A 57671-nucleotide genomic window follows, 5' to 3' on the forward strand; every position below is an offset into this window, starting at 1 on the left:
GGGAGCTATCCGGGTCAGGAAGGAAAAATCTGCTTGTATTCGTTGCCTTTCTTGCCCTAATTCACCTGTTCCAGGAGAATACAGCGGAGCAATACGTACCATAATATTCTCCCAAAGTACTGCCATGGAGACGGGACCAATTGCAGCAAGCGTATGCAGCAGCGGCGCAAGACGTACCGCGAAAATTTCCTCTACGATCTCTTCTCGCCACGCTTCCCTGTCTTCCGGTGCCGCCGTCGCTCGAAGCCCGTTCAGCGCAAGGAAAGGAAAACGCGTATCCCCTTTAAAAGCTGGGGAAGCCGGATGATAGAGGAAGCAGTTCTCCAGCGGGATGGAGACTTCCCGGTTATGAAGGGTCATAGCGGTCAGCATCGGCGCGATCCACAGATAACCGATCCGCTTGGCCAGCATGGAAGCGGCAACCTGCAGATCAGGCGCACCGATATAACCCTTAAGCCAGCTTACATACTCGCGGCATGCAGCTTCTTCGTGCAACTGGCTAAGGGCAATTGTCCGAACGTTGCCTTCAGGCGGTTCACCTACCCACAGACGGTATTCCTCCGCCATTTGCTTCCAGGTGGCAGACGACAGATAGTTGTCCATTTTAATGCGATCCCAACAGCGCTTCCGCGGTTTGATCTACAATAATGTTGAGGGCAATTGGCCCATAATAAGCGATCCATAACGTTGAATTCACATTGTATACGCGGTTATTTTTAACGGCATCATGAGATTTCCAGACCGGACTGTTCGCCATTGCCTCTGCCTCTTTGGCAAACAATTCATCCGATAACAGGAAATAGTGATCTGCTCCGATATCAGCGATGGTCTCCATCGAAATTTCAACGGAGGTATCATCTTTGATCTCCTGAACGAATGCAGGGATATTCAATCCCAAATCCTCATAAAGAATGCTTCCGGTCCGATGTTCGGGACCATGTACGCGAATACCTTCCGGTCTTGGGCGAATTAGAGCTACCGTTTCGTCGCCCAGCTTCGCCGACAGCTGCTCCCGCAGTCCGGCGATTTTGTCCTCGTAGGCTTGACGCACTACCTTCGCCTCCGCCTGCTTGCCCGTTATCATACCGATGGTAGCCGATGTATCCCGCCAATCTTCATAGAAGTCGAGTACTATTGTGGGCGCTATTTTACTGACGCTGTCATACACCTGCTCCTGAAAGTCGGTCATCAATATAAGATCCGGATTCATCGCTACAATAGCTTCAAGATTGGGCTCATCGCGTGTGCCCAGGACCTTCACATCACCCAATTGTTCACTTAAATATTCTGGAAACTTTGCATCTTTCGCTCCAGCCACAACGCTGCCTGCCGGATGCTCGCCTATCGCTAACAATTGATCGACGAATTTCACATCAAGCGCGGCGATGACCTTCGGCTTCTCAGTCAGCGTATATTCACCCTTCATATGCGAGATGGTAACCGGGAAGGCTGCAGTCTGAGCCTGTGTCTCAGATGTAGGTGACGGCTCGGCTGAAGCAGATGGCAGTGCGGCAGTGCCCGCATTTGCTCCACCTCCAGTACCGCAAGCCGTTAGCACAAGTACCAGTGCCATCATCCATATCATTAATAGTCCTGCTTTTTGGGCAGCATCTACCTTTCTACCGGTTGCTTGCCTCTTCTTTGTTCTTTTCATGCTGACTCCCCCTTATGTATGATAATGATTTTCATTATCAGATCAATAAAGCGATTATAATCTATCTTCATACTCTATTTCCATGTACTTTTGCGACATTGCAGCCGGATTAATGCGACATTGCACACCATAGGAACGACTCAGGAGAACCGCGGCTGGCTACAAAAATTCCTCACAAGCACCCAATTCCCTAATTTCAACATAATTTCTTTGCTCCAGTTCTGCAATTACGCCAACACAGTCGATGGTAATCTCGCTCAATTCAAGCTTTTCCTTCTCCAGAAACTGATCATCGAGCAATCTGGCTACTTCAGAAATGGTTCTCCCATTGCACTCCCTGCTTCTTCCCAAAATGAAAAAAGGTATCTTTGTATTACACAAAGATACCTTTTTTCATTAAAAGCTTACGGCTCAATCCCCCACACAAGCTGACCATTCATATACCCGGTGACCTGTTCATTATTTATGAACTGACTGCTGGATGCCTTGAACGAATAATCATTAGCCTGGTTGTAATTGGACCAGTCGGTTTTGGAGAAACGGGTTTGAATTTCTGCGCTCTGACCTGGATTAAGTATTCCAGCCGAACTCGTGAAACCAATTTCCAAAACATAATCTGCACTGGCAACAGGAGTCGCCAGCTTAACGAAATTGCCGGTTACATTCGCATTTCCGATGCTGGCCCAGTCGATCCAGAAACTCTGATCTTTCTCGCCATCAATCGTATAGTAATACCGGACCTTCACATCACTTAGTTGAATCGCTGAATCACCGGTATTGACTACTTTGATTTTGGGTGAAATCCCGTTGGTGGAGGCACTTGTGTTGCCATTAAAAGCTTGGACCGTCAAATCTCCAGTGGGTACTGGAACACTGCTATCCGCTACGTTCACTGTAAGAACAGCATTATTTCCTCCATTAAAATGAAAGGTTAGGGTATTCTGTCCCAGCGGCAGCGTGGAAAGATAGGATTTTTTCAGAACAACAGCAGCGCTTGATGCCGTATAATCCTGACTCGCTAAAAGTGTGGAATTTCCATTTGTGATACTTGCAAGCTGGTGTCCATTTAAGGTAAGGGCTACGGAAATATCCTGGGCTAGATTCGCCGCTTTATCAAATGCAGCGCTCACGGGCGCAATGGATGCGCTTGGCGTGGAATCGACAATTTTCACTTTTAATACGGGATCTTGTCCTTTATTAAAATCAAAGATGATCGAATGCTCGCCAACCGGCAGTGTCGCCAGAAATGCTTTTTTGAGCAGCAGCGTATTTCCACTCAAGGTATAATCCTGAGTCGCTGTCAATGCATTGGCGCCTGTCCGGAGAGCGGTTAACGTATTGCCGTTTGAATTCACGGTGATGGCTTTGTCATTCTGATTGGAGGCATTTTTATCAAATTCGACGTTTGCAGGTGTGATAGACGCACTTGGAATTGGATTGTTAACCTTCAAATCAGGCAGCTCATCGAGCGTGATTACATAATTGCTTTGGTACAGCGTTGTTAAGGTAGCCGGATAATTAAAGGCGGAACTCATGAGATGCTCACCATACCACGGTAAGAAATAGAGCCAGCCCGATTTTTCCTCTGTCAGATTCTGAACGCTTGGAACGGTGTCGTTCTCCGTCATGGCTACCATTTTCGTACCGCCGGTTAAATCAACAAGCTGATAGAAAATCGAGGTAATCGCGTCCTCATTGGGGACACCAGACAAACCGTCATAGCGGTTATAGATCGTGTTGTATTTATCATAACCTACAATATCCACCTGATCATCGCCGGGATACCATGCGGGAGAAGTGCTGTACACATAGCTGTTGTAGGTCCAGATCAAATTGTGCAGACCGTACGTTTCTGTAAGTTCAGTATAGAGCAGGTCCCACAACTGCTTGTACACCTCCGAGCCTGCCGAAGCCCACCAGAACCATGCACCTTCTCCATTCAATCCACCGTTGCCCTCCGCCTCATGGAAGGGTCTGAAGATAACCGGCACATTGTTATTTTGCAGAATCTGCAGTTGCTCCGCCAAATCCCCAATGGCCAGTTGTACATATTGGTATTCTTTCGTACCTGGAACTACCGCATTAGCTGTATTAAAATTGGTTTCTGTCGGCTTGTAGGTGGCTTTCTTCCAATCTACAAATTCCCCGAGCTGATAGGCGGTGAAATCTCGGGGTACAGTGATATGCCAGCTGTTTGTCGCGATCCCGCCCCGGTTATTCACCCAATCGATCATCCGGGCGGTCGTACCATCCTCCCAGCCGTAAAGCGGATTGTAGTTCATCAGATCAAATCCGCGGATCGCCGGATACTTTCCCGTTAAATTGTGAATCCAATCAAACTCCAGCTCGGAATTGCCGTCATTTCCGCCTCCGTAAATCTCCTGCTGGCCGGAGATCATATGATTGCCGTAAACCTCCGTTAAATAATTCATCAGAAGCTGAGTTTCCGGAGTCGCTTGAGTATCGCTGAGGACAGGTTGCACATCCAGGGGATCAAGATCGGCATAATCCACAGTGAAGGTATCAAAATAAGCGAAACCCCAGCCGGCCTTCAGTTGAATAGTGTTGCTGCCTTGATTCAGCTTGTGATAGCCAAAATCGAAATTCGACCATGTGGTCTTATAGGGCAGCATATACGAACCCTTCGTAACGCCGTTAACGGCTAAAGATTGAAGCCTTCCGTCAGCACTGAGCTCCTGCATATAACGTGTAGAGATCGTATACATGCCGGTTTCTGGGACAGTCACTGTGAAGGAAATTGTACCGGAATTCTGCATCCAGACAAATCCGCTTCCAGAGTATCCGGGTTTGGGCTGTCCGTAAATTTGGGTAGTCACTTGAAGATCGGAGGTGAGCTGAGCGTTTTCGCTTTCAATTGTGAAAAGTGCGTTGTCTGCATGAACGGGCGGCGCTGTCATCAATCCAAGTAGCAGAGTAAATGCCAGCATCATTGTGATTGCCTTCTTGAGCAAATTTTTCATTTCCGCCTTTCCTCCCTATGTTAAATATGGTAAATAAAAGTTCAATATACCATCTCTTGGATGCGCTTTCATAGATAAGATAGCATATATTCCATATTTTGTAAATCTACCAAATCGAGAAAATTTCCACATGCAAAAAAACTCCCACCAATATTTATTAGGAGGAGTTAAATAACATTGGCTTCTTACAACTTAAAGTTTCGGAGCGGCTTTCCGTACCGTACCAAAACATGCCATAAGAGTTTTAATTCTTGAAGTACTTCTTTTTCGGTTCCTCGGTCACGCCAAGCTGCAGGATCATGCTTTAAGTGCATAGCAGCAGATCCAATCATGCTCGCATCAATATAACCGTGATGAGCAATACGCTTAGCCAAAGAGGGCATCGTAGGCCCTCTAAAATCTGAAGGCACTTCGTCTACCCACATCGCGAATCCCATGTGCCAATAGAGTTGGATGGCATACTGTAAACATATTTGCTCCAGGATTTGCCCTGTTGGAGTGCCCTTGAATGAAGGATCGGCTACTAAGATTTCCACATCTTCCTTAAGACGGATGTTTCCATGAACTTGCGCTTCAATATAGTGGTTAAGATTACGTTTAGCTTCACATTTTGAAGAGTCTGAAAACGGCATTGTGAGGTTGACCCGAAGATGGTCAACTAATTTTTGTGATCGAAGATCTTTTTCCCCTAGAGCGGAATCTCTTAAGAAAATCTCCTCTAGTAATGCCGCCATCATATCATCAAATTCTGCAAATGTTCCTTTCTGTACAGGGTTTTGATGCGAATCCATATAGGTGTATGTACTGCGATAAGAAACCTCAGGGGATAGGAGGAAATAGCAGGAGCCAAAGCGCGGAGCTGGCCCATCCGAATGACGCATCAAATCAAGAGCGCCATATTTAGGGCGTTCGCTATTCGAAACACCCTCTTGTTGGTATGCCCCTCCAAATAGTCTTTCCTCCCACAAATCACGTGGACCACCAGAATAGGCTGATACACTACCACTGGATAACAAGGTCTCAAATTGGCTCTTGTACACGCCTTGCTCCAATAGCGCCTCTGCAACACTTTTCTTTACCGGATCTAGTCGATCTGGATGGAAATGTAGAGCAATCTTCGCATGTGACTTTATTTTGACCACAGCATCTTCAAACTCTTCCCGATCCACATTAGACATTTGAAGAATTTCATGGATGGTCTGAACTGCTTCACTTTTTCGGATTTGCGCGTAATTCGTAACATATTCTAAAGCCGATAATTGTGACTCCGATAGTTCCTCAGTGAACTGAGACTCTCTTTTTTTATTGGCATTTGCATCGCCTTTCCACTCCATTGCTTATTCACTCCTTTCTAGACCCAGTACAAAAGAAAAGAGACTTGATTTCTCCTCTCACTGTATCAAACGCTTCTTCACTTAAAACTTCATATCCTTACCATCGCAGATTCCGATAACTTTACATGGATCTCGAATGATATAAATTCAAAATCGAATGTTGATGGCTTGAACATTGTATGGGCGTTATGCGTAATCTTCCTTTTTCGCAGGAGTAATCAACTCGATTTGGATTTGCTCGTAAGGTGCTGTCAAATAGGGACTCAAAACAAATACCATTCAGTTAACCGTCAGTGTCACAACCACTCAACCATAATTAGAGCGTCTCAGCCAATTTCTGAATCTTTGAGTGGGAAATTAAATATACATTGCCTATAATGTCGATTTTGCTGCCCTTCACACGTACAGCACCATCTTTGTCTGCCGCCACATAAATATCCATTTTATTCGATAAAGGGAAACGCTCCTCAATCATCGCGGTGTTATCATGATCAAAATGAGCTTCAAAAGAAAAGTGATTAAGAGCCATACCTTCACAAACAGTGCATTCATCCACATATTCATCAGACATGTTCATCCCACCGGCACTTGTTCCCATTACAACAGCATTGCTTTTTTTAATCAAATCCGATAATTCATATTCCGTCAAAAGGTGCTTTTGGTCCCGAACGGTTCCACCACATAAAAAAACGACAGAGGCGTTTTGAATTAATCGCTGGGCATCTTCCTTCTGCGTGCGGTCATCAATGAAATGATATTCATCAAAATAAATGTTAGCCTGATTAAACCATGTCCTTTCAAAAACACTATCAATATTAACTTGTTCATCACTAAAATCAGACGATTCAGCGCTAATCATAACCAGCGATTTTCTGTCTGTTATATCCTCATGCAACACATTGACTAGCTTCTCAGAAAAACCCTTATCATAAAACCAATCTAAGTAATAGTGAGTTTTCATCCGTAATTTTACCTCCATATGTAATATTTAAATTTATCCATTATGTTTATCAAAATCCATAGTGCCAAGCGAGAAAAAATATCTATAGTAATATAAATTTAGAAGCATAATCAAGGTTTTCTATCTGCGCTTGATCCACATTAAGCTTATCCGGTGAGGAAATGGGCCACGTATTTTTGTCCTGCACCGATTATCTTCACCTCCATTTATACCATGGATATCGTACCATATAATGGAATTCAATAAATCTTACAAATTGATTAAAACAAAAAAATCCCAGCCTCACTAGCTCCTTCGAAGAACAGCAAAAAGACTTACTCGAGGTATCGATCCCTTCAAGTAAGTCTTTATTTCTAAAGTTATAAAGATACTAGTCCCTTAAACGAAAACATACTCCCCATCACCAATCGAAATCGTCTTCCCTTTCAGCTCTAACGAATCCGTTTCAAAAACCACCTGCTTGAATTGGTTCTCGTCTCCTTGCACGAAAGCAAATGATCTATCGCCAATCTTAAGGCTGAAGGTATCATCCTCTGACTTCGTAACAGGCAGTCCGAATATGGTTCCCCAATGGTTGGCTGCAGCTTCAGGATCGGAGACATGAAATACAGCACGGACGATTTCGACTTCTCCCGCAGGATGAGGTTTAATGACTCCAGATGATGTTAATCTTTCCACTCGCTCTGTATCCGTTCCGCTCCATTGAATGATGAACGGATAGACCAGTCCCCCAAAGTCACCAGCAATGGTCATCATCCGCCACTCTATTAATCTTCCCTCGTTATCTAGACGCTTACCATCGATAATTGGAGATAATGATAAGCCTGCTGCTTTCAGGGAAGCCGCTACTTCTTCAATATCATCCGTCCGGATGACTACTCTACTTAGAACTTCATGTTCTGGTAGAAGTTTTACTGCATCTTTCACCACTAAATTATGTTCAGTTGCCTTTGCCAGCTCAAGATTCTCAATGCCCAGAAACTCGAGATAGGTTAGCCCAAAGTAACTTAAGGCATTATAGGTTCCCCAATCTTCATGAGAGCCTCCCTTAAAAGCAACCAATCCATGAGCTCCAAAGATCTCAACCGGTTTGGCCAAATCATTGACATAGTGAACTAAGTGATCCCATTTCATCGTTGCCATGATTACTTCACTCCCAGCTCAGTAGTACGTTTTACGGCTGCCAGAACACTTCTTTGCAGACCCGCTGCGAAATCACTGTTGTTTAATTCGTACAAGCCATGCATGCCGACACCGCCAGGTGAATTATTAATATCCAGCAGCTGTCGTGGATGCAGCCCTGTCTGTTGCAGCATTGCTACCGAGCCCATCATATTCTCCAGTGCAACCTTCCAGGCTTGCTCACGCGGCAGTCCGGCAAGTACACCTGCATCCACGAGAGATTCAATGAAATAATAGATATAGTTAGGACCCGCCACACCAAATCCAGTGAAAACATCCATTAACGCCTCATCCAGATATTGTACTTTTCCAAAGCCGAGTAAGAAATGCTCCACTTGATCACGAGTTGCATAAGCATTTAACGCTACACCACTATAGCCATATCCTGTATCGGTTAAAGTATTGGGGATAACCCGGATAATGGACCGTTCAACTCCAAAATACCCAGCTAATTGATCATTTGTCACACCCGCCACAATCGATACGATTGCGGCAGAAGCTGTAGCGAATTGTTGTACGTTTTGACCAAGTGTAGTTAAATCATCCTGTGGGCGAACTGCCACTACAATCACATCTGCTGTAGACAGGTTATGCTCTTGCGAATTCTCCGTATCTACACCGTATTTGGTATTCAAAAACTGCAGACGCGTTTCATTAATATCCGATACACTAATTTGATTTACAGACAAGGTGTTATTCGCTATACATGCGCGGATGATCGCTTCCGCCATCTGTCCGCCACCAATAAAATGAATCTTTTCTTTGGTCACTCCGTTCACTTCCTTAATTAATTGTTGTCCCAAGCTTCAGGTAGAATGAAACCATCATATTTTTCTAATCCAAGAATATATTCTTCAAACTCTTTGGATTCATAAGCAGCTTTCAAATCTTTAGCCCACTGAGAATTTTCATCCTTTTTATTAACCGATACGATAATTCTGTGTTCCATAGGTGTGTTTTCTATTTTCAAAGCATCCGTAATCTTTCTGTCCGAATTAGCAATATAATTACCATTTACAACGCCATAATCAACATCTTGAAGGGAGACAAGGATTTGAGCGGGGTCCAATATTTTAATATCAATATTATATTTATCCGGTTCCATACTATTAATATTAAAATCCGCTACGCCTGCCCCTTCTTTAATTTTGACCCAACCCAATTCTTCCAGAATACGCAGTGCACGCTCTTGGTTTACCGGATCGTTCGGAACAGCTACGGTTGTACCGTCTTTAACATCGTCTAGCGTGGTATGATTTACAGAATAAAGACCTTGTGGAGCACCTGGAACATAAGCAATTCCGACCATATCTGCATTGATTTCTTCGTTAATGGCCTCCATATAAGCTGTACTTTGGAATATGCTTGCGTCAATGGAGCCTTCCTTCATTGCTGGATTGACCTGCATGTTTTGCGAAAAGGTTTTAATGTCAACGGAATACCCTTGTTTCTCTAGAATCGGTAGAATCGATTGGCGGAATTGTTCCTCATAGGTTCCGACACCAAATCCAACGGTAAGCTTTTTCTTATCTCCAGAATCCCCTGCCTCTTTATTGCCACAAGCCGTCAACACTGCAAGAACACCTATCATCATCACTAACATTAACTTTTTCATGCTTACTTCCCCTATTCCAATATAGATTTTTTAAATTGTGCCAACGCCTCATCCGTCACATTGAGTGGGATTGCGCAATTTGGAGATAGAATAAACGGCTGGTCTTTCATTAACTTTAATGCATCTTCAGCCTGCTGCTTGATTTGGGCAATATCGTTTACCGCAAACAACCCATGATCGACTCCACCCACTTTAGTAGCTTTGAGATTTGCCTCTAACCCTGGATTCCCCTCGGCTATCGTATCCCAACTGATCCCGTCAATCCGATAATCGTTGAACTTCTCAGGCTGGGCGTAGGCTCCACAAGTATGAAGAATGTTTTTTCCATAGCTTGCTGCTTCTAACACAATAGAATCATAAGGTCTGGACAGTTCGTCAAACATAGCTTCATCAAATAATCCTGGGTGAGCTGTGCCCGTCACTGCGTAGAACAAACCGTCAGAACCCGCTTGCTGTAACTCTTGTACATAATCGGCTAAGGTTAAGGAAATCGCATGTAGCGCATGATGTGCTGCCGCTCGATGTTCTTTAAACAAGGATTCCAAAGTTACCGGGTGCTCAATACCAAACACCGTTTTAGTAACGTAAGCAGAACGCCCTACAATAAATAGCAATACTGTTAATGGTGAAAATACAGTTTGGATTAGCGGGGTGTCTGGTAACCCTTGACGAATTTTTCTAACCGCATCTAAATGCTCTGCCAAAGGGGCTGACTGGACTGCCTTTTTGACGTCGATATCCCACAGACTAGCCGCTGTTGGAATAGCCGTCGTTTGCTGTCTCGGAAATACGGTCTGATAATCCGTAAAATCGTATTGATTCCCCCAAGCTTCCGCCAGATAAGTCGCTCTTGGATTAATCTTGACCCAATCCCAATCATATTTTTTCGTAAAAGAAATCGTAGTTTCTGCTAAATCATCTGCAGTTTGTTCTTTGTCGATAAAATGGCGCCAACCACTTCCGATTGGACGATCCGCCCGTTCTCCAGATAATAATGCTTTAAAACGATCTTGCTTACTCCATTCACTCATCTGTCGAGTCCCTCCCAGAATATGTAGTAACTAGTAACGGCGAATTTTTCTTGCTAGCGTGTTGCCTAAAGATTGAATACCTTGCACTAAAATAATCAGGATAATCACGGTGGCTACTACGACAACAGTGTCAAAGCGTTGGTATCCATATACGATCGCCAAGTCTCCCACGCCGCCTCCCCCTACCGTTCCAGCCATTGCAGTTGCACCTATCAGACCAATCGTCGCTGTTGTAAGAGACAGGATTAAGGATCCAACCGCCTCTGGCAATAAAAAGTACCAAATGACTTGAAAAGGAGTGGCTCCCATCGCCTCAGCGGCTTCAAGGATTCCCGGATTCACTTCAAGCAGTGAGTTCTCTACCAACCGCCCTATATAAGGTGCGATATAGATAATCAAGGGTACGATCGCTGCGCTTGTCCCAATTGAAGTATGAACAATCAATCGTGTGAAAGGCACAATCGCAACCAGTAAAATAATAAAAGGCAATGAGCGAATGATGTTGATAATTGGATTTAGTACGGCGTAAAGCGCTTTGTTCTCCAAAACCCCACCCGGACGAGTGATGACAAGCAATATCCCAAATGGAATCCCAATCAGGGAACCAACAAACAAGGAGAACCCTACCATTTGAATTGTTTCTATAATCGCCTGCAGAAATTGATCACCTGTTACTGTGGTCGAAAACATTAGATTCTACCTCCTCTACACCGACTCCATTTCTTGTTAAGAAAGATAATGCATTGTTAATCTCTGCTGCCTCACCATCGAATTGAATGATCACTGTTCCCAGTGTTGTTTCTTGAATCTCCGTCGTATTCGCAAATAAAATATTGACCTTTATATCGCAGGAGCGAATCATTTCAAACAGGATAGGCTCAGAGGCACTTGCTCCCACAAAATTAAGCTTGTACAGCTGACTTCCGGGTTCTGTTTTGATAGATTTCCGCACGCTAGAGGTCATGCTATTTTGAATAACCGTCTTCACGAAATTTTGCGTGGTCAGATGTTTTGGACTTCCGAATACATCCAGAACACTTCCTTGCTCAATAATCCGGCCTTCTTCCATGACCGCTACCTTGTTACAAATCTCTTGAATCACGGACATTTCATGTGTAATGATCATCACGGTAATGTTGTATTCAGCATTGATTTTTTTTAATAGCTGTAAGATAGAATGTGTGGTCTGTGGATCTAAGGCAGAGGTCGCTTCGTCACATAAAAGGATAGACGGATTAGAGGCAAGCGCTCTGGCAATCCCGACACGTTGCTTCTGACCACCTGATAGCTCACTCGGGTAACTCCCCGCTTTGTCACTTAATCCAACAAACTCTAGCAGCTCCATTACCCGCTGGCGGATTTCATTTTTATTCTTTTTTAGGAGAACTAGAGGGATCGCCACATTATCAAATACTTTTTTTGATTCTAGTAGATTAAAATGTTGAAAAATCATTCCGATATTTTTCTTAGCGGTACGCAACTCTTTATCGTTGTATGTTCCCAAATCACGTCCAGCGACCATAACTTGTCCTTTGGTGGGTCTTTCCAAATAATTGACTAAACGAATTAATGTACTTTTCCCAGCACCGCTATAGCCGATAACCCCGAATATATCGCCTTTTTCGACCTTTAAATCGATTCCTTTAAGAGCATCAATAGTGGTCCCTTTCCGAGTGAACGATTTGTAAACATTCTTTAATTCAATCATTTCCATTCCCCTCAATCATCTTTAGGATTAAGCTTCCTCTTGCAGCTTCACCAGCGCTTGTTCTGCCAATAAAGCGAAGTACTTAGCAGCTGGCAATATCGCAGCTTCATCAACATCGAAACGAGGGTGATGTAAGGGATAGGTTGGACCCGATCCTATATTCACAAAAGCACCCGGTATCTGTTGTAAATAAAAAGAGAAATCTTCTCCACCCATCTGTGGAGGAATATCATGTACTTCATAGCCGAAATCTGAGGCGATCTCTTTGGTAAAGTCCGCCCATTCCCCATGATTTATCGTTGCGGGTGGACCTGGATACCAGTGTAACTGGGCCTCTGCCCCAGCTCCCGCAGCAATCCCTTCGATAAGACGAGTCATTTGTATTGGAATATTGCGGCGAATCTCTTCATTGTAAGTTCTTACTGTACCTTCTAATTCGACTTTTTCCGGCAATACATTCCATGTGAAGCCTCCATTAATTCGGGTAATACTTAACACTACTGGTTCCGTGGTGCTGTTTTGGCGACTTACGATGGTTTGTAGTGCGGTAATGATCTGAGCCGCAGTTACAATCGTATCCACACCTTTTTCAGGATAAGCAGCATGAGCGCCGACACCTTTTATTGTAATTTCAAACCGGTCAACACCGGCTGTTAAAGCTCCTGTTCTTGTTCCAAAAGCTCCCGTAGGCAAGTCAGGTGAATTATGGAGACCAAATATAGCCGCCACATCCTGGAGTCCTCCCGAGGCTAAGACGCTTTCCGCCCCATGCCCTGTTTCTTCCGCGGGTTGAAACAATACTCTAACCTTTCCAGGTAGTTCATTTTCACGATCCTTTAATAATAATGCAGCACCTAAAATAGTAGCCGTGTGAAAATCGTGACCACAGGCATGCATCTTTCCTGGGATCTCTGAGGCAAAGGACAATTCAGTTTGTTCCTCTATGGGAAGTGCATCAATATCACAACGAATGGCCACTATGGGTCCCTGACCCTGCCCGATCTCTGCGATGAGTCCGGTTTGTAAAGGTAAGTCAAGGATGTGAATATTGGCTTGGGTCAGCCATTCCCGTAATTTTGTTGTGGTTTTAAACTCTTCATACGCTAATTCAGGCTCACGATGCAGGTTTCTGCGAACCTCTATTAATTGATTAGCTAAAGCTTGCTCAACCTCATTTAGTGGTTTCATAGGTGATGTCTCCCCTTTCGTTATGCTTCCAGCTTTTCTTCAATCCCTTTGATGCGATCAAGCGCAGTCGATAGACTGCTTAAAATATGATCTTGCATGGCTTTTTCAGCACCATCTTCATTTTTAGCAGCGATCATTTGTAAAATAAGATCATGTTCTTCATCCGCTTGTGTGTTCCAATCCCCATGCATAGAGACGAATCGACAATAACGAAGCGAATGATCTCTTAATTGATTCAGAACCTTCTCGAAGGTTTTTAGTTCGCTGATTTCTGACAAATAATCATGGAACTCAAATCCATATGTAACAAAATTCTGATTATCACCAAGCTGGAACGAGTGTTTCATTTTTGTAATCATCGTCGTTAAATTCACAATATCTTTCTCTGTGGCATGCTTAGCTGCACTTCTTGCAATATAGCCTTCAAGCATGCTGCGAATAAGAAATATTTCTTCAACCTCTTTAAGGGTTACTGAAGCTACCCGCAGTCTTCCATTTGGCTGTCGAACCAGAAAATCCTCGTTCTCCAGTCTCTGTATCGCCTCTCTTAGAGGTGTGCGGCTGACCCCGAGCAAGGCCGCCAAATTTTCTTCATTTACAGGTTGATTCGGTTCAAACTCGCTATCAATAATTTTTTGTTTTAATTCATAGTAGGTATTATCCTTTGATAACCTTCGTGATCGTATCGCCATTTCTATACTGCTCCTCATCGATAATCTGTGGGGTCCGAATCCCAATAATATATTTGTATAATTGTATACAATTATTAGTTAAGAATGGATTGGTTAGTTACATTCCCTTCCATACCGTTCAAGCTTTTTTATACTATATTCCAATTATTCCACCTAGTCAAGTAGGAATTAAAAATCAATTTAATCCCCTCTTTTCAACACAAAAAAACCCTACAACCCTCAGGGGGTGTAGAGCTATTTTTGGATAAATAAATTTCAGAATTAGAAGGAAATAATCCCCGAGGTATGGAGCAGCACTAGGAACACTAGGATCGGCGCCACATAACGGAGCATAAACAGCCAAACACGGAACCAGCGCGCCTGTAGTCCAGCGGCTTCCGCTGCACCTTTCCAGAAATAACCGGCGAAGATGGTAATCAGCAGACCTCCAAGCGGCAGCATAATGTTAGAGGTGATAAAATCCAGCCCATCAAATAGAGATTTGCCACCAATCGTTAGCTCCGGGAACATCCCCAGTGACATCGCTAAAGGAATACTAAGTAGGAAACAGATCAGCGTCAAAATCCAAACCGAACGTTTCCGGCTCCAATTACAGCGCTCCATTGTGAAGGATACAGGCACTTCAAGCAGCGATACAGCTGAGGTTAGAGCAGCAATCGCCAGCAAGATAAAGAACAAACCGCCGAAGAGCGCACCAAAAGGCATAGCCGAGAAAGCGGCTGGCAAAGCGATAAAAATCAGCGAAGGGCCCTGATCAGGAGCAATACCAAATGAGAACGTCGTCGGAAAAATAATCAAGCCTGCGATAAACGCGTATAACAAATCTCCTGCACCGATTGCGATGGCAGCGGTACCCAGCGATTGTTTTTTATCAACATAAGATCCGTAAGTCAGGAGAATCCCCATCCCGAGCGATAATGAAAAGAAGGCATGTCCCAATGCAACTAGCGCAGATTCCGCTGTCAACACTGAAAAGTCCGGTTTTAGGAAAAAAGATACCCCTGCGGATGCACCCGGTAAGGTTACTGCGCGAATCATTAACACTACAAGGAGTACGACCATACCAGGAATTAATACTTTGTTAAATTTCTCAATCCCGCCTGATACGCCAAGGATGACTACACCCGCCGTAATCAGAATGGCTATCCCCTGCCAAACGATCGGCATATATCCGGAGACAAACGAATTGAATTCGCCTGCATAATCAGTAGTGCTGAATAGTTGTCCATTAAAAGCAATCATCGAATAGTTCAGCGTCCAGCCAGCAACAATAATATAAAAGGAGAGAATTAGAAACGGCGCAAGTACCTGCAACATTCCAGCTGCAAACCAACTCTTCCCGCCTCCAGCCCGCATAAAAGAGGTCGCCGCGCTACCACGCCCGCTGCGTCCGATAGCCAGTTCTGCCAACAGCACCGGTAACCCTATCAGCACTAAACAGACGATGAAAAGCAGGAAAAAAGCTGCCCCCCCATTTTCTCCTGTAATATAAGGAAACTTCCACATATTCCCTAGCCCAACCGAGCTGCCGATGGCGGCAAAAATAAAGCCCGCGGAAGAGAAGCGTTCCTCCTTCTCCGAGAGAAGATTTTTGTTACCCTTCATTTGATTCATTATAACGCCCCGTTTTCTTTTTTAGACCTCATTATAGCTTAAGTAACAAAGCACGTCATATGGAAATTTTCTGACTATTTTTATAACCACTCGAATTTTCTGTTTGTAAACGCTTATATTATTCATTCGGCCCTTGAATCTCATTATATCCACTAATGTCGTGCCCCATTGCTTCAATGAAACGGATTGTCTATATCCTGACAATATTTTTAACGAAAAAGGCTCCCACTAAGGGAGCCTTTTCTAAACATTATTTGCGGACAGAGAGAATGAACCTCTCAAGCTTAGCTGTATCGGTTATGCTCCGATTACATTCCAGATTATCCAGACATACGTATTGACCCACAGCAGAAATATTATCCGGCGAAACGTTCACATTCTTGGTCTTAACATAAAAGAATGCAAGCTCTTGATGCCGATTGCAGAACATGCAGTACCCTTTTTTGTGCGTTGGTGTGATTCTACCCTCAATACCAATGAACTGTCCTTCGTACGGATAGATAATGAATAATTTATTACTGGCAATATCTATCCAACTCAAATACGTTATGTTGCGATAGTCGATGAGTTGTAGATCAGGTACTTTCAGTTTCTTATTCTTAGGGAATAGCTTCTGAATCTGCTTCAGCGTAATCGTCGGATATGACTCTAGGTATGGTTCTAATTCACTAAGATATCTCTGGAAATCTTCTGCAGTTTCGAAGGTCGATATTTGTTCCAGCAACTGCTTGTGATTCTCCGTAAGAGAAGGAAATGCCTCAATAATGTTCGTAGCAGCACTATATCTTACAGTCTCCAAGACTCTACGATCCGCAACGGTTCGCAGGGTATGCAGAACAAATTTCGTTTGTTTCTTAATTAAGTTATATTGATGGTTTCTAATAAATGGTGTACACATCGCTTTTCAGCCCCTTATTTATATTAAAAGTTCATAAGGTGCAAAGCCCATTTATAGAAACGATAAAATTAAGTTGGGCGATATAGTCCATCCATCGCACCTCACGCAAAGTATCGCCCTATATTAGGCTTTGCGTGAGGAACTTCTAGCTAATGGGCATTTCAACATTAGCACTGTACCACCTCCGAGCATATTTCATGCCAAAAGTATAGCACCGTATTTTAGAAGGCGCAATTCATCTGGGAATGCTTATTTGCATGCCATACCTACAAAAAAAAAGGGAGCTACATGGACTAGTCCAGTAACTCCCTCTTTTTTGACTATTCTTTTACAGCGCCGACTACGATCCCTGTCACAAAATAACGTTGCAGGAATGGATAAACTAACAATATCGGTAGCGCACTTATGAAAATCTGTGAAGCCCGTATGGTCCGTTGAGACAAGTTAGCTACAGCTGACGGATCAAGCTTGGACATATCTGCCTGAACGATAATGGTCTGCATAAACGTCGCCAGCGGCAGCTTATCCGAATCTCTGATATAGATTATACCGTCAAAGTAAGAGTTCCAATGGCCCACCATCATGAATAGGGAAACTGTTGCAATGACTGGTAAGGAGACTGGTAAATATATTTTCAAAAAGGTCTTAAAATGTCCTGCTCCATCAATAAAGGCTGCTTCCTCAAGGTCCTTAGGTACACCACGGAAGAAGTTCAGCAGCAAAATGATGTTAAATACGGCTACCAATCCAGGTAAGATAAGTGCCATCAAAGAATTCATCAGCCCGAGCTTTAGAATCAGGATATATCCCGGAATCAGACCCCCACTGAACAACATGGTTACGACAAAATACCAAAGATAGATATTACGCGCCCGGAAAACTCTAGTTTCCTTAGAAAGAGCATAGGCTGCAACCGTATTTACTACCAGTGCAAGTGCTGTTCCTAGTATTGTCCGCTCTACCGACACCCACAGGGATGTAAGAAAATTAGTATTGTTAAAAGTTTTTGCATAGGCCTCCAAAGTGAAGCCAATTGGCCAAAAGGTGACCAACCCAGCATTGGCTGGGGCGGACGCACTAAGAGATACCATGAGTAAGTGATACAATGGCAGCAAGCAGAGCACCGAAAGGATAGTTAGGAGCACATTATTGAATATGCTAAATATTCGATATGGAAGGGTTTTATGGTACATTTGTTGTCATCCTTTCTAGAAAATTCTGTACCCTGCAAATCTATAGGCAAGTCGGTATGAAATAACGATTAGAATTAAACTAATTGCTGATTTAAAAAGATTAACTGCGGTCGCAAAGCTGAATTGTCCGCTGAGAAGACCTTCTCTATACACAAAGGTATCAATGATATCCCCTTGTTGATAGATCAAAGGACTATATAGGTTAAATACCTGGTCAAAGTTGGCGTTCAATACATTGCCCAGTGCCAAGGTCGCAATTACAATAGCAATTGGAATAAGTGCTGGTATGGTAATATACATCGTTTGCTTCCAGCGACCTGCCCCATCCACTTCAGCAGCTTCATAAAGTGATGGATTAATGCCGGATAGCGCAGCTAGGAAAATGATCGTGTTGAAACCAAATTCTTTCCAAACATCACTGGCTATGATGGTAAATCGGAACCAGTTGCCGTCCCCTAGAAAAAAGATCGGTTTTATGCCGAAAACGGACGAAATAAACTGATTCACAATCCCTGTTTGAGCTAGGATATCGATCAGAATTCCTGAAAGGGTAACCCATGACAAGAAATGCGGTAGATAGACGAGTGTTTGAATCGATCTTTTAAGGCCCATATTCCTTACCTCATTGAGCAACAAGGCGAATATAAAAGGAATAATCAGGTTCAAAACAATTTTGGAGCAAGCAAAAAACAGTGTGTTCCAGGTAATTTGCAGGAAATAATCGTTCTCCCACATGTACCTAAAATGCTTAAGTCCGACCCATTCGGAATCAAAAAATCCTAATGCAGGCTTATAATCCTGAAATGCCATGAGTATTCCTGACATGGGGATATAAGAAAAAATAAAAACCATAATTGCCGCCGGTAATACCATGAAGTGGAGCACCCATGGTTGTTTATAGCCTTTTTTTCTTTTTCTTTTTATACTTGGTTTATTTTCCAGGCCTACCTGCTGTATTGAATTAGCCTCCATAGCTCTCTCCTGTTCCCAAAAAAAATATTTTGTGTGTGATGGGGATCTCTGCTATAAATAGTATCAGGCGTTTCTCAGGTTTGACTATATAACATTGTTAGGCTTGATATGGTTTTATTAGGACATCATCTGGAGGGTACATTTATGAATATTTGGAAGCGCTTTACATCCCTGAGAGAATTAACACAATCCCGGTTTAGTTTGTTTGCCAAAATAAACTGCCTGATCATACTCTTGTTCATCCCCATCATTATCATGTATACCTTTTCAAATAACGTCACATACGATGTTGTAAGCAAAGAGCTGCAGGTGTCCAATACGAAGCAGCTCACTTTTCTGTCCAGTCAAATTGATTCGCGTATTAATCAGATGATGGACTTCACCCTTATCCTTTCTAGAGATCCCAATGTCAGAGCCTTCAACGGATTAAACATTTGGGCGGATCGATATGATCAGATGCAGACCCGGTATGTCATTCAGGAAAAGATGGTGCTTCAATCTGGGGTTGCAGATATTTGGCCTGCCAGATATGCCGTACATTCACAGCAAAATAAAGATGTCATCTCCAACTACAATCGAGCATTTGGGTATGATGAGGATTACTTAAAAAGAAATATGAGTGGAAAATGGACGTATGGCGATCACAGCTTGGAATCTAAAGACGAGTTAAAATCCTTCTACTGGTTCTATACAGATTCCTTAGCTCAGCCGGGGATGTTGACGGGAAGCAACTTGGTGATTGAGGCCAGCTTCAGTTATGAGAATATTCAGAACATGCTGGATACGTACAAGGAAGGTGGACAAGGTGATCCTTTTCTCTATCATAAAGGGAACTCGCCAATTCTGAATCGCAGTGCGGACAAGCTGCTATCTGAAGAACTCATTCGTTACCTGGATAAACACTCACCTAAGAATACTACCCAGGATGTAGTCAAACTCAATGGCAAGAACTACCTGGTCAGCTCTGTGAAGTCCTCCTATTTGGATTGGAATTTAATAGATGTTGTCCCTCTATATCAAATTCTAAAACCCATTTCGCTCAGTCAGGATTTGTTCTATATCTCGATGATTTTGCTGTTTGTTATGGGAATTTCCGCTTCCATATTACTATACAGAAATGTTCAATATCCTATTAAAAAGCTAATTAAAGGCTTACGGCGCGTGCAGCGTGGAGATTATTCTGTACGTCTTCATAATGAAGGCCGGAACGAGTTTTCGTTTCTATTCCATCGCTTTAATGATATGTCCCATCAAATTCAAGACCTGATAGAGAATGTGTTCAATGAGAAAATCCGTGCCCGCGAAGCTACACTTAAGCAACTGCAGGCGCAAATCAATCCGCATTTTCTCTATAACTGCCTTGGTTATATTATCAATATGGCCCAAATGAAGGATGAGGACGCTGTCGTCTCCATGGCTTATAATTTAAGTGCTTACTACCGTTATACTACCCGAATGGAACGGGAAACCGCGTCACTGGATGAAGAAATCAAGCTGCTCGTCAACTATTTGGATATTCAAAAGCTGCGCAATGCCAGAATTGATTATTATATCGAAATCCCTGAGAACATGTTAAGCCAGTCTGTGCCACGTCTAATGCTACAACCTATTGTGGAGAATTCAGTCATTCACGGAGTGGCAAAATCGTATTCATCGGGTGAGATCAGCATTAGTGGTGAGATTTCGAACGGCTTCTGCAAGATCTACATTGATGACGACGGACCTGGCTTGAATCCGGAGCAGCTGGAAGCTTTGAATCGTAAAATGCAGGAGCCATTGCAGGAAGAAATGGGCTGCGGGCTCTGGAATACGAATCAGCGGATCATGCACCTGTTCGGCAATCAATCCTGTCTAACCTTTAAACCATCCCCTCTTGGAGGTTTCCGAACAGAGATTATCTGGGAAATCCCTACGGAGGATGAATATTCTAAATTTAAGAATCATCAAGGAGAATAACAACATGCAAATGATTATAGTAGACGATGAAGCACACTGGGTAGATAATCTTGCCATGACTAAACCCTGGCATACGCTAGGCATTGAACAGGTGCATAAAGCGTATTCGGCCCGTGAAGCGCTACAAATTATCGATACCAACCCTATTGATATTGTGATCTCGGATATCCAAATGCCCGAAATGACGGGAATTGAATTAATAGAGCGGATAAGAAAACGTGATAAAAAGATTAAATGTATTATTTTATCAGGCCATTCGGAGTTCGATTACGCCAAAAAAGCACTTCAGCATAATGCCGTCGATTACTTGCTTAAGCCACCTACCGATGATGAAATTATCGGTGCAGTCAAAACTGCCATCGAGCAATTGAACACAGAATGGGAACTTATCAGTTCGCTTAAGCGAACCCAGTTTACCCTTCGGGAAAATCTGCCGCTTTTACGTGGTCAACTGCTCCTTGATGCCTTGCAAGGTCATCAATTTCAAGCTGGCGAATGGGAACGGAAGCTCGTAACTTATGATTTGCCCTTCCATTCTGGCGATTGCGCTTTGATGCTTGTACGCATGGAAGAAGAATTTAGCCATTATAACAATAATGATCAAACCTTAATTGAATATGCCATCATCAATATGGCTGAAGAGATTATGGGTGAATTCATGCAGGTCTGGGGCGTTAAAGAGGAACATGGATATCTTGTGTTTCTGCTTCAGCTTAAAGAGAAAGGATCCGACATCGGCAAAGAAACCATCCTAGAAAAGCTTTCTTTACAGCTTCAGTATAAGGTTAAGCAATTTCTGAAAGGTTCCCTGTCCATAGTAATCACCGAGTGGTTCCAGTTTCCCGAGAAGGTGTCGAGCCGTTTCCGTCAGGCCACAGCTTATTTCCGGCAGATCGTGGGAGACGAGCGCGAATTCGTAATGCGGGTCAGCGAATTTGAACCTTCCACTACCCAAGGACCTTTGGATGCCCTTTACACCCCACCGACACTAATTCACCTGCTTGAAAGTGGGCATTGGGATGCTGCGGAAGAGAAACTACTCGCTGTCTGCGCGGAGCTGGATGAGAAATGGTCTGAATCGTGGGAGCATTGCATGGAGGCCGGTTTTTTAATCACTGCATCCTTCACGAATCTCGCACACCGAAATGGGCATACTCTAGCTAACTTAGCGGGAGACGATCTCGGTTGGTTGCAAAGCGGTGAAGCGTTCTCGACCATCGGTAAACTTAGAAAATGGTCCCTCAGCATTCTGAGCAAATTGAAAGAAGGAACGTCTAACGAAATTAAAGACATCAGGTCTGAATATGTGAAAAAGATTCAAGATTTCACAGACAAAAACCTGCATTTAGATGTTTCATTACGGGTTCTGGCTGACCATGTAAACCTCCATCCGACTCATTTATCAAAAATTTATAAGATTGAAACGGGTGAAGGAATAAGCGATTATATCTCGCGTCTGCGCATGGATCGCGCCTGCCATAAGCTGAAGACTACCTCTAAAAAAGTCTATGAAATCAGCATGGAGATTGGCTATATGGACCCTGCTTATTTTATAAAAGTGTTCAAACGACAGTTCGGAGTAACGCCGCAGGAATATCGAGACAATAATAAATAGCATGATAGAGTCCTATCGAAACTAAAAATCTCATATAGATGCCATCCCCGACTAGTTGTTAAAGTTACACTTGTAAAGATCATACACAGTAGGGGGAATTAAAGAATGATCAAGTTCAAAAAAATGTGGTCGTTGTTAACGGTCACAGCACTTATCACACTCACAGCCTGTGGCAGTGGCGGCGGAAATAATGAAAACGCCAAACAAAACAATACCACATCGTCTGAGACTAGTTTATCTGAAGCAGATGCTGCTTTTGAAAAAGGTAAATACGATCCACCCATCGAGTTCAGTTCGGTATTGATGCCGAAGAAATATGTTCAAGGTGATACCAAAGAAAACAATGTTCACGATCGCTGGATGCTGGAAACACTGGGCATGAAGCATAAAGATACTTGGTATCCTGCCAATGACGATCAATACAGACAAAAGCTTCAGCTTGCCATTGCTTCTGGCGAAAAGCTGCCTGACTTCGTTTCTGTACCAACCAATGCAGTATTGACCAATCAACTGATTGATTCCGGTCAGTTCATTGCTATCGATGAGTTGTTCGACAAATATGCTAATAAAATTCTAAAAGATCATGCTGCAGCACACCCAGAACTTTGGTATCCATTCACAAAAGACGGTAAGAAATACAATATGCCGATCCTTGAATATACCGATAATGACGATACTCTTCTCTGGTTACGTGAAGATTGGATGGAAAAGCTGAACCTTCAGGCTCCAAAAACAATCGCCGATCTTGAGAATATCATGGACAAATTTAAGAACGAAAACCCTGACGGTCTAGCACCTAAAGATGTTTTCCCACTTGCGATTTCTTTGAAAAATAATACAAACACCTGGATGGGCCAACTCGACTGGTTATTCGGTGCTTACGGTACGATTGAGGAACAATGGAATAAAGATGCCGACGGCAATCTGGAATACGGTTCCATTAACCCTGGTGCTAAACAAGCCCTTGCTAAGCTTAGTGAGTGGATGGACAAAGGTTATATTCACACAGACTCTGCACTTTGGGATGAAGGTAAATCTGCTGAAAGCTGGACAAAAGGCGCCGCAGGTATTCTACCAGGAGCAAACTGGGTTCCAGACTGGCCGGCTCCCGATCTTATGAAAAATGTACCTGGAGCGAAGATCAAAGCTTATCCGGTTCCAGCAGGTCCAGACGGACTCATCGGTACCAAATGGCAGAACTCTGGGGTAAACGCTAGTATCATGATTAACAAAGATGCTAAGCACCCTGAAGCAATTTTCTTATACTACAACTACTTGCTTGATAACCTAGCTAATCCAGCAGCTGGTAGTGAATTTGAATACGGCTTTGCTAAAGGCTACGATTGGGACATGATTGATGGAAAGCCTACTAGTGATAAAGAGAAGATTAAAGACTTCTCCAATGAGTTTCCTTTCTTAACTGGACCGGCTCGTATTCCTGATCTGTTTATGAAAACATTGGTTAAACTTGCTGATGGTGAAACCCCTGTAACTCCTTATGAAAAACAAATGGCTGAGTTCCGTAAACCGGAAAACTGGGCCGCTGCAAAAGTTGTTATGTCACAAATAGACATTCGTAGACAGAACTATTTCACTGGCGCTGCGACACCAACGATGGTATCCAAATGGAATCTGCTTCGTCAATCCGAAATGGAAACCTTCAACAAAATCATTTACGGTAAGCTTCCTGTAGATGCCTTTGACTCCTTTGTTTCCAACTGGAAAGCAAATGGTGGTGATCAAATCACCAAAGAAGTTAACGAATGGTTCAAGTCTGTATCCACCAAATAGACTAAAGTAAATAAAAACAAGCCAGAGCGTGATCCTTTCGCTCCGGCTTATTTTTTTATGAATTCCTCATTAACTTTCGCTCGCTAGAATCCCTTTCAAATACCCCGTCAACTCTTTTGCCGCTTGTTCATGAGCTAATGCTCCCGGATGACTTCTTGCCCCTATGGTCTCATCCGTCATATTTGGAAGCTGCAATACAGAAACCTGCTTGTCCCCTGTTTTCTTGCTATAAACATCGACCGCGCGGTAGATCACTGGCATCATCGGGATACCAAGCATCCCATATGCCCATACGAGATGTGCATGTTGATTATTTTTTCTAAGCTTCATCAGAAATTTCTCGGCGGCATCGACAAAAGCTTGTATATCATCCTCATGATAGGTCCCGTCTTCATTTAAACGTTGTTTATGGCTCTCCCCTGTTACCTCATCTTTCCATTCTGGCGATTGAAAAGCGCCCCCATCATTTGTTCCTAGATTAACTACCACAACATCTGGCTGCCAGATTTCAAAAGAATGTTCTTGAAAAGCTCCTATAGCTTCGTTTTTTGCTCCAGTTAGAAGACCACAAACCTGCTCATAACAATCAGGGATATTACCGTGCGGATTATTATCCCAGCTAGTAAGGACGCCCCAGCCACTTTGAGAAATAACTCTATATTCTGCATTTAAAGCATCTGCTGTCATTCTGGTATAGTTGTTGATGGCGCTAAACCACATTGGAATCCAATCTTCTTCAGCCTTGGCACCTATACTTCCTTCTCCGGATGTGATGCTGTCACCTATGAACTCTATCTTGTGGGGTTTGTCCGCAACAGGCAGGAATTTTCCATCCATCTTCACCGCATGTATCTGCAAAGAGCAGCCAGGGTCTCCACTCATTGCCTGCACATCTTTTACAATACGAATATTGTTGACAACACGATCATTCATGCCTCTAAATACACAAATCCAATACCTGCCTGCTACTAACATTTGTCTGCTAACAGGAACGGAATTGATCAGGATGCTAATCCAGGGTTCATAAACATCATAATCTGATTCTACTTCAAGCCATAGCTCAGAACTTTTAACATTTAATTCGACCGCACTGCCTGTCCAAAATAACGTTAGTGGAGAAAGTGACCCTGTTGTTCTGCCGTGAATTTTCAGATGTTCGATATCAGCTAATGTATGTACCTTTAAGTTTGTATTCTGCTTCATAAAATCCCTCCTAAATTACCACTAGAATCCTAATCTACACTTCTACTTCACTACTTCTTCAATATTATCTTATAATCCTTTTCCAAATAGCATATACTCTTCCTCTGGTACAATAGAATTAAATGAGGTCATGAACAAAGGTGGGGTTGAAGTTGAAAGTTATACCTAACTGTATTACACTTGGCAGAATTATTTTGGCAATAATGCTGTTATTCTTCGAGCCGCTAAGTTCGGCCTTTCTTGCAATTTATATCCTTTGCGGAGTCACCGATCTGATAGATGGTCCAATTGCCCGAAAATCAGGCACAACAAGTCATCTCGGAGCAAAGCTGGATTCTGCTGCCGACACGATACTAATCGGGATCTGCTTATTTACTTTGTATCCGTATCTGGGTCTTACCCTCGAATTCATCCTATGGATCTTCTTAATCGCGGGCTTCCGCATAACATCGATAGGGATTGCCCTCCGCAGATTCAAAACTTACGCAAGTATCCATACCTACGGCAATAAATTCACCGGGCTTCTCTTATTTGTAACTCCTATATGGCTTTCCCATAGTAACCCCACCATTTGGACAACCATTGTCTGTATAGTTGCAACCTTATCCGCTGTGGAAGAATTGATCATCCAAATCACATCCACTCAATTACAGCTGGACAGAAAAGGATGGTTTTACAACCCTCCTAATCAGGAATAATGAAAGACACCGTAGTTCCCACCCCAGGAATACTTTGAATCTTCAAGCCTTGTCCATATAATTGTGTTAATCTCCGATCTGTATTAAGGAGCCCAATTCCTTGATCCTTAAGACTTTTTGGTTGCAATAACTTACTGACTTGAGCTTCATCCATTCCAATCCCCGTATCAGCAATGATAAAATGAACAGCCTCCGCATGTGTCTCGATGTGAATACGCAAGGTTCCACCTTTTGCCCGACTTAAGATCCCATGCCGGACGGCGTTCTCGACCAGTGGCTGAATGGTCAGCGGAGGAATTAGAAGCTGTAGATTCGCGTCTACCTCCCATTCAACCTGCAGCCTCTCCTCAAAACGCTGCTGCTGGATATATACATAATTCTCGACCAGCTCCAGCTCTTGCGACAGCGAAACAAGTTTGCCTGCATTTAAGAAGTCAAAGCTGATCCGCAGATAAGTAGTGAATGCATCTGAAAGATCTTTCATTTTGACAGTGTCAAAATCACTCAAGGACATAATCGAATTTAATGTATTAAAGAGAAAATGTGGATGGATCTGCGCTTGTAAATAAGCAGCCTCCATTCTCAAACGATCATTGACTGCTTGCTTCATAGAAGTGAGCGACGAAGCACGATACTTCAATTCCATGGCATCTACTGGCTTGGTTACATAGTCATTAGCTCCAGCCAAGAAACCTGCGTAAACATCCTCCTGCTCACTGCGAGCGGTCAATAGAATAATAGGAAGTTCATACATCGTGAACCGCTCGCGTATCAATCTTGTCAATTCATATCCAGACATGCCCGGCATCATCACATCAGCGATAACCAAATCGAACTGCTCATGATGCAACATATCCAGCGCCTCACGGGCTGAAGTCGTTGTATCAATCCGATAGGCTCCATCTGATAAAATATTTTGCAGAACTTTTAAATTGACCGAATCATCATCAACCGCCAGCACATGTATGATGTCAGCGTCTGTATCGAGCTTCGAGAGTGCCTCTACTTCCTTTGTGTTATAGGTGGCAGCCACCATAGCTGATTTCTCCGCAGTTATCCACGTGCTGAATGGTGACAATGGATCCGAATCTTTTTCTGTATGAACATCTGGAATAGATGACTGCAGGCTCCCTTTGACTACAGGTAATTTAAAGCTGAACTTACTTCCCTGACCCGGCTGCGATTGCAGCAATAATTCACTGCCATGCAGTTCGACCAGCTCCTTACAGATACTAAGCCCCAACCCAATGCCGCCTTGACCGTAAGCCCCTTGTTCATAGCGCATAAAAACACGCTTTTTCAAAGCTTCATCCATACCTACTCCTGTATCCGTAACATGTATCCATACATCCCCACCCACTTGTTCTGCGGCCAGTTCAACACTTCCCTGTTCGGTGTACTTTAGTGCGTTATGAACTAAATTAATCAGAATCTGCACCAATCGCTCCTCATCAGCATAAACACGCGGCAGATTCTCATCTATAGACATTCGAAGCTCCACCTTCGTCCCACCGGTTAAGAAACGCAACATATCCAGTACACCTTCAGCCAATGACCTCACTTGCAGCGCCTTTATATTCATCACAATCCGCTTATCCTGCAATCGCACAACATCAAGCAAGTCATTCAGCATAAGCGACATCCGGCGACTGACCATAATTAGCAATTCCATGTCACGCTGGCTCTCTTCATCCAGCACATGTTTTTTTCTTGTTAACACACTTTGGGCAATATTCATAATCCCATGCAGTGGAGTGCGCAGCTCATGTGACGTATTGGCTAGAAAACGGTCCTTTAATTTATTGGATTCCGCCAATTGAGCGTTCAGTAACACATTTTGATGGGATTGATGAAAATATCTCCTAAACCAATAGGCGGAAAATGCGGCAAGGGCAGCAATTAAATCTACGGGATAAAACATAAATTGTGAGCTACCGGCATAGTAGACAGCCCCCCACAACATATTATTCAGTACTGCTAACACTGAAAACAATAAAAATAGAGCACCTTCAGCTCGTAAGGATACCATCTTCCAAAAATAATATACCGTCCAACACACTGGAACGTAATACAGGATCATGTAATACCCTTTTCCGATGATATATAACACTGCCTCTTCAGGACCTACAATAATAAATAAAGTAAAAATGAGAACTGACAGGATGTAACTATAAAACGCCTTGCCTTTCCGTCGATTCCCCAATAGTTCTCTTCCCATCAATAAAAGGAATAAACAAAACCCTATATACGAAAGAACCTTTAACCTCAGCATCCAGGCAAAATCAACATGAAGAAACCTGAACAACAGTCCATTATGTTCAACCCCAATCGATACAGCCGCAGCGACCATCATTAGGAAAAAAATAATCAGCTCTGTTTTTCGTACATCCATCAGATAGATAATCAATAAATACAACCCATGTAGAAGAAGCATGACCCCTACGACTAGCTGCAAGCCAATGGAATTCCAGTATATAGTGTCTACCCCATGTTGAATGCCAAACTCCACGGACCGAATTATGCCCCCTTTTAGTGGAGACTCGTAGTTTGACGTCCGAACAAACAGATCCAGATGCTTCTGATTTGTAGGTGTATAACTGATTAAGAATGCTTTCGTCACATAAACATGCTCTTCCTTCTCGTCAGATAACACTCCAAACCGTGAGAGGACTGTTCCATTAATCTCCACTTCAGAAGAAGTATAGATGGATTGGAACCAAAAGCTAAGTGGCTCAGACAAGGGACGATCTAGCAGAATCCGCAAATGATAAGTTCCGTATCCATACGCCTTCTTTTGCTCAGCAGAATTGAATACAGAATTCCAGTTACCCGGCACCTGAAGCATCTGGCCTTTTAAAACACTATCCATATTGGCGGCGTTCACCCATTGTTCAGGATAAAACTCCCATTCTCCATCCAATGGAAAGGAGCTTAGTGATTCAAGGTCTACTCCCCGCAAATCGAGCACACCTTGCTCCACAACAGGAGGATTAGACAGATTAAAATGATTGTACCAGCTCCAGCGTATTGCAATCAGCAGGCAGATAAATACTACTATGTACAACATATGACTTAACTTAATTTTATTCTCCGAAGTTCTCATAGACTCCTCATTCGTCAATAGTATTTAATAGTGCTATATCCCTATCTCCAACTTTGAGCAATACAGTATGATTATACTATATTAAGAGGCCTATAGACGTATGTAATCCTATGTTCAGAGGAAAAAAATCAACCATCCCATAGAGCAGATGGTCGATTCTTTTATTGCGATTTATTGATTAAAGCAGATCGCATCGCGGCGAACTTACTAGGCATTACTCCCACATTTGTTTTGAACGTCCGACTGAACAGACTCATCCTTAACGCTCCTTCCAATGTGGGTTTCGATGGGGTTAGATTTCCAGTGATGAGAATACTTTATCGAAGCCTGCTTTGGAACGAGAAAATAGTTCAGATGAACTTTGTGATGAAGCTGGCGCTAGCACTTCTTGAGCGATAACGCCCTTGTATCCGATCTTTTTCAAGCTTCCCAAGAATCCGGTAAGATCAATGGATCCTTCCCCTGGATACAATCGATCGGAATCAAGCAATTCCTCTATCAGCAGAGGTTTAGCATCATTAATATGGACATACGCAATTTGATGCGGTTGTAATTTCAGCAGGTCCTCACTCGTTAATCCATTCGTATGCCAATGATAGGAATCCAGTAACAAACCGATATTTCTCACTTGAATTGTATCCATCCAGTCCAACGTATCTTGCATCGTCCAGATTAGCGGATTTGCCCATTGTGTACGTAAGTGATGAGGACCAACGAACTCTAAGGCTAGCGAAATACCATAGGCGCCTAATATTTCTGCACATAGTCTTAAACGTCTAGTGGCTGCAATCATGAACGGTGCGACCGGAAGATCTGTCGAAGGCAAAATATAGGTACAGCATGTGGTGCAATTTAATGCAGCAGCGGCCTCAACCATCAGCGTAAGCGATTTCAGACTTTTCCTAAAGCTTTCCTCTGTCGTGCGCCAATCTACCTCTAAACCAAATGATCCTAGCATGATGCCTTGACTTTCCAGTAATTGGATGGACCCATCCTTGCCATACTGCTGTACCAACTCTAATGGATTGACGTCTATGGCCTGAAACCCGAATTGGCTCGCAAGTCTGATATATTCTTCATTAGAAGCAATTTCTCCCAAACCCGCTGTTGTTAATCCTCTTATCATCGTCGTTCTCCCCCTTTATGACCAATCAAACAGTACGCCATTGTACTGGGTACCCATTCCAAGTCTAGCGCATTTGGCACTCGAATAAAACACCTCAGAGGACATGTCATTCCTTTCATTTTCGTTCAAAGATCCTTATACTTGCTTGGAGAAGCATTTCAAGGGAGAATGAAAAGTATGGACATAAAAAAATTACAATACTTTATCGCAGTAGCAGAGGAACTGCATTTTAACCGTGCAGCAGAGAAGCTAAATATGACGCAGCCTCCCTTAAGCCAGCAAATTCAAGCTCTGGAGAATGAAATTGGTGTGAAACTATTAGAACGGAATAAAAGACAAGTTCGTCTCACGTCAGCAGGGGCGGTATTTCTAGAGGAGGCTAAATCCATTTTATCTCAACTGGAACGCTCTATTAAAACAACACAATTAGTCGATCAAGGAATTATCGGACATTTGAACATTGGATTTATAGATTCTGCAGCTGGTGGAGTATTGGTTAATATGTTAAAAATGTTTCGGGAACGTTATCCACAAGTCCAACTCACATTACATGAGATGACGTCTGCTCAGCAGTGGCAGGCTTTACATGAAGGAACGATTCACATTGGATTTGTACGTTATACAGAGTCGGGCAAACATATCGAGCATCGTCCCTTAGTCAATGAATCGCTTATTGCCGTTTTGCCAGAGCAGCATCACCTAGCTCAATTACCGGTGTTATCCATTCGCTCTTTAGCTTTAGAGCCGTTTATATCGTTCCCACGTCATTTAGGAGCACCTTTTCATGACCTCATTATGAGCTTCTGCGCCCAACACGACGTGTATCCGAATGTTGTACAGGAAGCCATTCAGATGTACACCATTGTAAACTTGGTAGCTGCTAATCTTGGAGTTTCCATTGTGCCCTCTTCAGTTGCTATTTTTCAGCGTGAAGGTGTCGCATTTCGTCCTTTTGAAGAAAGCACACCATCGATTCCCCTTTATGCCGCTTGGAGAACCGATTGCGATCGTGCCTCCTTATCCGCGTTACTAGAGATCATAGGACAAATGAGTTCAGAAGCTATTAATGGTGAATAATATAATATTCAGCCCGTTTTTCTAGGATCACGTTCAACGAGTCCTTCTAGCACCCTATCGATTTCCAACATCACTTCCCTATCCAGACGAACTCCCGTAGCTTTGGCATTTTCTATAACCTGCTTAGGTTTGGATGCCCCAATAATTGCAGATGAGACTTGTGGATTTTGCAACACCCATGCTATAGCCAACTGCGGAAGCGTCAACCCAACTTCGCTGGCGATGGAAGAGAGATTCGAGACCGCCTCAAGCACCACAGTCCGAAGCCACTGACCCGCCAATTTATTCATAAATGGTGAGCCCGCAGCTGTTGAAGCACGAGAACCCTCTGGCAATGGTTGACCTGGCATATATTTGCCTGACAGAATCCCTTGAGCAAGCGGCGACCAGACCACCTGTCCAATCCCTTCCCGCTCACAAGCTTGAACTACCTCCGTCTCCATCACGCGCCATAACATCGAATATTGAGGTTGACTAGCCACCAATGGCACCTTCAATTCCCTCGCCAAAACAGCACCTTCTGCTATCTGATCCGCCGTCCACTCACTTATCCCGACATAGAGAACCTTACCTTGACGCACCAGATCCGAAAAAGCCAAGAAGGTCTCTTCAAGGGATACTGTTGCGTCAAAGCGATGCGCATAATAGATATCAATATAATCGGTCTGTAATCTGTTCAGTGAAGCATGGCACGCCTCCATAATATGCTTGCGGGACAGACCTCTTGCGTTACGTCCCGTCCCTGTGGGATGGCACACCTTGGTACACAATTCGATATCAGCTCTGTGCACTCCTTTTAATGCTTGGCCCAGCACCATCTCAGCTTTCGTATCGGAATATACATCTGCAGTATCAAATGTTGTGATCCCTACATCCAATGCAGCGAGAACACAAGCATGGGCAGTATCATTGTCCACTTGAGCACCATGTGTAATCCAATTACCATAAGCAATCTCACTTAGATGTAAGCCACTCGTTCCTAATTTGCGATAGTTCATTTTATACCCTCCTTTAGATAACAATCTGATTGTAACAAAGAGATATTAATACGAGAAATACTCTTTAAGATGCGGTTTAATTCAAAAAAGATATTACTGAGATCCTTAAAGATAATAAAAAAAACGCCCTTTAGGCGTTTTTTTCGGTAAATATTCTGTTTCGAAACTCTAACTTCGCCTATACTCCGGTGAGTATTAACCACCAAGCTTTGTTACCGCACCACAACTAACAGTACAATAATTCCGAGCCAAAACAGCCAGCTTACTGGGTGACCGAAATTTAATCCCCAGCCGACTCCGAGCCTTTTCTTGACGATTAGGTTTGGATCTTTACGATTGAAATAAATCATACCTAATCGCCATTTATCATCATCATGGACAGGTCTGACATTGGAGCTATCGGCAGATCGCTCCAAGCGGCTTTCGCCCTGACCAGCCCAGAACGTTAAGGCCAAGGCGTATAGGATGACAAGGGCTATTATGATTAGGATAATAGGGATAGCGAAACTCATGTTAAGCAGAGATATCATGTTTAGTTGCACGACGGAAAACAGGATAACTATTAAGAAGCTTGCTGTAAGCATAAAATATGACCAAGTACGGCGGTAAGCTGCGTCTTGTCTGATGGAACGGTTAGGATCATTGGGTTGAACCTGCTGCTTTACTCTGCGAATACTCCAATTCTCAAATATGAACAAAAGTGTTATGAACACTTGCATGATCGTAGGCATAAACACAGAACTAAAAGATTTAGCTGCATAGCGGTCTACGTTCCAACTGCTGTTGTAATGGATCGGAATCTGATCAGGAATCAGATCGTAGTTGCGCAGCACAGTTACAATACTAACAACAGTAATTAAAACATGAATGAGGAACCAATTATTAGACAAGCCAATGTTTATTTTCCGAAATCCAGTGTCCACTGCCATGATCGATGGTTCCAGAGCAATAGGCAGCATAGGTAGTAAACTTTTCATTTTGAAATGATAGCTAATGTTTATGACTAGGGAGATTACGACCATGGCGAGTGAATAAGTGACAATGATCCAACTTTGTTGCTTGGAATGTTCATCACCGTATATTAGACAGAGGATACAAACAATGAATAGGATGGTATGCACGGTAGCACTAATCCTAGCATATGACTTCCGCATCTGGCGCAGAGGCTCACTATGGAATTGTACAGGGCTGACGGTGACCCCAAAACTAATCGTCTCTCTTGTTAAATAAGGCATGCTTACCATGAGTACAATGGCAGGTACAAATACAAAGATCATTACTATAACAGGCATTATCGTCATATCATTCGCCTCCTCTTATACATAAGTGTGTATTTAAAAACTCTATAACCCTTATAGCATAGGCGATTCAGCGCTATGCCTTTTTGCGTATGATGATCCTATTAACTTAGGATAGGTGATCGACTTGAACATAAATTTTATTATAATCGATTTTAGTGACTGTAGGGGTGAAATTAACAATTTATCCAGTTTTTTTGCTACGCAGAGCTACTCATCTGAAAACTGAATTATGGCAAGTACATCTGTTTGAAATTCTGTGTAGGTAAAGGACTCGCCTCGTATCTGCAATGGTGCGGATCACTGCGTCAGAGTATAAATAAGTCCATCCATGCTTAATATAGTACTTGCTCAGGTTTGTTCCATTAACTCATGTATGGTCATATGCAGCACTTCTTTAGCATTTACAAGAATGTACTCCGCTACTTTTTTCTCTGATTCTGGCAATTCATTTAAGTCTAGCTCAATTTGCGAAATCATACTTCCCCCGCAATTATACCCGCTCCAACAAATGCAGGAATCATTAGTATGAAAATATTTCCGATTTTTCGCAAAAAGTTCTTGAACGGTTTATCATTCTTCTTTTTAAGCTGCCCCTTCATTTGTGCACTTTGTGCTTGTAATTGCTCAGCCGAAGTCGCTAATTTCCTAATCCTCATTTAGACTATATTGAGCAATCTAAATTTTGTATCACTTCTATGATTCCACACGTTCCATTATTGACGAAATTTTTTTTCAACATTAAACTATAAGTTAAGAAATTAAATTTCAAAAAAACCGTTTTTTTTCATTTATTAAATTTATCCCAACATTACGGCGCAGGAGGAAATGAAAGATGACGACGACACCAAACATCATCGTAATGAACCATCCAACTAGAGAGCAGCTTGAAAAGATTTACGATATTTTAGATGAATGCTTTTCCGTAGGCCGAGCTTATTTCCAAGAAAGATTAGACCTAGACACCACATATGATCCAGATACAACATGGTTTGCGATGGTTGACGATAAGATTGCATCTAATGTACAAATTTTTCCGTTTCATATTAGAGTCGGTCAAGCGATCTTGAAAACGGGTGCAATGGGGAGTGTCGGTACAGATCTAAATTACCGCGGGCTGGGGCTTGCACACAAAATTCTTCATGCGCAGACCAACTATATGAAAGAAACCGATTATGATATAAGCTTGCTTTTGGCTAGTAAGCATGCGTTTTATGAAAAAGCTGGCTGGAGACTTATTCCCGAGACTGCTTTCGCAATTGAAAAACCAGCAAGTTTGGAGCAGCAGCAAAGCAGTGATGAAATCATTCCTTTTGAAGCCTGTTATCTCGATGATATCCGTTTCATCTATGAACAATTTAATAAGAATCGTACCTACACCGTGATCCGAAGTAAAACGTATTGGAATGATTTATTGACCTGGCCGGAATGGAAGAAAGTTGACTGCTTGCTCCTTCGCAGAAATGGAAAAATCGTCGCTTATGGCATCATTGAAAAGAAAGATACTGAACAAGTATTTATTAATGAATTATTGTATTTGAACGAAGCCGAAAACGGTGTTGAAGCTTTGTTTCATGCCTTATGTCAGCTGCGCCAAAATGCAAAGCAAATATTAGCGATGCTCCCAGAGGACCATAAGCTATATTCCTATTACCAACAGCATCAAGCAAATTCAATTCAAATCAATATGGCGATGTGGAAAATGATCAATCTCAGTTCAACTTTCCATAAGCTTCAGCCTGAATTAGAAGATCGCCTAAACCGTAGCAACATAATTGCAGGCCAGGAGCTGCATATTGCACTTCGCAGCAATGAGGACTGTATCTACTTGGATTATAAGCAAAAGCAGCTTTCTGTTTCCGATGCTAGTAATCATACCAATCCCTATACTTCAATAGAAGTAGATGAACGCGAGCTAATGACTTATATCATGTTCGGCTATAATGAAGCAGGCGCAGCAAAGGACAGTACGGAGGACGCTAACATCCTTCAAGCTCTATTTCCGAAACAACAAGCCGTGTTTTATTTGACCGATAAATTTTAAGCCATTTTTGATTCCTACCATTTTAAAATAAGGGTGTGTCGCAAGTCCAACTGCTCGGACTTATGACACACCCTTATTTTTCCATATCGATAAAAACTAGTCGTTGTTCATTTTTGATCTTCCTAACAGGACAGCACCGTAGGCTGCATCCTTAATCGGCAAAATCAGCTTTGTTTGCGGGTAGCTCTGTGCGAGCTTTCGCTCCAAGGCTTCTTTCACAAAGCGAGACTTTTGCAGCACACTTCCTGCAATCGCAATCGGACTTTCATATAGCTTAAGCCGTTCAATAACAGGCACAACAAGCTCATATAGATTGGCTGCACATTTCTCCGCTAACGCTATTGCATGTGCATCGCCCTTCTCGCATGCGGTCGTCATAATCGGTGCGAGCTGCGCAATATCTTTTTTCGTCGTATTTCTATCATAAACAAAACCAATAATCTCTTTCACAGTGCTTAAGCCAAGCTGATCATATACCATCGCTGGGATGACCGTATCGGTTATTCTTCCGTCCTCCACTTGAACTAATACAGATAATAGATCGCGCCCAATGCTATAACCGCTTCCCTCGTCATCAATCAGATGACCAAAGCCTCCTGTGCGATGCTGCTCTCCTTTTTCATTGACCCCGAAGCAAATCGATCCTGTACCGGCAATGAGAATGATGCCTTGCATCGCATTTTGTGCCCCGTATAATGCAGTTTCTTGATCGCCTGTAATCGTTAATGGCCCGATATAACCGTTATTTCTCACATGCTGCTCCAAAAAATTGATGACCAGCGGATTACTTATTCCTGCCGCACCTATACATATATGAGCAACTTCTTGTAAATTACCGCAGTAGAGCTTCGTTTGACTAAAAATTTCCTCAAAGGAGGCGGCAATAGCATCAGCATCACCACCGTTATAATTAATAGGCCCTACAGTAAAGGTGAATAAAGAGTCTTCCTGGTCATGCGTAATGGTGACAGCTGTTTTCGTGCCACCCCCATCAATTCCAACGATAAATGCCATACCTATGTCCCCTTGTTGTACTTTTTTCAAAGATAAGAATTTATATGTTTCACGCGATATATTATCCTTATATTTCTCGCAGAAACGCTTGCCGTCCTTGAAAGGACGCCGAAGGCGTTTATGCTTGTCTACATCTGAATCGTAATCTTGGCGGTGGGTACAACCTCACCATTTAGGATTGGAAGGAGTGATTTGAATGCATCAAGTGTATACTCAAATGCCGCAATTCCGCAGAACTCGCCTTCGATTAACGGTAAATCATACGGGCGACCTAATGTAATGGCCGTTACTTTGCAGCCTGCTGCCAGCAGCTTCTGAACAAGCGCAAGCTGACCTTTGTTTTCACGCGCATTGAACAAGCCGATAACAATATGCTTGTAGCCTTGTACCTTTGGCAGCGCAGCGTTGATTTGTTCCTCGCTCGGGTCAATGTCGATAATCTCATAAGCTGTATTGAAATGCTCCCCCATATATTGCGGAAAGCTAAGAGCTTGATTCAAGCTGCTGGACGCAAGATCGGTGCGGTATGAATAGGAACCCATAAATAACACTTGCTCGTCACCGGTATGAATGGGCTGGAGCTCACCTTTCATGAGGCAGATCGTTTCCGTACGCATTAGCTCATTTGCTCGGCGATGTACATCGCAGCCAACTAGTTCATAATCCAGCTCCTCAATCGTCGCATATTGTGCTTTATAAGCTAAAATTTTTGTAACAGCTGCATCAATCAGCGCTTCATCCAAATCACCGGTGGCTACAGCTTCTTCGATCAAATGAATCGCTTCCTTCACTGTCTCAGGAGTATGACTAATGAATACCAAATCAATACCTGCTTTAACAGCTCCTAACGCTCCTTTTGCCGTACCATAGTATCGTTTGATCGCGTCCATTTCTAAACAATCCGATACAACTAACCCTTTATATCCTAATTTTCCTTTTAATATCTCTGTAATAATGGTATGAGACATAGTTCCGGGCACACCGGATTTTTCAATTTTCGGAAATAAAATATGTGCACTCATAATCGCTTGAGCGCCTTGCTCAATTGCGGCCTTAAACGGCAGCAGCTCAAGCTGCTCTAATTCCTCAAGTGTTTTTTCAATGGTAGGCAAGCCAATATGTGAATCGACATTTGTATCACCATGACCTGGAAAATGCTTAAGTGAGGACATGACGCCTCCATCGAGCAATCCCTTCATCATTTGAATTCCATACTGGGATACTGTTGCAACAGAATCACCATAGGAACGAACATTTATGACTGGATTCAATGCATTATTGTTAACGTCCATAACTGGAGCTAGATTAAAATTAATACCTAATGCTTTCAATTCTCTGGCAGTCATTCTGCCTGCTGCATACGCATTTTCAGGTCGTCCTGAAGAAGCAATTGCCATGGCTCCAGCAACATTGGTCGCGTCTTTAGGCATACGAGTGACTCGACCGCCTTCTTGGTCGATCGTAATAAAGCCCGGGATACCAGTATGTGTCATGTACCATTGCTGCAGCTCAGTAACAAGCTCGCCTAATTGATATTTATTGTCGATATTATGTGAGAATAAAATAATATTGCCGACTTTATAATGCTCAATAACTTCCTTCAGCTCAGGAGTGATCTCGGTTGAAGGGAAGCCTGTTACGAACATTTGTCCAATCTTTTCGCGCAGGCTCATATGTTCTATTGTTCTCATCAATTATTCACCTTCCTCTAGCGATATAAATGATACTGCTGTGTTATTTCTGCAAATTGCTTGCTTTCCGCTGCAAACTGTTCAAGCAGCTGCTTGGCTTGAATATTGTCCGTACGATACATGTTGTCTCCCCCCAGCAAATCGATAAATGGACGAGAGCCCTCCTTCACAGGAGGCAGGAATGAAAATTGCTCGTACAAATCTCTTATCGTAAATAATAAGGTTACCCCAACTTCTAAAGGCCTCAGCACTTGGAGATCTGTAATGTAAATTTGTACCCCGCCGCATAGCTCGCCACAATGTTTAGATGACGTTGGCTTGAAATGAACTGGACGAAAAAACACACCCGGGATACCTTTTGCATTCATCTCATCTGCCAATTGCTGCGCTTGAATGAACGGAGCACCAATCATTTCAAAAGGGAACGTTGTTCCACGTCCTTCGGAGCAGTTTGTGCCTTCAAATAAACATGTTCCTGTATATAATAACGCCGTTTCATATCGTGGTATTCCAAGTGAAGGATGAACCCAAGTTAATCCTGTATCCGGGAAGGACATGCTCCGTTCCCAGCCTTCCAAACGAACGACATGCAGCGATGCATTCCAATTCATTTGATCATTTGCCATCGTTGCTACCTCACCTGCTGTTAAGCCGTATCGTACGGCTAGCTCGTAATTTCCAACAAATGATTTGAAGCCGGGCTTCAAGACATTCCCTTCTACCGTTACCCCGTTAAGCGGATTAACACGATCAAGAACAACAAATTCTACACCTGCATTTGCACAATCTTCAAGTGCATACAGCATCGTATAAATAAATGTGTAATAGCGAACACCAACATCTTGAATATCGTATACAATGATGTCTACTTCATTCAGCATTTCTTTTGTTAAACGCTTGGAGTCTTTACGGTACAAGCTATAGACTGGAACATTCGTAAAAGGATCCATGTAAGTGTCTACTACTGCCCCTGCATCCAAATCTCCGCGAACGCCATGCTCAGGTGAAAACATCGCAGCAAGATTAAAATTTTCATGTAAAATAGTAATCGTTGATGCAAAATCCTTCGTAAGACCTGTCGGCGCTGTAATCAATCCTACGCGCTTACCTTCGAACAAATAACGATAATTCGTTATAGAATCAATCCCATTTAACACCATATGAAGCTGCCTCCTAGCTGCTTTTTCGCATAAATGGATAGAACAAGGGAATGTTTCCTGCAATACATAGAAACACTCCCTCTTAGCTAGTTGAATAGTTACCAAAGACTAGACTGCCTAACCTTCACCGTTTCAGCTGGCACCATAAATGCTTCTGCATATGTCTTTCTTGCTTCACAGCCGCGAACAACTGCTAGTGCTTTATAGTAATCCATGTATTTGAAAGATTTGCTATTCGTCACAAACCAATGCTTGCTTAAAGCATCTATCCATAGATCAAATGCCGCTTGATCGAAATCCACATATACGTAAGGGACATAATCAACCGCATCCTCCCAGTTTTCGGAGTAATATAATCTTGCTGCAAAGTGCGCGGGGAGCGCTCGTTCAAAGGATGATAGACTTGCGAAGAAACGGGCATCATTTACGATATGATGCGTTAGCGCATGGTCCTTATGCATACTGTTTTTCCAGTGTGTAATAATAATGTTAGGCTTCACGCGACGAATTACATCACAAACCTCCATACGAATTTCTTGATTGTCAGGCAACTCTCCGTCACAATAATCATCGAATACAATGGCTTCACCACCTAGCATATCCGCAAAAACCTGTGCCTCTTTCACTTTTTGCTGACGATATTCCTTCATATCCTGTCCTGCCGGGACCCCTCGTTCACCCGCAGTTAACGCTAATGTCACAATGCGATCTCCCTTTAAACTATGACTAGCGAGCACACCACCAGAAGCTAGCTCCACATCACCAACATGCGCTCCAATTGCTAATACTGTGAATTTTTCGCTCATCTTTAAAGTTCCCTCCGCAATATAGAAAATTGTTTTTCAATAGTAAAGCCCGCTTTTTGATAGATTCGAAGAGCCGGATTATTATTTCCAGTGAATAGAGAGATATATTGACAGCCCACATTTTGAAAAGCTTCAACCATTCGGAAAAACAATACACTGCCAAGGCCATGCCCCTCATGCTCTGGGTGCACTCCGATACCGCAAAAAAATGCTCTTCCATCAGGCTGCGAAATAATTGGACCTGCAAAGCCCACAACCTCGTTGCCGTACACAGCTACTACAAGTGGTGCGCCAACCTTCACGTAAGTAACAATATCCTTCTTCCACTGCGGATTTTGCAGGGCAGCAAGCGTTGCTTCAAGCCCTGTATGTAAATCAGGGACATAGGACGTAATGTAATAGTCCTTGCTATTTGCATTGGTTTCCTTATCTAAAATATCTTCGGGAACTATAAAGCTTCCGAGTTTTAAATACATGCCGCATTGCGTCGCACGATCTTCGTAGCCTCTAGCCATTAAAGCTTCATATAATGGCAGGTCCTTACTGATGCCCGGGGCATTATTATGCTCATGCTGAGGTGCACTTGGTATACTCCACTTCAGCTTAACAGGGTTGAAAAACAATACATCCGCTTGTCTTTTCCCAAGTTCTTGGAATCTTTTTTCTAAACGCAATAGAAAAGCATCGTAAAGCTCCAGAGAAGCCACATGGGTATCTATAATAACACTCGTAATATAACCCGCCACATCTCCAAGAGGGAGATCGTCACCGCAGCAGCCAGCTGCAAAACCAACAATCCCTTTTTCGTCACAGCCTACCCATATACAGTCAGCGTCAAAATAAGGATGGTCGATGAATGTATCTTGAAACTCTCGCTCTGTAAATGGCTTATAATCATATTTTGTAGCCTCACGATTCCAAAGCTCTACAACTGCAGAGTGATCTTCAATTGAAAAGGGTCTGATTTGCAACATTTAAGCCTCCTGTGAACGTCCAATATAGGGCCAGGAAATTTTGCCCATTACTACTGGCTGTGATGCTCCAGTTACTAGCGGGATATTGTTTGGTAAGCGCTCCATCGTGTAATACGCTAGCAGAGCAAAAGCAATTGCTTCCTTAGCATCACTATTACCACCGATATCCTCCTGCGTCAGCACCTGCACGTTATGCGGTGCAAATAAGTGCTGCAAATCACGCAAAAGCGTCTTGTTATAGCTTCCACCGCCGCCAATTAACAATTGCTCAGCCTGGTGCTGCGGTGCAATATACCGTTCATAGCTATCGACGATGCTCCAGGCAGTTAAGTACGTAGCTGTTGCAACAACATCTTCTGCTTTCCAGTGATTAACCTTCATCATTTCAATAATTTGTGCCACGTATTGTTGGCCAAACCGTTCTCTGCCTGTCGATTTTGGTAACGGCATCGTATAATATTTATCCTGCTGCATCCATTTCAATAGCTCATCAATCACTTGACCGCCCGCACCAATTTCGCCATTAACATCCATTGTCATTGGTATAAATAATTGCGATACAAGGCCATCGATAATCATATTTCCAGGACCCGTATCAAAAGCAAATACCTCATCCGGTGAGGCATTTACAGGCAAAACAGTCACATTGCCTATTCCGCCAATATTTTGCATCAGAAGTGTTTTCTTTGGATTGTTAAACAATAAGTATTCGGTAAATGGTACTAACGGAGCTCCTTGTCCACCCATTGCCATGTCAGCAACTCGAAAGTCTGATACGCAAGGAATTCCTGTGCGATTGGCGATAACTGCACCATCCCCAATCTGAACGGTACAATGCAGATTATAGCCGCCCATAACATTCTCTTCCGGAGCATGATAGATTGTTTGACCATGCGATCCTACTGCGAATATTTGCGAAGGCGAAAGGCCGCATTTCCCTATAACGGATAATGTGGCTTGGGCGTATAATTCGCCAAGCCACATATTCATTGCGCCAACCTTATCAATCGTAGCGCTAGCGGGATCAAAAAGCTCAAATATGGAGTTTCTAACTTGCACCTCAAAAGGTGTGTTTTCAAAAGCCAGTAATTCAATCTCTACTCCATGCTCTTTTTCGGCTGAAGGGAAAAGCTTAACTACTGCTGCATCAATACCATCTACTGATGTACCTGACATCAAGCCAACTAAGTATGTTGCATCCACTTTTGATTGTTTGTCCATTAACCTTTCACCGCTCCAACTGTTACCCCTTCAAGGAAGTATTTTTGTAAACTGAAGAACAAAATAAACATTGGAACTGCTGAAATGGTTGCCCCCGCCATCATCGGTGCAAAGTAAGTTGTATTCGCAAAGCGAAAGTTTTTCAAGCCGACCTGAATGGTTTGCATATCCATCGTATTCGTTACTAGGAACGGCCAGAAAAAGTCATTCCATGCCGCCATGAACGTTAGGATTGCTAGTACTGCCATAATTGTTTTAGATAGAGGCATAATGATATACCAGAAGATTTTAGGCTGGGAACAACCTTCGATTTTAGCAGATTCAATAATTTCACCTGGAATGGAGGACATGAACTGCTTAACCAAGAAGATATTGTATACCGTTACTATGCTCGGCATAATCAACGCAGTGTACGTATTTTGTAATTCAAAAATATTTACGATCAAAATATATAGTGGAACCTGAGTAACTTGAACAGGAATCATCATAGATCCCAGCAAAATAGCGAACAAAATGTTTTTCCCTTTAAATTTCATTTTTGCAAAAGCATATCCAGCAAGAGTAGCAAAAAATACGTTAGATACCGTGATACACGCTGCCACTATAAAAGAGTTCAATAACCAGTCCCATGTATGTGGGCTAAAGTTAAAAAAGAATTTATAAGATTCAAATGAAATCTTCTTTGGTAGGATAGAATAGCTCATTGCACCAGCTTCTACCGGATCACCGAACGAGGAAATGACCATAAAGTATATCGGGAATATGGTAGCTGCGGCGAATAGGATAAGGAACGTAATGTTTGCACCATTACGTATAAACAGATACCCTTTGCTTCTTAAGCTGTTGTTGTACAAACCCATAGTATTCTGCTCCTTTTCCTAGTATTCTACATCTTTACCTATAAACTTGAATTGAAGGAATGAGATAAATCCGATAATCGCTGCTAGAACTAATGATTGTGCCGCTGCCTCACCAAACTCAAAATATGTGAACGCATTGTTAAATATTAACAAACCTACCATTGTTGTTGCATGGTCTGGTCCACCGCCTGTCATAAGATAAGCGTTTTGGAATACTTGGAAGGAACCGATAACACCCGTAACAAGTAGGAATAGCGTTGTTGGCTTAAGGAAAGGGACAACGATAAACCAAAGCTTTTGCAGGAAAGACGCGCCATCAATTTCAGCTGCTTCATAATAGCTGTTATCAATAGCGAGTAATGCGGCTATATAAATAATAATTGCTGTACCATGACTTGATAACCATGACATTAACACAAGTGAGAACATTGCAGTTGCACTGGAACCAAGCCAGTTTTGATTTTCAATACCTAAAAAACTCACGAGCTTATTGGCAATACCTGATTTTAAAGGATCGAAGATCCACAGCCACACAACAGAAAGCGCTACACCAGATGCTACGGCTGGCAAGTAATATAGTGCTTTAAAGATCGTTTGTGTTTTTTTCTTGAAAGGAATAATCAAAATTGAAATTAAAAATGACAGAAGAATATTAAACGGAACAGTTAATAGCGTATATACTAACGTGTTTTTCAGCGCTTTCCAGAAAAGTTCATCTGAAAACGAGTTAACGAAGTTATCCATGCCGACAAAAGTGGATCCTAATGGACCATATTTTTGTAAGCTGATAATAAAAGCATTGATGACTGGATATGCGGTAAATAAAGAAAACGCAATAAGTGCTACTGCGATAAACGCGTATCCCCAACCTGAGTCACTTTCGAGCTTCAATTTTTTTCTTTTAGTCAACGTTTGATTCATTGGGTCGCACCTCTCTTCTAAAAACAGTACAAGCTCTAGCTAATTTAGAAGGAAAGCTGTACGTTCTAGCTACGCACAGCTTTCACATGTCAGCCTACGACAGACTAGTCAACTACAATACCATCTTTACCGAAAGATTTAATTGCAGCCGCTTTAACTGCATCATACATTTCTTGTGGAGCAATCTCATTTGCAAGTAAGGCTTGTAGTTTAGGAATAATAACTTCTGTTTCAATTTTTAATGCTTCAGCAGCCAGATCAGTAGGAATATCTGTACGAGCCGGAAGCGCTTTTGCCATCATAGCTTTACCTGCAGCAACGTTATCTTCGTTACGAGGGAATTTTTCAAGTACTTCTGCATTACGTGCAGATTCAGTAATTGGTGATAAGAACAGCTCATTACTGTAGTTAGCAGCAATTGAGCCAGAAGACAAGAAATTCGTTGCTAGGGCAATATTTTTGATGTGCTCTTCAGATGGAGCTTTTTTACCACGAAGTGCGATATAACCATCAACGATTGAAGTAGGGACATAATCGGCACCGTTGAATGTTGGGACTGGAAGTGAAATATAATCAACTTCAATAGAATCTGCAACAGCTGAACCATCGTTCGCTTTAATCTTCTCATTGTTTAGACGAGCAGAGTTTTCAAATGCAGATAAACCTTTACCTGTGATCATCGTTTGGCCCGTTAGGAACATGTTCCACCGTTTGCCAGCATCGATAGAGCTTAGCTCTTTAGGCATAGAACCATCGTTGATCATTTCGCGAATAGATGTAAGTAGACCCAAGAAGTTTTTGCTTGTATACGTATATTTAAGATCTTTATCGAAGTAATCTGGTAAACCTGCAGTTTTAGCAAGAATAGCTAGATAGTCTTTAGATGCTACACCAGATGTTGCGAACACGAAACCATAACGAGTAGTTTCACCTTTATCATTTTTCACTACGCCTTTAGAAATTGCATTACGGAACTCTTCATAAGTCCAACCGTTTTGTTGAATGCTTTTCCAATCAATTCCGGCTTCTTCAAGGAATTGTTTGTTACCACCGATAGTGTGGATTTCCATATATGCTGGTAGGCCGTATTGAGCGTCACCTAGTTGGAAATATTTCAATGGAACTTCGTCATAATCGGCCTTGGCTTCATCAGAAAGGGCACCGTTAAGGTCGATTAGTACATTAAGTGCTGCATATTTCGAAATTCCTGAAGCACCGATAAAAGCAATATCTGGAGGAGAACCTGCATTTACTTGAGTATCAAGTTTTTGCGTCATATCTTCCCAGCTCGCTGGTTCGATTTTCAAAGTCAAGTTAGGATGTAGTGTATTAAATTCTTTTTCCATATCAGCAAAACGTGTTTGATAGTTCGCTGATATCGGAGGTAAAAGTGCTGTAATCGTATCCTTTTTAGGCTCAGAACCACCGTTACTAGTTCCTGTATTACCGGAATCTGTAGAAGTTGTAGCGTTATTTCCGTTTCCTCCGCAAGCCGATAAGAGTGATACCATCATGATTCCTGACAAAAACAGAGTTAATCCACGTGATCTTTTTTTCATCGAAAACAGCCTCCTCAATTATTAATAGCATCCATCCTGTTATTCCACTTTTCACACCTAAACCAATGATGCGATTGCCTGTTTCAAGCGTCCTCCGTTTGCGTTAAGTACTTGTTCTGCTTCTTTTGCATCTAACCCCGATTTAATCATCATAATTGCCAGCTTACAGTTCATAGATGCTTTATCAAGTGTTTCTGCGGCGGTTGATGTATCTACACCAGTCGTGTTCATGATGATACGAATCGAGCGATCTACGAGCTTAAAATTACTAGCCTTCAGATCAACCATCAAGTTGTTGTACGTTTTTCCTAACTTGACCATTGTGCATGTTGTCAGCATATTAAGCACCAACTTCTGAGCAGTTCCTGCCTTTAATCGAGTCGAACCGCTAATGACCTCAGGTCCTACAACAGGTGTTATACAAACATCTACAATGGGTTCGAACTTTGAGCCTCTGTTGTTACAAACACCGATAGTGGCTGCTCCAAGTTCCTTTGCTTTCGCTAAAGCTGCAATAACGTAGTTTGCACTACCGCTTGCCGAAATCCCAATAAGTACATCTTTGTTTGTTACACCAATGCTTTCGATTAATGCGATCCCTTCATCCATATCGTCTTCACAGCCTTCAACCGCAGTACGCAAAGCAATATCACCACCAGCGATATAGCCCTGCACCAAGGAAGGATCTGTACCAAAGGTAGGAGGACATTCGGAAGCATCCAGAACACCTAATCTTCCTGATGAGCCAGCTCCTATGTAAAACATTCTTCCACCATTAGACAACCTATGATGTAGAATATCTACCGCCTTTGCAATCTGCGGAATCTCCTCAGTTATAGCTCTGGGGACCAGTGCATCTTGTTGATTCATTAACTGGATCATTTCTTCCGTAGTACATTCATCAATCATTAATGTGTCTGGATTCACAGCCTCTGTTGTCAATCCCGCAAGGTAGTCATTCATAGCCATCCTCCTTCTTCCCAGTCTCAATCTGTCACCTAGTTAACAAAACGTGTTATATTAACTTACAATTATTATGCTCTTATACTAATACAACACCATCGCTTCGTCAATAGATTTTGAAATATAATTTCATAAAGAAATTAAATTCTGATGTTTTATTTCATTCCTTACATACTATGTTATACCACATTTATAAAGCGCTTACAAGATACAATTTAAATTTTTACCAATTGCTTTGATCGCTATGGCTCTAAGGTTAAAGCGATTTATAAAAATGTATTATTTGCTGATTATCGCTCCAAACGAAACATAAAGTTACATCATCCGCGTTCAACCGGATGATGTTTCGTCTTCGATTCCATTCATTTTCTTCCTCATTATTGTGTGCCAAGCTATTAATTATTGAATTAAACTACTTATTATATTCATTAGATCAACGTATTCATCATGTAGATAATCTAACATGGATTGATATGTAGTACATTTTAGTACACGAATAAGCGAATGAAATACAAAAAAAGGAAAGCATTGATCCATGATCAATGCTTTCCTTCACATTCATTCTATCAGAACCTAATTTCTAAGTTTTTTCTTTAATATATTATGCGTTTTTGTTAAGTAGGTTTTTACTTCTTCATATTCTGCACTTGCGACACCAGCAAATAATATGTCGATGATCGTAAGCATCGCAATACGTGAGCCCATAGCCCCACTGCGGATTGTTATTTCAGGTGTGGATATGCTCAGTACAATATCCGCCCGCTCCGCAAGCTCACTTTTATTGTACTTCGTAATCGCAATACATTTCGCTCTATTCTTTTGGGCAATTTCCAGTGCATCAATAATATCACTAGTTGCTCCAGAGTTAGAAATGAAAATGGCAACATCATCTTTCTCAAGTAAAGTTGCTGCCGTGAGCTGACTATGACCATCTGTATAGGCATGACACATCTTATTAATTCGCGAGAACTTCTGTTCCCCGTCCATACAAACGAGTCCCGAAGCACCTATTCCAAAGAAAACAATTCGCTTACTATGACATAGTAATTCTACAGCTCTTGTAATTTCTTTTCGATCAATAACACTAAGCGTATCCTCAATGGACTTGCAATTATTCAATGAAATATTTGATATAATTGTCGAGAGATCATCACCTGGCTGAATATCTGTATATTGAGCCTTTGAATCCTCATCACGAGAACCCAAAGATGCCGATATACTCACAATAAAATTGCGGTATCCGCTGTAACCCATCGTCTTACAGAAACGAAGGACAGATGCATCGCTTGTCTTACTCGATTGAGCCAATTCCTTAATCGACAAATGAGGGATCTCTTCCGTATTTTCTAAAATGTAATCTCCGACCAATCGTTCAACTGGTGTAAAACTCTCTCGCATATCACGAATTTTAATTAATACGTTGTCATTTAGACTCATAATCTACCTACTCTAGATTTAATTAACACCTTTATTAATATCATAAACAATATAAACAACCTATTTCAATAACAAAATACGTTTCGGCATATCAAAGCTAATATTAATTAATCTATTAAAATCATCCTACTCTTAGGTCATCTGGTGACTTTACGTTGATTATAGCGTAATAAAGTTGTAAGGTATAGTCGATAATTATATACTTTCTGATATGGTGAAACAAGGGACCACAAAGGTCCCCGAAGATTCTTTCTATTGTTCTCAGCATACGTAATACGCATGTATTTTTAAATTTTACTGCCGTCTAAATATGACTCGATTTGTCAACGACATTCTTTGATGTAGCACCGTACTTGAACCATTTAATTTGCTAGCAAGCTGCATTAATTCAGTCAAGAACACCGGCATGGCCGCTACACTTAATAATAGTGCAATGATTAATACGAATGCTACCTGTATAAGTGTCGTTACGCCCGAAGGAATCAACGCGGCGCAGGTGATCCAACATCCCCTTCAAGCTCGTTATACCGCATCATCAGGAATATGCTGTAATCAACGCCCAGGGCTGCAATCATAATGAAGCTGAAAAATGGAACGATCCAGCTCAAGATTTCACTGATTCCAAGAGAAGTAAGTACACTAGCACCAAGGAAGCAATAATGAACAGAGAACTGGACACAGAGCGCGTAATGACTATTAGCACAATTATGATTCCGACCAGCATAATCACGGCTGTACGTACAAAGTCATCCTGTGAAATATTCTGCAAATCAGCATTGGTTGCAGTTGTTCCTGTTAAGGCTGCTTGCACTCCTTGCAAGTCGCTGCAATCTATTGGCATTCCAAAAGCTGTCTGCAAGTTCTTCTTCGAGCTCAAGCGAATACAGTAACTCACCTTCTTCCATCATTTTAGCGAACATCTTCAAAGGGCCATATACAGTGCAGATCAATGCCATGGAAGGCAGGGGGCGTAACAATTTCTCCTCCTTACCTGATTTGTCTATATCTAGAATGAATTTTAATAAATGACCGAATATTGCTTTGCTATGTTCGTCTAAGTAATATCCATCTTCATGCAAGCCTTTCTTTTGCGATTTTTTTGCGCAAGAAATAAAGAGTTCTTTATAATGTAATAATGTACATAAAGACGGATTTGGAGGGAAATAAATGGCAAGTCGTAAATGGGTATTAATCATAGACGATGAAGATGATTTAGCGCGTCTGATGAAGGCTGTTTTACATAAAGAAGGTGTTCCAGACGTTGTAACTGCCGGGACCGTTGCAGAGGGTTGGGACAAGTTTCAGGAGTATAAGCCTGAGCTTATATTGCTAGATATTATGCTCCCAGATGGAGAAGGATATGACTTATGCAGAAAAATTCGGGAAACATCAAATGCACCCATCTTATTTATGTCTGCAAAAGACGAGGAAATTAATAAGCTGTTAGGACTGGCGATAGGTGGCGATGATTATATTACTAAACCGTTCAGTCCGAAAGAAGTCGCTTACCGGGTAAAGGCACAACTGAGAAGAGCTGGCTTTACAGAAGAAAAAAAAGCTCCGAAAAGCTTACAAGCTGGCCCCTTTGAGCTTAGTGCCAATGAGACAGAATTAAAAAAGAATGGCGAGGTCCTCGTGCTAACCGCCAAAGAAGTCGGTTTAATGAGCTGTTTTATGCATCATCCCAATCAGATTCTAAGCAAAGAAACCTTGTTTGGACAGGCGTGGGGTGAGGACTTTTTTGGTTCCGATAATACAGTGATGGTACATATTCGGCGCTTACGCGAAAAAATTGAGGCAGACCCTTCAAATCCTTCCTTTATTTTGACGGTTAAAGGGTTAGGTTATAAATTAAATACCAAGGAGTGAGACTAGTTGAAATGGAAATTGACACTCCGCTTTTTAAGATCGGTTATGACTATTGTTGTGATCGTTGGTATTGTAAACGCGATTTTGTTCCTTTCCTTATTCGTTATAAAGGTAAATAATAATAACTTTGGCACTGAAGAAGCATCTGCAGAAACCTTTAGCCGAACCTTTTCACAATACGTAGAATTACAGGCTGGCAAACCTGTTGTGAATGAAGAAGGTCTCAAAAAACTACAAGAAATGAGCGCCTGGGTACAATTCTTGAATGACCAAGGGGAGCAAGCAGCTGCCTTTTATACCCCTAAAGAATTGAAAACAGAGTATTCTCCTATTGAAATTGTACAAATGTATAAATATAAAGAATTAGATGCACGCACGACGGTTTTTGTCAGCGAAGCCCAACATTTCAGTTACTTTTTAGGGATTAATAATCCTAAAATAGGCCGCTACGTAATGACCTATGACTACGCTAAAATTTTCAAAGATGTTAATGTTTTTCTTTCCATTTTTTTAATCGTTGATGTGCTTATTGTAATCCTCATTGGATTTCTATTTGGGAAAAAGTTAACTGCACCCCTTCATACATTAATAGAGGGTATTCAACAGCTCAGGGAACGACGTTTTAAGAAAATGCCTACTCCCAAAGGTGTTTATGAAGATGTTTTTCGTAATATGAATGAACTATCTGAAAAGCTCGATCGACATGAAGAGGAACGTAAACGCCTCGATCAAATGCGTGAGGAATGGATTAGCAATGTTTCACATGACATGAAGACACCACTTGCTTCTATTCAAGGTTATGCAGAATTTATTAACGACAGTGCCACAGATCTAACAGCCCAAGAATTACAGGAATACACGTCAATTATCAAGAGTAAATCGATGTATATGAAAGATCTGTTAGATGACCTCAATTTAACGACACGTTTGCGTAATCACCAGCTATCCCTGCAATTTGAAGAGGTGAATCTCGTTCAGTTTCTACGAGAAATGACGATTGAACTTTTAAATGACCCGACCTTTGGTGAACGGCAGATAGAGTTTGAGGCGAATATGGCTAAAGCAATGCATAAAGTAGATAAAAAATTACTAAAACGAGCGATCCTTAACTTGATCTACAACGCGCTGGTGCATAACGATGAAAGTGTCGTGGTGAAGATTCGAGTGGATACAGGTCCAGAATCTCATACCCGAATTTCGATTTCTGATAATGGTCATGGAATTCCAGCTAAAGATCTGGAACAGATTTTCGAACGCTACTATCGGGGTACAAACACAACGAGTAAGCATGGTACTGGTTTAGGAATGGCCATCGCAAGAGACATTATTTGGGCTCATGAGGGGAAACTCGATATGACGAGCATTGAGAATACCGGAACCACCATTACTATACTTTTATAATACAAATGCCTTACTTACTCATTAGGCAGAGAAAAGGGCTGTGCTCCATTACCTTTATTGGAGACAGCCCTTCTTCAATTTATTAGTTTTTTATTGCTTTTAGCGGAATATCCTCTACCTTCACTTCATCATATGAGGAGACTTGATCACCTTTTTTTACATACATTTTTAAGTAGGCGCCTTTACGAAGATTTTTTTGTGCATTAAATTCCAGTGGAATTGTATTACCTTTGGCATTTGTAGCTTCTAGTGTATAGGAATAGGAAGTCATCACTGTACCATCACTCAGTTTATATTCATGGGGTTCCCCATCCTCTGTAATTTGTAAATAATAATTTTCGGCATTCATGCGATTGAAATCAATCTTTGCTAGAGCAAAGACACCTACAACCCCAACAACAAACAAAATACCCATAGTAATTAGAAATTTTTTCATCTCAATCATCCTTCTGTTCTATTATTTAGTGTGATAATACGATTGTATGAAGCTACGGTTAAGAAATAATACAACCCATAAATTAGGGTATAAGCAATCATCCAGAGCAACACTGGCTTTGCTAAATCTATCATCAGTAGACTAGAGAATGCTTTTAAAGCCACTACACTATGCAATAACCCTACTATAAGCGGTACAACAAAGATAACGAATACCTGTGACGCAATGGATTTCCGCATTTCTTTTGCACTGACACCCATTTTATGCAGCATATTGTACTGTGCTTTATCTTCTTCTGCCTCAGTTAAAACTTTAAAGTAAATGATACTGCCTGTTGCAGCCAGAAATACGAGTCCAAGGAAACTTCCTATAAAAAGTAGAGAACCCACACTTTCCAAGCTTGTTTGGTAATCTTGAGGCCTGCTTGAAAATAGCGCTTCTTCAGGTAATTGGTTTGCAATTTTTGCAGATAAATCCACAGAGGCATCCTCTACCCCAAGAACACGATAGCGTAGCACTTCTCCATCATTCCGTAATACTTTATACTGTTCATCCGAGACTACAACTGTTATACCTGCTGTACCTGCATTTAATACGGTTTGTGTTTTAAAGCTTTGGAATGTGAGTGGATGGCCGTTGCCTGTTGTTATAGTTTTTCCTGTATACATAGGTGAGAACCTTTTGTTATATCCGATATCTAAAATAACCGCGTAGCCATCCTTTACATTTAATTTTTCTTTATGCTGTACATTTGCTAAATTGTTGTATGTTTTTTCATCGATAACTGTATACCCTCTTTTATCAGAGCTATCGAACGAGGATCGCGAGTTTAATTCTTTCGTATGAAACGTAATGGATAGCGCTTCGATATTTTCATCGTATTTTGTAGCTGGCAGTACAGCACTTACTTGTTTATCCATTTCTGCATCTGTTAATTGATACATAAAGGTATTCGGATTAATCGTTTTTGCCGAGTCATTCGTATTGTAATACAGGCTATAGACCGCTCCACCGGCAGTTACTGTTGTAGCACTCAACACAGCAATCACAGTTAATGTACGTGCATTCCCACGGATACGATAGAGCAGCTGCGAAATGGTTATTACATGAAGGCCCTTCCACAGCCACTTTTCATTTTTCTTAATCATTGCTAACAGAAAGCCAGTCACACTGTGGAACAATAAAAATGTACCCACAATTACCGTTGTTAAAATAATTAATACGGTCATGAGAAATCCGATTTTTGCCCATACCTTAGAAGTGAAAAGGTCCTGCATTGCAAGCCAATAGCCCAAGACAATAAGTAACACTCCAAGAACAGCTACTATCATAGATGGTTTAGGCGCCACTTCTCCCTTTTTGGAAGCATGAAATAAATCAATCAGCTTAAATTGATAGATCAAACGGTAGCCTTGAAACGATGTCACTAAGAAAATAACCAGAAATACGATAGCCGTGTTCATCGCTGCCGCCATTGAAAAAGTAAAGGGTGCTACAACGTCATAACCCATTAAATGAATCAAAATCGTCATAAATCCTTTTGAACAAAGGAAGCCAAATACAATCCCTACTATTAAAGAGAATAATCCTAATAATAAATTTTCAAAAAAGAGCATAAAACCGATTTGACGATTACGTACCCCCAGCAACGCATACAGTGCGACTTCTTTTTTACGTTTTTTCATAAAAAATGAATTGGAATAAGCTATAAATATGAACACGAAAAAGATAAGAATGACTGCCGCTCCACTCATTAGGGAACCCAGTTTTTGGGATGAAGCCGTCTGTTCTGCTATCGTATCACTATATTTTAAGGTCACAAATGTAAAGTAAATGATGATACTAAACACCATCGATGCGATGTATAAAAAATATTGCGAGAAGTTTCTGGCTATATTTTTTCTTGCTAGACTAAATAACGTCATCTACCTCACCCCCAATGGCCGCATGAACATCTAAGATCTCTTGGAAGAAGGATTTGCGTGTCTGATCACGACGATAGATTTCTGTTGAAAATGAACCATCCTTGATGAAAATGATCCGGCGGCAGAAGCTTGCGGCAAAGGCATCATGGGTCACCATCATAATGGTCGAATTGTTATTTTCATTTAAAGTACTTAAGCTTTCCAATAAATCTGTTGCTGATTTAGAGTCAAGTGCACCTGTTGGTTCATCAGCCAAAATCAGTGCAGGTTCTGTCACGAGCGCTCTAGCCGCAGCGGTTCTTTGCTTTTGACCCCCAGAGATTTGGTAAGGATATTTCCCCAGTAAATCTTCAATCCCAAATACTTTAGAGATCTGAGTCACGAGGTGATTAATTTTCTTCGCTGGAATTTTGGCAATCGCCAGGGGAAGCAATATGTTCTCCTTTACCGTCAAGGAATCGAGTAAATTGTAATCTTGAAAGATGAACCCGAGATGTTCACGCCGGAAGTCTGACAAAGCTGTTTCCTTCAGATCATGAATACTCTTGTTCTTCATATATATCTTTCCTTCTGTTGGAGAATCTATGGTTGCTAACAAATTTAGCAAGGTTGATTTTCCCGCTCCGGAAGGTCCCATAATCCCTACAAACTCACCTTCATGAATGTCAAAAGACACGTTTTCCAACGCTGTGTAAGCAGCACTTAACTTCCCGTACACTTTTTTTACGTTTTCTACTTTTAATAATGGTTCCATTCATTTCACCTCATAATTTGCTGATACTTATACTATAGGCACCGAACCTTACAGCAAATTCATGCCAACCTTACAACAAGCTTAAATCTACAAAAAAAAGATACCCTGTAGCCATTTAAGACTACGGAGTATCCCTTTGCTATTGAATAGCATTCATTTTTTTCTGGTTGTATATAAATCAGAAGCTTCATCAAAGTAAAAGCGGCGTTTTTGTTTGCCAAACACGACTAATATAACATGAACGAACAATACGATCGTTAAAATGAGAGAGGTCAATCCAGCACCTAGCGTTAAGAATATAGATGCCTTATAAAATGGAGAATCCATTGATATTTCCACATTATTCAACGTTTTCGCAATGACTGTTATGAAGTACATCGCGTAAATGGCACCAAAGCGTTTAAATAATCGTTTGTTAGTTTCCACTCGACTTATTTTACTGTCATAGCGATAACGCATTATTTTCGTACCGATTGTCGATCCATTCCAAATCATCGGAATAATAAAAAAGGTTACAGAAAGTGTAATGGTGCTCGCAATAAATTCACTAACCATATTAACGTTGGTCATACTCAACACAACTTTAACTACTAGGTTGCTGATAAATAGATCAATAATAACAGCCAGTAACACAGACATCCCTCTTACTTCATCAAACGCTAATAATCTTTCCGCTTTCTCCTTAATTTTCTTTTTTGACGGGAATAACGCCAACACAGCTGGAGCAATAAAGAACCCCAGTACACCGCCAGTAGTATTTAACAATAAATCATCCACATCAAAAATACGATAAGGGCAATTATAAATCCCGTAAATGCCGGTTACCTGTGTTATCTCATAAAATAAAGTTAATAAGAACGTGAAGCCTAGAGCTTTCTTCCAATATTTCTTATCTTGAAAAAAGTATCGCAGATAAACACCAAAAGGTAATAATAGCAAGAAATTAAAAAACGCTTGATAGAATGAGGGTTGGCTAAATAATAGCCTATAAGTTGCAGGCTGTGATAACACGATGCCACTATTCCCAAAGGTGCCCACTATAAATTGAAATGGCATAAGTGAATAATGTTGTGTACCCGGTTTTTGAAGCGAACAAGTGTTACGTATTTCCGGCAACGGCAACAATACTAAAAATAACGCTGCTAGAAAGTAAAAGATAAACGAAAACGAAATTAACGTGGTAGAAAAGGGAAGGTAATTATATTTTCTATAGGTATAAATGAGCCATGGGATAAATAAGGCAAATGCTAAAACCACAAAAAAGATCGCTGCCACAAAGATCGGTTGAGTATATGCTGACATTTCTAGTTCACACCCCAAAATGATTTAGTATTCATATTAACCATAAAACTGATTCTAATTCAACTGGAGTTGGAACATTTTATCAAATTTAAGGATACTGTAATGTTGGCATCAATTTAATGTAAGGTTCGCAACTTATACTGACTCCTAGGCAAATAAAAATATTTTCAAAGGAGCACTATTAATGAATCCCTCCATTTCGCAAAAAGAAAGAATCATTTCACTCGACATCATTCGCGGACTTGCTCTTTTTGGCATTCTGCTTATAAATGTTGGAGCCTTTAAAGTTATTATGGAAGGAGATCCCTTACCAGACTATAGTGGCATTAATGGAATCATCCATAGCTTGATAATCATCTTCGTACAAAAAAAGTTCTTTTCTATTTTTTCATTCCTATTTGGTGTAGGTCTATACATTTTCGCCTCAAGAGCCGAAAGCCGGGGAGATAAACCCAGATGGCGTATGGCTAGACGTTTACTAATCCTTTTGCTGCTGGGAATCATTCATGTATTTATCTTTTGGGGAACCATTCTGCCCGCATATGCCATTATCGGATTGTTTCTGATCCCTTTTTATCACACAACGGTTTCTACACTTAAAAAGTGGCTTATGGGTATGACATCCATTTACATCATTTCCTTAGTGGTAAAAATATTCCTGCCTTCTCAAGGGGCAATCTCATCTATTCTTGATATTTTTTCTAATGACGCTATACAAATCTTTATTATGTTTTTAGCTGGTTTTTTAACCGCAAAGTCAGGTTGGCTTACACACATACAAGAATTAACAAGACCCATTAGATGGATTCAAATGGTATCATTTCTGTTGTTCATTGGTTTTTCACTATGGATTTGGAACGCTTCTCAAAATGGGAACAGCAATGTAGATTCAGTTACGGGCTTAGGATCTCTCCCAACCACATTGTTCTACTTAACAACATTATTTCTACTATTAGAAAATAAACAAATGGTGAAATTCCTGAAACCCATATCACGGGTGGGTCAAATGGCGTTTACAAATTATGTAGCACAAAGCATTATAGGGACGGCAATCATTTCAATGATAGGTCTCGAAGTCGTTTCACCAAAAGATATTCTCTACATCGCAGTTCTGATTTATATGATTCAAATCATTTTTAGCACCATTTGGTTCAAGTTTTTTTCCATGGGCCCTTTAGAAAAGGTTTGGCGCTTGATGACCTATAGAACAAAGCCTGCAATCAAACGATAAAGCTTCGCTTTCCTCGCCTCAATTCAAGTCGGAATTTCTTATCTAAACCCAAAAACCCCTTTTAAAAAGGGGTTTTTGGGTTTAAGCGCTTTAACTTTTAGGCGACAGATCACAACATGAACTTTAAGAATTAGAGAATTAAGTCCAAAGCATCCTGCGAAATCCACACTTTATCTTTAATCATTACTGTCAGCACATTTAGTTTCGTTGTTTTG

At 41.7% G+C, this 57671-nt stretch carries 50 protein-coding genes and 2 pseudogenes (2 of these 52 cut by a window edge); 9 read left to right on the plus strand and 43 right to left on the minus strand.

Features of this window, described 5'->3' with window-relative positions; all coding sequences use genetic code 11:
* The 18 genes from NYE58_RS23160 to NYE58_RS23245 form a co-directional block, all read right to left on the minus strand.
* On the minus strand, positions 1-603 hold the 5' portion of the coding sequence (locus NYE58_RS23160; RefSeq protein WP_341003101.1) for an IucA/IucC family C-terminal-domain containing protein. 174 nt of this gene lie to the left of the window's left edge; the window shows 603 of its 777 coding nt (coding positions 1-603); the start codon lies at positions 601-603; its stop codon lies beyond the left edge, outside the window.
* Between the two features lies 1 nt (position 604).
* Positions 605-1654 (minus strand): ABC transporter substrate-binding protein, encoded by a 1050-nt coding sequence (locus NYE58_RS23165; protein WP_076276179.1) that lies wholly within the window; start codon positions 1652-1654, stop codon positions 605-607.
* 159 nt (positions 1655-1813) lie between these two features.
* A complete protein-coding gene (locus tag NYE58_RS23170; protein ID WP_143761879.1) occupies positions 1814-2005 on the minus strand; it encodes a hypothetical protein in 192 nt (63 codons plus the stop codon).
* A gap of 53 nt (positions 2006-2058) precedes the next feature.
* A complete protein-coding gene (locus tag NYE58_RS23175; protein WP_076276178.1) occupies positions 2059-4635 on the minus strand; it encodes a glycosyl hydrolase in 2577 nt (858 codons plus the stop codon).
* 185 nt (positions 4636-4820) lie between these two features.
* Positions 4821-5969, minus strand: a complete 1149-nt coding sequence (locus NYE58_RS23180; protein ID WP_076218735.1) for a DUF3626 domain-containing protein — start codon at positions 5967-5969, stop codon at positions 4821-4823.
* A 316-nt stretch (positions 5970-6285) separates the two neighbouring features.
* Entirely contained in the window at positions 6286-6930 is a 645-nt protein-coding gene (locus NYE58_RS23185; RefSeq protein ID WP_076218734.1) for a Type 1 glutamine amidotransferase-like domain-containing protein, read from the minus strand.
* 378 nt (positions 6931-7308) lie between these two features.
* On the minus strand, positions 7309-8073 hold the full coding sequence (locus NYE58_RS23190; protein WP_341003104.1) for a VOC family protein: 765 nt from the start codon (positions 8071-8073) through the stop codon (positions 7309-7311).
* Positions 8074-8075: 2 nt separating this feature from the next.
* A complete protein-coding gene (gene proC / locus NYE58_RS23195; protein WP_341003105.1) occupies positions 8076-8915 on the minus strand; it encodes a pyrroline-5-carboxylate reductase in 840 nt (279 codons plus the stop codon).
* Entirely contained in the window at positions 8900-9727 is an 828-nt protein-coding gene (locus NYE58_RS23200; protein ID WP_076141012.1) for a MetQ/NlpA family ABC transporter substrate-binding protein, read from the minus strand. Before NYE58_RS23200 ends, proC begins: the two co-directional genes overlap by 16 nt.
* 11 nt (positions 9728-9738) lie before the next feature.
* Entirely contained in the window at positions 9739-10758 is a 1020-nt protein-coding gene (locus NYE58_RS23205) for a uroporphyrinogen decarboxylase family protein (RefSeq protein ID WP_076127146.1), read from the minus strand.
* Positions 10759-10788: 30 nt separating this feature from the next.
* A complete protein-coding gene (locus NYE58_RS23210; protein ID WP_036688669.1) occupies positions 10789-11448 on the minus strand; it encodes a methionine ABC transporter permease in 660 nt (219 codons plus the stop codon).
* The gene (locus tag NYE58_RS23215) at positions 11423-12466 is read right to left on the minus strand and encodes a methionine ABC transporter ATP-binding protein (RefSeq protein ID WP_036688670.1); all 1044 of its coding nucleotides are present in this window, start codon (positions 12464-12466) and stop codon (positions 11423-11425) included. The genes NYE58_RS23210 and NYE58_RS23215 overlap by 26 nt, the downstream gene beginning before the upstream one ends.
* A gap of 27 nt (positions 12467-12493) precedes the next feature.
* Positions 12494-13654: an amidohydrolase gene (locus NYE58_RS23220; protein WP_341003106.1), complete on the minus strand. Its 1161-nt coding sequence runs from the start codon at positions 13652-13654 to the stop codon at positions 12494-12496.
* A 20-nt stretch (positions 13655-13674) separates the two neighbouring features.
* On the minus strand, positions 13675-14346 hold the full coding sequence (locus NYE58_RS23225) for a GntR family transcriptional regulator (RefSeq protein ID WP_052097124.1): 672 nt from the start codon (positions 14344-14346) through the stop codon (positions 13675-13677).
* A gap of 261 nt (positions 14347-14607) precedes the next feature.
* Positions 14608-15960: a sodium-dependent transporter gene (locus NYE58_RS23230; protein ID WP_341003107.1), complete on the minus strand. Its 1353-nt coding sequence runs from the start codon at positions 15958-15960 to the stop codon at positions 14608-14610.
* A 250-nt stretch (positions 15961-16210) separates the two neighbouring features.
* A complete protein-coding gene (locus NYE58_RS23235) occupies positions 16211-16858 on the minus strand; it encodes a FusB/FusC family EF-G-binding protein (protein ID WP_341003108.1) in 648 nt (215 codons plus the stop codon).
* Between the two features lie 320 nt (positions 16859-17178).
* Positions 17179-18051: a carbohydrate ABC transporter permease gene (locus NYE58_RS23240; protein ID WP_036688680.1), complete on the minus strand. Its 873-nt coding sequence runs from the start codon at positions 18049-18051 to the stop codon at positions 17179-17181.
* 15 nt (positions 18052-18066) lie between these two features.
* Complete coding sequence (locus tag NYE58_RS23245; RefSeq protein WP_036688682.1) at positions 18067-19023, minus strand: ABC transporter permease; 957 nt, start codon at positions 19021-19023, stop codon at positions 18067-18069.
* 144 nt (positions 19024-19167) lie between these two features.
* On the opposite strand from NYE58_RS23245, the gene NYE58_RS23250 reads away from it, so the two are divergent.
* The 3 genes from NYE58_RS23250 (at position 19168) to NYE58_RS23260 (ending at position 24385) form a co-directional block, all read left to right on the plus strand.
* On the plus strand, positions 19168-20979 hold the full coding sequence (locus NYE58_RS23250; RefSeq protein WP_341003109.1) for a sensor histidine kinase: 1812 nt from the start codon (positions 19168-19170) through the stop codon (positions 20977-20979).
* 4 nt (positions 20980-20983) lie between these two features.
* Positions 20984-22594 carry a response regulator transcription factor gene (locus tag NYE58_RS23255; protein ID WP_076218728.1) on the plus strand — a complete coding sequence of 537 codons (1611 nt, stop codon included), beginning with the start codon at positions 20984-20986 and terminating at the stop codon, positions 22592-22594.
* A 105-nt stretch (positions 22595-22699) separates the two neighbouring features.
* Entirely contained in the window at positions 22700-24385 is a 1686-nt protein-coding gene (locus NYE58_RS23260; RefSeq protein WP_076127158.1) for an ABC transporter substrate-binding protein, read from the plus strand.
* Positions 24386-24454: 69 nt separating this feature from the next.
* Here the strand turns inward: NYE58_RS23260 and NYE58_RS23265 are convergent, their stop codons facing one another.
* Positions 24455-25588 (minus strand): SGNH/GDSL hydrolase family protein, encoded by a 1134-nt coding sequence (locus tag NYE58_RS23265; protein ID WP_341003110.1) that lies wholly within the window; start codon positions 25586-25588, stop codon positions 24455-24457.
* Positions 25589-25740: 152 nt separating this feature from the next.
* Here NYE58_RS23265 and NYE58_RS23270 point away from each other — a divergent pair, with 152 nt between their 5' ends.
* Positions 25741-26286: a CDP-alcohol phosphatidyltransferase family protein gene (locus NYE58_RS23270; protein ID WP_076276235.1), complete on the plus strand. Its 546-nt coding sequence runs from the start codon at positions 25741-25743 to the stop codon at positions 26284-26286.
* Here NYE58_RS23270 and NYE58_RS23275 read toward each other — a convergent pair.
* Positions 26273-29353: an ATP-binding response regulator gene (locus NYE58_RS23275; protein WP_341003111.1), complete on the minus strand. Its 3081-nt coding sequence runs from the start codon at positions 29351-29353 to the stop codon at positions 26273-26275. The two genes, NYE58_RS23270 and NYE58_RS23275, sit on opposite strands and share 14 nt — an antisense overlap.
* 328 nt (positions 29354-29681) lie before the next feature.
* On the minus strand, positions 29682-30515 hold the full coding sequence (locus tag NYE58_RS23280) for a sugar phosphate isomerase/epimerase family protein (RefSeq protein WP_076276169.1): 834 nt from the start codon (positions 30513-30515) through the stop codon (positions 29682-29684).
* 177 nt (positions 30516-30692) lie between these two features.
* On the opposite strand from NYE58_RS23280, the gene NYE58_RS23285 reads away from it, so the two are divergent.
* Entirely contained in the window at positions 30693-31592 is a 900-nt protein-coding gene (locus NYE58_RS23285) for a LysR family transcriptional regulator (protein ID WP_076220039.1), read from the plus strand.
* 8 nt (positions 31593-31600) lie between these two features.
* Here the strand turns inward: NYE58_RS23285 and NYE58_RS23290 are convergent, their stop codons facing one another.
* The 4 genes and pseudogenes from NYE58_RS23290 to NYE58_RS23305 form a co-directional block, all read right to left on the minus strand.
* Positions 31601-32590 carry an aldo/keto reductase family protein gene (locus tag NYE58_RS23290; RefSeq protein WP_341003112.1) on the minus strand — a complete coding sequence of 330 codons (990 nt, stop codon included), beginning with the start codon at positions 32588-32590 and terminating at the stop codon, positions 31601-31603.
* Positions 32591-32802: 212 nt separating this feature from the next.
* Positions 32803-33891, minus strand: a complete 1089-nt coding sequence (locus NYE58_RS23295) for a DUF1648 domain-containing protein (protein WP_076220041.1) — start codon at positions 33889-33891, stop codon at positions 32803-32805.
* A 348-nt stretch (positions 33892-34239) separates the two neighbouring features.
* Positions 34240-34368 carry a hypothetical protein gene (locus NYE58_RS23300; protein ID WP_081393586.1) on the minus strand — a complete coding sequence of 43 codons (129 nt, stop codon included), beginning with the start codon at positions 34366-34368 and terminating at the stop codon, positions 34240-34242.
* A gap of 5 nt (positions 34369-34373) precedes the next feature.
* A pseudogene (locus NYE58_RS23305) lies at positions 34374-34523 on the minus strand (PTS transporter subunit EIIC); the annotation flags it as partial.
* Positions 34524-34723: 200 nt separating this feature from the next.
* Here NYE58_RS23305 and NYE58_RS23310 point away from each other — a divergent pair.
* Positions 34724-35932, plus strand: coding sequence for a GNAT family N-acetyltransferase (locus tag NYE58_RS23310; RefSeq protein WP_340010565.1), 1209 nt, complete (start codon positions 34724-34726; stop codon positions 35930-35932).
* A gap of 96 nt (positions 35933-36028) precedes the next feature.
* Here the strand turns inward: NYE58_RS23310 and NYE58_RS23315 are convergent, their stop codons facing one another.
* The 13 genes and pseudogenes from NYE58_RS23315 to NYE58_RS37560 form a co-directional block, all read right to left on the minus strand.
* A complete protein-coding gene (locus NYE58_RS23315; protein WP_341003114.1) occupies positions 36029-36946 on the minus strand; it encodes an N-acetylglucosamine kinase in 918 nt (305 codons plus the stop codon).
* Positions 36947-37074: 128 nt separating this feature from the next.
* Positions 37075-38637 (minus strand): glycoside hydrolase family 3 protein, encoded by a 1563-nt coding sequence (locus tag NYE58_RS23320; protein WP_341003115.1) that lies wholly within the window; start codon positions 38635-38637, stop codon positions 37075-37077.
* 17 nt (positions 38638-38654) lie between these two features.
* On the minus strand, positions 38655-39797 hold the full coding sequence (locus NYE58_RS23325) for an exo-beta-N-acetylmuramidase NamZ family protein (RefSeq protein WP_341003116.1): 1143 nt from the start codon (positions 39795-39797) through the stop codon (positions 38655-38657).
* A gap of 98 nt (positions 39798-39895) precedes the next feature.
* A complete protein-coding gene (locus NYE58_RS23330) occupies positions 39896-40603 on the minus strand; it encodes a PIG-L deacetylase family protein (RefSeq protein WP_076106428.1) in 708 nt (235 codons plus the stop codon).
* A 2-nt stretch (positions 40604-40605) separates the two neighbouring features.
* Positions 40606-41577: a GNAT family N-acetyltransferase gene (locus NYE58_RS23335; protein WP_076276165.1), complete on the minus strand. Its 972-nt coding sequence runs from the start codon at positions 41575-41577 to the stop codon at positions 40606-40608.
* On the minus strand, positions 41578-42798 hold the full coding sequence (locus NYE58_RS23340; RefSeq protein WP_076127187.1) for an anhydro-N-acetylmuramic acid kinase: 1221 nt from the start codon (positions 42796-42798) through the stop codon (positions 41578-41580). It lies immediately after the preceding gene.
* Positions 42798-43658 carry a carbohydrate ABC transporter permease gene (locus NYE58_RS23345; RefSeq protein WP_076127188.1) on the minus strand — a complete coding sequence of 287 codons (861 nt, stop codon included), beginning with the start codon at positions 43656-43658 and terminating at the stop codon, positions 42798-42800. Before NYE58_RS23345 ends, NYE58_RS23340 begins: the two co-directional genes overlap by 1 nt.
* An 18-nt stretch (positions 43659-43676) precedes the next feature.
* On the minus strand, positions 43677-44579 hold the full coding sequence (locus NYE58_RS23350; RefSeq protein ID WP_060622964.1) for a carbohydrate ABC transporter permease: 903 nt from the start codon (positions 44577-44579) through the stop codon (positions 43677-43679).
* 104 nt (positions 44580-44683) lie between these two features.
* Positions 44684-46138, minus strand: coding sequence for an ABC transporter substrate-binding protein (locus NYE58_RS23355; RefSeq protein ID WP_076190768.1), 1455 nt, complete (start codon positions 46136-46138; stop codon positions 44684-44686).
* Positions 46139-46195: 57 nt separating this feature from the next.
* On the minus strand, positions 46196-47101 hold the full coding sequence (gene murQ / locus NYE58_RS23360) for an N-acetylmuramic acid 6-phosphate etherase (RefSeq protein WP_076217895.1): 906 nt from the start codon (positions 47099-47101) through the stop codon (positions 46196-46198).
* Positions 47102-47674: 573 nt separating this feature from the next.
* Positions 47675-48538, minus strand: coding sequence for a MurR/RpiR family transcriptional regulator (locus NYE58_RS23365; protein ID WP_042129113.1), 864 nt, complete (start codon positions 48536-48538; stop codon positions 47675-47677).
* A gap of 294 nt (positions 48539-48832) precedes the next feature.
* Positions 48833-49364: pseudogene (locus NYE58_RS23370) on the minus strand (MMPL family transporter); the annotation flags it as partial.
* Complete coding sequence (locus tag NYE58_RS37560; protein ID WP_081386402.1) at positions 49309-49734, minus strand: hypothetical protein; 426 nt, start codon at positions 49732-49734, stop codon at positions 49309-49311. The pseudogene NYE58_RS23370 and the gene NYE58_RS37560, both read right to left, overlap by 56 nt.
* Here NYE58_RS37560 and NYE58_RS23375 point away from each other — a divergent pair.
* Positions 49706-50407 carry a response regulator transcription factor gene (locus NYE58_RS23375; protein ID WP_076276163.1) on the plus strand — a complete coding sequence of 234 codons (702 nt, stop codon included), beginning with the start codon at positions 49706-49708 and terminating at the stop codon, positions 50405-50407. The two genes, NYE58_RS37560 and NYE58_RS23375, sit on opposite strands and share 29 nt — an antisense overlap.
* 6 nt (positions 50408-50413) lie before the next feature.
* Positions 50414-51808 (plus strand): sensor histidine kinase, encoded by a 1395-nt coding sequence (locus NYE58_RS23380; RefSeq protein WP_341003118.1) that lies wholly within the window; start codon positions 50414-50416, stop codon positions 51806-51808.
* A gap of 82 nt (positions 51809-51890) precedes the next feature.
* Here the strand turns inward: NYE58_RS23380 and NYE58_RS23385 are convergent, their stop codons facing one another.
* From NYE58_RS23385 to NYE58_RS23400, 4 genes are all read right to left on the minus strand, one after another.
* Positions 51891-52244: a YxeA family protein gene (locus NYE58_RS23385; protein WP_076276161.1), complete on the minus strand. Its 354-nt coding sequence runs from the start codon at positions 52242-52244 to the stop codon at positions 51891-51893.
* Positions 52245-52249: 5 nt separating this feature from the next.
* Positions 52250-54169: an ABC transporter permease gene (locus NYE58_RS23390; RefSeq protein WP_341003119.1), complete on the minus strand. Its 1920-nt coding sequence runs from the start codon at positions 54167-54169 to the stop codon at positions 52250-52252.
* Positions 54156-54923: an ABC transporter ATP-binding protein gene (locus tag NYE58_RS23395; protein WP_341003120.1), complete on the minus strand. Its 768-nt coding sequence runs from the start codon at positions 54921-54923 to the stop codon at positions 54156-54158. Before NYE58_RS23395 ends, NYE58_RS23390 begins: the two co-directional genes overlap by 14 nt.
* Before the next feature lie 153 nt (positions 54924-55076).
* Positions 55077-56225 carry a VanZ family protein gene (locus tag NYE58_RS23400; RefSeq protein WP_341003121.1) on the minus strand — a complete coding sequence of 383 codons (1149 nt, stop codon included), beginning with the start codon at positions 56223-56225 and terminating at the stop codon, positions 55077-55079.
* Positions 56226-56409: 184 nt separating this feature from the next.
* Here NYE58_RS23400 and NYE58_RS23405 point away from each other — a divergent pair, with 184 nt between their 5' ends.
* Positions 56410-57456 carry a DUF418 domain-containing protein gene (locus tag NYE58_RS23405; RefSeq protein ID WP_076276158.1) on the plus strand — a complete coding sequence of 349 codons (1047 nt, stop codon included), beginning with the start codon at positions 56410-56412 and terminating at the stop codon, positions 57454-57456.
* Positions 57457-57586: 130 nt separating this feature from the next.
* Here the strand turns inward: NYE58_RS23405 and NYE58_RS23410 are convergent, their stop codons facing one another.
* On the minus strand, positions 57587-57671 hold the 3' portion of the coding sequence (locus NYE58_RS23410) for an alkaline phosphatase (protein ID WP_341003122.1). It continues 1547 nt past the right edge of the window; 85 of the gene's 1632 nt are visible here — the last part of the coding sequence; the start codon falls outside the window, past its right edge — the gene reads right to left on this strand; its stop codon occupies positions 57587-57589.

This window comes from Paenibacillus sp. FSL L8-0708 (assembly GCF_038009325.1).
GTDB lineage: Bacteria > Bacillota > Bacilli > Paenibacillales > Paenibacillaceae > Paenibacillus_AQ > Paenibacillus_AQ odorifer.

Excerpts from the sequence above, each read along its gene's own strand:
- NYE58_RS23280 (WP_076276169.1), bottom strand. The coding sequence starts at position 30,515 with ATGATAAGAGGATTAACAACAGCGGGTTTGGGAGAAATTGCTTCTAAT.
- NYE58_RS23400 (WP_341003121.1), bottom strand. The coding sequence starts at position 56,225 with ATGTCAGCATATACTCAACCGATCTTTGTGGCAGCGATCTTTTTTGTG.
- NYE58_RS23200 (WP_076141012.1), bottom strand. The coding sequence starts at position 9,727 with ATGAAAAAGTTAATGTTAGTGATGATGATAGGTGTTCTTGCAGTGTTG.
- NYE58_RS23220 (WP_341003106.1), bottom strand. The coding sequence starts at position 13,654 with ATGAAACCACTAAATGAGGTTGAGCAAGCTTTAGCTAATCAATTAATA.
- NYE58_RS23165 (WP_076276179.1), bottom strand. The coding sequence starts at position 1,654 with ATGAAAAGAACAAAGAAGAGGCAAGCAACCGGTAGAAAGGTAGATGCT.
- NYE58_RS23185 (WP_076218734.1), bottom strand. The coding sequence starts at position 6,930 with ATGAAAACTCACTATTACTTAGATTGGTTTTATGATAAGGGTTTTTCT.
- NYE58_RS23300 (WP_081393586.1), bottom strand. The coding sequence starts at position 34,368 with ATGATTTCGCAAATTGAGCTAGACTTAAATGAATTGCCAGAATCAGAG.
- NYE58_RS23350 (WP_060622964.1), bottom strand. The coding sequence starts at position 44,579 with ATGAATCAAACGTTGACTAAAAGAAAAAAATTGAAGCTCGAAAGTGAC.
- NYE58_RS23395 (WP_341003120.1), bottom strand. The coding sequence starts at position 54,923 with ATGGAACCATTATTAAAAGTAGAAAACGTAAAAAAAGTGTACGGGAAG.
- NYE58_RS23235 (WP_341003108.1), bottom strand. The coding sequence starts at position 16,858 with ATGTGTACACCATTTATTAGAAACCATCAATATAACTTAATTAAGAAA.
- NYE58_RS23210 (WP_036688669.1), bottom strand. The coding sequence starts at position 11,448 with ATGTTTTCGACCACAGTAACAGGTGATCAATTTCTGCAGGCGATTATA.
- NYE58_RS23190 (WP_341003104.1), bottom strand. The coding sequence starts at position 8,073 with ATGGCAACGATGAAATGGGATCACTTAGTTCACTATGTCAATGATTTG.
- NYE58_RS23295 (WP_076220041.1), bottom strand. The coding sequence starts at position 33,891 with ATGACGATAATGCCTGTTATAGTAATGATCTTTGTATTTGTACCTGCC.
- NYE58_RS23180 (WP_076218735.1), bottom strand. The coding sequence starts at position 5,969 with ATGGAGTGGAAAGGCGATGCAAATGCCAATAAAAAAAGAGAGTCTCAG.
- NYE58_RS23375 (WP_076276163.1), top strand. The coding sequence starts at position 49,706 with ATGGCAAGTCGTAAATGGGTATTAATCATAGACGATGAAGATGATTTA.
- NYE58_RS37560 (WP_081386402.1), bottom strand. The coding sequence starts at position 49,734 with ATGATTAATACCCATTTACGACTTGCCATTTATTTCCCTCCAAATCCG.
- NYE58_RS23330 (WP_076106428.1), bottom strand. The coding sequence starts at position 40,603 with ATGAGCGAAAAATTCACAGTATTAGCAATTGGAGCGCATGTTGGTGAT.
- NYE58_RS23205 (WP_076127146.1), bottom strand. The coding sequence starts at position 10,758 with ATGAGTGAATGGAGTAAGCAAGATCGTTTTAAAGCATTATTATCTGGA.
- NYE58_RS23230 (WP_341003107.1), bottom strand. The coding sequence starts at position 15,960 with ATGAATCAAATGAAGGGTAACAAAAATCTTCTCTCGGAGAAGGAGGAA.
- NYE58_RS23250 (WP_341003109.1), top strand. The coding sequence starts at position 19,168 with ATGAATATTTGGAAGCGCTTTACATCCCTGAGAGAATTAACACAATCC.
- NYE58_RS23255 (WP_076218728.1), top strand. The coding sequence starts at position 20,984 with ATGCAAATGATTATAGTAGACGATGAAGCACACTGGGTAGATAATCTT.
- NYE58_RS23245 (WP_036688682.1), bottom strand. The coding sequence starts at position 19,023 with ATGGAGGCTAATTCAATACAGCAGGTAGGCCTGGAAAATAAACCAAGT.
- NYE58_RS23290 (WP_341003112.1), bottom strand. The coding sequence starts at position 32,590 with ATGAACTATCGCAAATTAGGAACGAGTGGCTTACATCTAAGTGAGATT.
- NYE58_RS23385 (WP_076276161.1), bottom strand. The coding sequence starts at position 52,244 with ATGAAAAAATTTCTAATTACTATGGGTATTTTGTTTGTTGTTGGGGTT.
- NYE58_RS23335 (WP_076276165.1), bottom strand. The coding sequence starts at position 41,577 with ATGTTGCAAATCAGACCCTTTTCAATTGAAGATCACTCTGCAGTTGTA.
- NYE58_RS23390 (WP_341003119.1), bottom strand. The coding sequence starts at position 54,169 with ATGACGTTATTTAGTCTAGCAAGAAAAAATATAGCCAGAAACTTCTCG.
- NYE58_RS23315 (WP_341003114.1), bottom strand. The coding sequence starts at position 36,946 with ATGGCATTTATCGTTGGAATTGATGGGGGTGGCACGAAAACAGCTGTC.
- NYE58_RS23285 (WP_076220039.1), top strand. The coding sequence starts at position 30,693 with ATGGACATAAAAAAATTACAATACTTTATCGCAGTAGCAGAGGAACTG.
- NYE58_RS23405 (WP_076276158.1), top strand. The coding sequence starts at position 56,410 with ATGAATCCCTCCATTTCGCAAAAAGAAAGAATCATTTCACTCGACATC.
- NYE58_RS23340 (WP_076127187.1), bottom strand. The coding sequence starts at position 42,798 with ATGGACAAACAATCAAAAGTGGATGCAACATACTTAGTTGGCTTGATG.
- NYE58_RS23355 (WP_076190768.1), bottom strand. The coding sequence starts at position 46,138 with ATGAAAAAAAGATCACGTGGATTAACTCTGTTTTTGTCAGGAATCATG.
- NYE58_RS23260 (WP_076127158.1), top strand. The coding sequence starts at position 22,700 with ATGATCAAGTTCAAAAAAATGTGGTCGTTGTTAACGGTCACAGCACTT.
- murQ (WP_076217895.1), bottom strand. The coding sequence starts at position 47,101 with ATGAATGACTACCTTGCGGGATTGACAACAGAGGCTGTGAATCCAGAC.
- NYE58_RS23215 (WP_036688670.1), bottom strand. The coding sequence starts at position 12,466 with ATGATTGAATTAAAGAATGTTTACAAATCGTTCACTCGGAAAGGGACC.
- NYE58_RS23345 (WP_076127188.1), bottom strand. The coding sequence starts at position 43,658 with ATGGGTTTGTACAACAACAGCTTAAGAAGCAAAGGGTATCTGTTTATA.
- NYE58_RS23310 (WP_340010565.1), top strand. The coding sequence starts at position 34,724 with ATGACGACGACACCAAACATCATCGTAATGAACCATCCAACTAGAGAG.
- NYE58_RS23325 (WP_341003116.1), bottom strand. The coding sequence starts at position 39,797 with ATGGTGTTAAATGGGATTGATTCTATAACGAATTATCGTTATTTGTTC.
- NYE58_RS23225 (WP_052097124.1), bottom strand. The coding sequence starts at position 14,346 with ATGGCGATACGATCACGAAGGTTATCAAAGGATAATACCTACTATGAA.
- NYE58_RS23240 (WP_036688680.1), bottom strand. The coding sequence starts at position 18,051 with ATGTACCATAAAACCCTTCCATATCGAATATTTAGCATATTCAATAAT.
- NYE58_RS23175 (WP_076276178.1), bottom strand. The coding sequence starts at position 4,635 with ATGAAAAATTTGCTCAAGAAGGCAATCACAATGATGCTGGCATTTACT.
- NYE58_RS23275 (WP_341003111.1), bottom strand. The coding sequence starts at position 29,353 with ATGTTGTACATAGTAGTATTTATCTGCCTGCTGATTGCAATACGCTGG.
- NYE58_RS23265 (WP_341003110.1), bottom strand. The coding sequence starts at position 25,588 with ATGAAGCAGAATACAAACTTAAAGGTACATACATTAGCTGATATCGAA.
- NYE58_RS23320 (WP_341003115.1), bottom strand. The coding sequence starts at position 38,637 with ATGAGAACAATAGAACATATGAGCCTGCGCGAAAAGATTGGACAAATG.
- NYE58_RS23365 (WP_042129113.1), bottom strand. The coding sequence starts at position 48,538 with ATGAGTCTAAATGACAACGTATTAATTAAAATTCGTGATATGCGAGAG.